This is a genomic window from Paraburkholderia sp. 31.1 (genome assembly GCF_014397645.1).
Lineage (GTDB): Bacteria > Pseudomonadota > Gammaproteobacteria > Burkholderiales > Burkholderiaceae > Paraburkholderia > Paraburkholderia tuberum.
Genome location: NZ_VZQN01000038.1, coordinates 1 through 55,880 on the forward strand (window position 1 = coordinate 1; position 55,880 = coordinate 55,880).

At 62.3% G+C, this 55,880-nt stretch carries 53 protein-coding genes, 1 tRNA gene and 3 pseudogenes (1 of these 57 running past the window's edge); 18 read left to right on the top strand and 39 right to left on the bottom strand.

What is annotated here, in order from left to right; translation table 11 throughout:
- Positions 1–198 precede the first annotated feature (198 nt).
- The 4 genes from F6X37_RS26215 to F6X37_RS26230 all read right to left on the bottom strand — a co-directional run bounded on the left by F6X37_RS26215 (position 199) and on the right by F6X37_RS26230 (position 3,689).
- Positions 199–960, bottom strand: a complete 762-nt coding sequence (locus tag F6X37_RS26215; RefSeq protein WP_187613309.1) for a hypothetical protein — start codon at positions 958–960, stop codon at positions 199–201.
- Between the two features lie 71 nt (positions 961–1,031).
- Positions 1,032–2,156, bottom strand: a complete 1,125-nt coding sequence (locus tag F6X37_RS26220; RefSeq protein ID WP_187613310.1) for a beta family protein — start codon at positions 2,154–2,156, stop codon at positions 1,032–1,034.
- Entirely contained in the window at positions 2,153–3,403 is a 1,251-nt protein-coding gene (locus tag F6X37_RS26225; RefSeq protein ID WP_187613311.1) for a helix-turn-helix domain-containing protein, read from the bottom strand. Before F6X37_RS26225 ends, F6X37_RS26220 begins: the two co-directional genes overlap by 4 nt.
- Position 3,404: 1 nt before the next feature.
- Positions 3,405–3,689 (bottom strand): type II toxin-antitoxin system HigB family toxin, encoded by a 285-nt coding sequence (locus F6X37_RS26230; protein ID WP_187613312.1) that lies wholly within the window; start codon positions 3,687–3,689, stop codon positions 3,405–3,407.
- A 430-nt stretch (positions 3,690–4,119) separates the two neighbouring features.
- On the opposite strand from F6X37_RS26230, the gene trmB reads away from it, so the two are divergent.
- On the top strand, positions 4,120–4,926 hold the full coding sequence (gene trmB, locus F6X37_RS26235; protein WP_187613313.1) for a tRNA (guanosine(46)-N7)-methyltransferase TrmB: 807 nt from the start codon (positions 4,120–4,122) through the stop codon (positions 4,924–4,926).
- 71 nt (positions 4,927–4,997) lie between these two features.
- Here the strand turns inward: trmB and F6X37_RS26240 are convergent, their stop codons facing one another.
- From F6X37_RS26240 to F6X37_RS26250, 3 genes are all read right to left on the bottom strand, one after another.
- Positions 4,998–5,834: an undecaprenyl-diphosphate phosphatase gene (locus F6X37_RS26240; RefSeq protein ID WP_187613314.1), complete on the bottom strand. Its 837-nt coding sequence runs from the start codon at positions 5,832–5,834 to the stop codon at positions 4,998–5,000.
- Positions 5,835–5,924: 90 nt separating this feature from the next.
- The gene (locus F6X37_RS26245; RefSeq protein ID WP_187613315.1) at positions 5,925–6,518 is read right to left on the bottom strand and encodes a DUF1439 domain-containing protein; all 594 of its coding nucleotides are present in this window, start codon (positions 6,516–6,518) and stop codon (positions 5,925–5,927) included.
- 84 nt (positions 6,519–6,602) lie between these two features.
- Positions 6,603–6,905 carry a YkgJ family cysteine cluster protein gene (locus F6X37_RS26250; RefSeq protein WP_184023217.1) on the bottom strand — a complete coding sequence of 101 codons (303 nt, stop codon included), beginning with the start codon at positions 6,903–6,905 and terminating at the stop codon, positions 6,603–6,605.
- A 178-nt stretch (positions 6,906–7,083) separates the two neighbouring features.
- On the opposite strand from F6X37_RS26250, the gene hemN reads away from it, so the two are divergent.
- From hemN to F6X37_RS26265, 3 genes and pseudogenes are all read left to right on the top strand, one after another.
- Positions 7,084–8,469: an oxygen-independent coproporphyrinogen III oxidase gene (gene hemN / locus F6X37_RS26255; protein ID WP_187613316.1), complete on the top strand. Its 1,386-nt coding sequence runs from the start codon at positions 7,084–7,086 to the stop codon at positions 8,467–8,469.
- Positions 8,470–8,611: 142 nt separating this feature from the next.
- Positions 8,612–8,696: transfer RNA gene (locus F6X37_RS26260), tRNA-Leu, on the top strand.
- Positions 8,697–8,897: 201 nt separating this feature from the next.
- Positions 8,898–9,227: pseudogene (locus F6X37_RS26265) on the top strand (Arm DNA-binding domain-containing protein); the annotation flags it as partial.
- 286 nt (positions 9,228–9,513) lie between these two features.
- Here the strand turns inward: F6X37_RS26265 and F6X37_RS26270 are convergent.
- From F6X37_RS26270 to F6X37_RS26285, 4 genes are all read right to left on the bottom strand, one after another.
- Positions 9,514–9,930 (bottom strand): DUF4279 domain-containing protein, encoded by a 417-nt coding sequence (locus tag F6X37_RS26270; protein WP_090801512.1) that lies wholly within the window; start codon positions 9,928–9,930, stop codon positions 9,514–9,516.
- A 10-nt stretch (positions 9,931–9,940) separates the two neighbouring features.
- A complete protein-coding gene (locus F6X37_RS26275; RefSeq protein WP_187613317.1) occupies positions 9,941–10,717 on the bottom strand; it encodes a hypothetical protein in 777 nt (258 codons plus the stop codon).
- Positions 10,718–11,038: 321 nt separating this feature from the next.
- Positions 11,039–11,455: a DUF4279 domain-containing protein gene (locus F6X37_RS26280; RefSeq protein ID WP_187613318.1), complete on the bottom strand. Its 417-nt coding sequence runs from the start codon at positions 11,453–11,455 to the stop codon at positions 11,039–11,041.
- Between the two features lie 10 nt (positions 11,456–11,465).
- On the bottom strand, positions 11,466–12,242 hold the full coding sequence (locus F6X37_RS26285; protein WP_187613319.1) for a hypothetical protein: 777 nt from the start codon (positions 12,240–12,242) through the stop codon (positions 11,466–11,468).
- A 631-nt stretch (positions 12,243–12,873) separates the two neighbouring features.
- Here F6X37_RS26285 and F6X37_RS26290 point away from each other — a divergent pair.
- The 3 genes and pseudogenes from F6X37_RS26290 (at position 12,874) to F6X37_RS26300 (ending at position 15,101) form a co-directional block, all read left to right on the top strand.
- Positions 12,874–13,728: a PA4780 family RIO1-like protein kinase gene (locus F6X37_RS26290; protein ID WP_187613351.1), complete on the top strand. Its 855-nt coding sequence runs from the start codon at positions 12,874–12,876 to the stop codon at positions 13,726–13,728.
- A 99-nt stretch (positions 13,729–13,827) separates the two neighbouring features.
- Positions 13,828–14,452: pseudogene (locus tag F6X37_RS26295) on the top strand (tyrosine-type recombinase/integrase).
- A 115-nt stretch (positions 14,453–14,567) separates the two neighbouring features.
- Entirely contained in the window at positions 14,568–15,101 is a 534-nt protein-coding gene (locus F6X37_RS26300; protein WP_187613320.1) for a GNAT family N-acetyltransferase, read from the top strand.
- A gap of 97 nt (positions 15,102–15,198) precedes the next feature.
- On the opposite strand, the gene catB is transcribed toward F6X37_RS26300, so the two are convergent.
- The 5 genes from catB to F6X37_RS26325 all read right to left on the bottom strand — a co-directional run bounded on the left by catB (position 15,199) and on the right by F6X37_RS26325 (position 20,186).
- Complete coding sequence (gene catB / locus F6X37_RS26305; protein WP_187613321.1) at positions 15,199–15,840, bottom strand: type B chloramphenicol O-acetyltransferase; 642 nt, start codon at positions 15,838–15,840, stop codon at positions 15,199–15,201.
- A gap of 146 nt (positions 15,841–15,986) precedes the next feature.
- Positions 15,987–16,538, bottom strand: a complete 552-nt coding sequence (locus F6X37_RS26310; RefSeq protein ID WP_187613322.1) for a GNAT family N-acetyltransferase — start codon at positions 16,536–16,538, stop codon at positions 15,987–15,989.
- Positions 16,539–16,832: 294 nt separating this feature from the next.
- The gene (locus F6X37_RS26315; protein ID WP_187613323.1) at positions 16,833–17,306 is read right to left on the bottom strand and encodes a hypothetical protein; all 474 of its coding nucleotides are present in this window, start codon (positions 17,304–17,306) and stop codon (positions 16,833–16,835) included.
- Between the two features lie 28 nt (positions 17,307–17,334).
- The gene (locus tag F6X37_RS26320; protein WP_187613324.1) at positions 17,335–18,027 is read right to left on the bottom strand and encodes a hypothetical protein; all 693 of its coding nucleotides are present in this window, start codon (positions 18,025–18,027) and stop codon (positions 17,335–17,337) included.
- An 893-nt stretch (positions 18,028–18,920) separates the two neighbouring features.
- Positions 18,921–20,186 carry a glycosyltransferase family 87 protein gene (locus F6X37_RS26325; RefSeq protein ID WP_187613325.1) on the bottom strand — a complete coding sequence of 422 codons (1,266 nt, stop codon included), beginning with the start codon at positions 20,184–20,186 and terminating at the stop codon, positions 18,921–18,923.
- Between the two features lie 675 nt (positions 20,187–20,861).
- Between F6X37_RS26325 and F6X37_RS26330 the strand changes: the two genes are divergently transcribed.
- Complete coding sequence (locus tag F6X37_RS26330; protein WP_187613326.1) at positions 20,862–21,755, top strand: alpha/beta fold hydrolase; 894 nt, start codon at positions 20,862–20,864, stop codon at positions 21,753–21,755.
- A 24-nt stretch (positions 21,756–21,779) separates the two neighbouring features.
- Here the strand turns inward: F6X37_RS26330 and F6X37_RS26335 are convergent, their stop codons facing one another.
- The 9 genes from F6X37_RS26335 to F6X37_RS26375 all read right to left on the bottom strand — a co-directional run bounded on the left by F6X37_RS26335 (position 21,780) and on the right by F6X37_RS26375 (position 32,954).
- The gene (locus F6X37_RS26335) at positions 21,780–22,613 is read right to left on the bottom strand and encodes a M55 family metallopeptidase (RefSeq protein WP_187613327.1); all 834 of its coding nucleotides are present in this window, start codon (positions 22,611–22,613) and stop codon (positions 21,780–21,782) included.
- Entirely contained in the window at positions 22,610–23,725 is a 1,116-nt protein-coding gene (locus F6X37_RS26340) for a P1 family peptidase (RefSeq protein WP_187613328.1), read from the bottom strand. Before F6X37_RS26340 ends, F6X37_RS26335 begins: the two co-directional genes overlap by 4 nt.
- Positions 23,722–24,627 (bottom strand): glutathione ABC transporter permease GsiD, encoded by a 906-nt coding sequence (gsiD, locus tag F6X37_RS26345; RefSeq protein ID WP_187613329.1) that lies wholly within the window; start codon positions 24,625–24,627, stop codon positions 23,722–23,724. The genes F6X37_RS26340 and gsiD overlap by 4 nt, the downstream gene beginning before the upstream one ends.
- A gap of 7 nt (positions 24,628–24,634) precedes the next feature.
- Positions 24,635–25,555: a glutathione ABC transporter permease GsiC gene (gene gsiC, locus F6X37_RS26350; RefSeq protein WP_090801536.1), complete on the bottom strand. Its 921-nt coding sequence runs from the start codon at positions 25,553–25,555 to the stop codon at positions 24,635–24,637.
- Between the two features lie 127 nt (positions 25,556–25,682).
- Positions 25,683–27,245, bottom strand: a complete 1,563-nt coding sequence (gsiB, locus tag F6X37_RS26355) for a glutathione ABC transporter substrate-binding protein GsiB (RefSeq protein ID WP_090801538.1) — start codon at positions 27,243–27,245, stop codon at positions 25,683–25,685.
- A gap of 153 nt (positions 27,246–27,398) precedes the next feature.
- Positions 27,399–29,321 (bottom strand): dipeptide ABC transporter ATP-binding protein, encoded by a 1,923-nt coding sequence (locus tag F6X37_RS26360; protein WP_187613330.1) that lies wholly within the window; start codon positions 29,319–29,321, stop codon positions 27,399–27,401.
- A 70-nt stretch (positions 29,322–29,391) separates the two neighbouring features.
- Positions 29,392–30,381, bottom strand: coding sequence for an isoaspartyl peptidase/L-asparaginase family protein (locus tag F6X37_RS26365; RefSeq protein ID WP_187613331.1), 990 nt, complete (start codon positions 30,379–30,381; stop codon positions 29,392–29,394).
- The gene (locus F6X37_RS26370) at positions 30,378–31,469 is read right to left on the bottom strand and encodes a MurR/RpiR family transcriptional regulator (RefSeq protein ID WP_187613332.1); all 1,092 of its coding nucleotides are present in this window, start codon (positions 31,467–31,469) and stop codon (positions 30,378–30,380) included. Before F6X37_RS26370 ends, F6X37_RS26365 begins: the two co-directional genes overlap by 4 nt.
- 216 nt (positions 31,470–31,685) lie before the next feature.
- Positions 31,686–32,954, bottom strand: coding sequence for an MFS transporter (locus F6X37_RS26375; protein WP_187613333.1), 1,269 nt, complete (start codon positions 32,952–32,954; stop codon positions 31,686–31,688).
- Positions 32,955–33,048: 94 nt separating this feature from the next.
- Here F6X37_RS26375 and F6X37_RS26380 point away from each other — a divergent pair, with 94 nt between their 5' ends.
- Positions 33,049–33,759 carry a pseudouridine synthase gene (locus tag F6X37_RS26380; RefSeq protein WP_187613334.1) on the top strand — a complete coding sequence of 237 codons (711 nt, stop codon included), beginning with the start codon at positions 33,049–33,051 and terminating at the stop codon, positions 33,757–33,759.
- Positions 33,760–33,926: 167 nt separating this feature from the next.
- Complete coding sequence (locus F6X37_RS26385; protein WP_090801547.1) at positions 33,927–34,115, top strand: hypothetical protein; 189 nt, start codon at positions 33,927–33,929, stop codon at positions 34,113–34,115.
- A 112-nt stretch (positions 34,116–34,227) separates the two neighbouring features.
- Here the strand turns inward: F6X37_RS26385 and F6X37_RS26390 are convergent, their stop codons facing one another.
- Entirely contained in the window at positions 34,228–35,259 is a 1,032-nt protein-coding gene (locus F6X37_RS26390; protein ID WP_187613335.1) for an SDR family NAD(P)-dependent oxidoreductase, read from the bottom strand.
- Between the two features lie 94 nt (positions 35,260–35,353).
- Between F6X37_RS26390 and F6X37_RS26395 the strand changes: the two genes are divergently transcribed.
- The 4 genes from F6X37_RS26395 (at position 35,354) to F6X37_RS26410 (ending at position 38,933) form a co-directional block, all read left to right on the top strand.
- The gene (locus tag F6X37_RS26395; RefSeq protein ID WP_187613336.1) at positions 35,354–36,385 is read left to right on the top strand and encodes a CDP-6-deoxy-delta-3,4-glucoseen reductase; all 1,032 of its coding nucleotides are present in this window, start codon (positions 35,354–35,356) and stop codon (positions 36,383–36,385) included.
- A gap of 313 nt (positions 36,386–36,698) precedes the next feature.
- Positions 36,699–37,883: an acetylornithine transaminase gene (locus F6X37_RS26400; RefSeq protein WP_187613337.1), complete on the top strand. Its 1,185-nt coding sequence runs from the start codon at positions 36,699–36,701 to the stop codon at positions 37,881–37,883.
- A gap of 19 nt (positions 37,884–37,902) precedes the next feature.
- Positions 37,903–38,376 carry a GNAT family acetyltransferase gene (locus F6X37_RS26405; RefSeq protein WP_187613338.1) on the top strand — a complete coding sequence of 158 codons (474 nt, stop codon included), beginning with the start codon at positions 37,903–37,905 and terminating at the stop codon, positions 38,374–38,376.
- A gap of 263 nt (positions 38,377–38,639) precedes the next feature.
- The gene (locus tag F6X37_RS26410) at positions 38,640–38,933 is read left to right on the top strand and encodes a GYD domain-containing protein (RefSeq protein ID WP_018421572.1); all 294 of its coding nucleotides are present in this window, start codon (positions 38,640–38,642) and stop codon (positions 38,931–38,933) included.
- A 119-nt stretch (positions 38,934–39,052) separates the two neighbouring features.
- Here F6X37_RS26410 and F6X37_RS26415 read toward each other — a convergent pair whose 3' ends face one another.
- From F6X37_RS26415 to F6X37_RS26445, 7 genes are all read right to left on the bottom strand, one after another.
- The gene (locus F6X37_RS26415) at positions 39,053–39,757 is read right to left on the bottom strand and encodes an ABC transporter ATP-binding protein (RefSeq protein WP_026225995.1); all 705 of its coding nucleotides are present in this window, start codon (positions 39,755–39,757) and stop codon (positions 39,053–39,055) included.
- A 17-nt stretch (positions 39,758–39,774) separates the two neighbouring features.
- Positions 39,775–40,566 carry an ABC transporter ATP-binding protein gene (locus F6X37_RS26420; RefSeq protein ID WP_090801554.1) on the bottom strand — a complete coding sequence of 264 codons (792 nt, stop codon included), beginning with the start codon at positions 40,564–40,566 and terminating at the stop codon, positions 39,775–39,777.
- Between the two features lie 20 nt (positions 40,567–40,586).
- Positions 40,587–41,756, bottom strand: a complete 1,170-nt coding sequence (locus F6X37_RS26425) for an ABC transporter permease subunit (RefSeq protein ID WP_187613339.1) — start codon at positions 41,754–41,756, stop codon at positions 40,587–40,589.
- Between the two features lie 26 nt (positions 41,757–41,782).
- A complete protein-coding gene (locus F6X37_RS26430; protein ID WP_090801557.1) occupies positions 41,783–42,733 on the bottom strand; it encodes a branched-chain amino acid ABC transporter permease in 951 nt (316 codons plus the stop codon).
- Between the two features lie 228 nt (positions 42,734–42,961).
- Entirely contained in the window at positions 42,962–44,164 is a 1,203-nt protein-coding gene (locus tag F6X37_RS26435) for a branched-chain amino acid ABC transporter substrate-binding protein (protein ID WP_187613352.1), read from the bottom strand.
- A gap of 542 nt (positions 44,165–44,706) precedes the next feature.
- Positions 44,707–45,666 (bottom strand): 4-hydroxy-3-methylbut-2-enyl diphosphate reductase, encoded by a 960-nt coding sequence (ispH, locus tag F6X37_RS26440; protein ID WP_018421578.1) that lies wholly within the window; start codon positions 45,664–45,666, stop codon positions 44,707–44,709.
- Between the two features lie 2 nt (positions 45,667–45,668).
- Entirely contained in the window at positions 45,669–46,124 is a 456-nt protein-coding gene (locus F6X37_RS26445; RefSeq protein ID WP_090801560.1) for a peptidylprolyl isomerase, read from the bottom strand.
- Between the two features lie 208 nt (positions 46,125–46,332).
- Here F6X37_RS26445 and radC point away from each other — a divergent pair, with 208 nt between their 5' ends.
- The 4 genes from radC (at position 46,333) to nadB (ending at position 49,694) form a co-directional block, all read left to right on the top strand.
- A complete protein-coding gene (gene radC, locus F6X37_RS26450; protein WP_187613340.1) occupies positions 46,333–47,247 on the top strand; it encodes a RadC family protein in 915 nt (304 codons plus the stop codon).
- A 210-nt stretch (positions 47,248–47,457) separates the two neighbouring features.
- A complete protein-coding gene (gene rpmB, locus F6X37_RS26455) occupies positions 47,458–47,691 on the top strand; it encodes a 50S ribosomal protein L28 (RefSeq protein WP_007180631.1) in 234 nt (77 codons plus the stop codon).
- 10 nt (positions 47,692–47,701) lie between these two features.
- The gene (gene rpmG, locus F6X37_RS26460) at positions 47,702–47,869 is read left to right on the top strand and encodes a 50S ribosomal protein L33 (protein WP_008919555.1); all 168 of its coding nucleotides are present in this window, start codon (positions 47,702–47,704) and stop codon (positions 47,867–47,869) included.
- 226 nt (positions 47,870–48,095) lie between these two features.
- Entirely contained in the window at positions 48,096–49,694 is a 1,599-nt protein-coding gene (gene nadB / locus F6X37_RS26465; protein ID WP_187613341.1) for an L-aspartate oxidase, read from the top strand.
- Positions 49,695–49,818: 124 nt separating this feature from the next.
- On the opposite strand, the gene nadC is transcribed toward nadB, so the two are convergent.
- The 6 genes and pseudogenes from nadC to purN form a co-directional block, all read right to left on the bottom strand.
- Complete coding sequence (gene nadC, locus F6X37_RS26470; protein WP_187613342.1) at positions 49,819–50,742, bottom strand: carboxylating nicotinate-nucleotide diphosphorylase; 924 nt, start codon at positions 50,740–50,742, stop codon at positions 49,819–49,821.
- A complete protein-coding gene (gene nadA, locus F6X37_RS26475; RefSeq protein WP_187613353.1) occupies positions 50,742–51,881 on the bottom strand; it encodes a quinolinate synthase NadA in 1,140 nt (379 codons plus the stop codon). The genes nadC and nadA overlap by 1 nt, the downstream gene beginning before the upstream one ends.
- A gap of 130 nt (positions 51,882–52,011) precedes the next feature.
- Positions 52,012–53,208 (bottom strand): acyl-CoA desaturase, encoded by a 1,197-nt coding sequence (locus tag F6X37_RS26480; protein WP_184051590.1) that lies wholly within the window; start codon positions 53,206–53,208, stop codon positions 52,012–52,014.
- A 200-nt stretch (positions 53,209–53,408) separates the two neighbouring features.
- Positions 53,409–54,238 (bottom strand): annotated as a pseudogene (locus tag F6X37_RS26485) (hypothetical protein).
- 90 nt (positions 54,239–54,328) lie between these two features.
- Complete coding sequence (locus tag F6X37_RS26490) at positions 54,329–55,588, bottom strand: RsmB/NOP family class I SAM-dependent RNA methyltransferase (protein WP_184058175.1); 1,260 nt, start codon at positions 55,586–55,588, stop codon at positions 54,329–54,331.
- A protein-coding gene (purN, locus tag F6X37_RS26495; RefSeq protein ID WP_090801571.1) for a phosphoribosylglycinamide formyltransferase crosses the window boundary here: on the bottom strand, positions 55,585–55,880 show its final stretch. 358 nt of this gene lie beyond the right edge of the window; only the last 296 of its 654 coding nucleotides appear in the window; its start codon lies off the right edge, out of view; it ends in the stop codon at positions 55,585–55,587. Before purN ends, F6X37_RS26490 begins: the two co-directional genes overlap by 4 nt.

The following is a 55,880-nucleotide window of genomic DNA, read 5'->3' on the forward strand; positions in this document are numbered from 1 at the left end:
TCCGGCGGCAGCAACCGCGCCACCGCTCTGTCCTTGAATGTCTTTCCGTAACGCGCCAACTTGTTCTCTCTTTATCGCCCCCAGATTCCAATTTTATCCAGGCGACAACCATTGTGACGCGGGGGGGGGGGCCCAACGAAGGCTGGATCGACGTTGCTCCAGACCGGACACCGAAACATGCCACGCCCGAAGGAAAAGCTAAACTTCGATGTCGTTGGCCGCGAAAAACGCCATGAGCCCGTAGATCCGCTCAACATAGACGATAAATTGTCCAAGATTTGCGAGGATGACACCCTTGTCGAGATCTGGAATGATTTGTGGATGTCCCACTTGATTGCGCGTGTGCCGATAGAAATTAAACGCGCCATCAAGTAGTTGCTCTAGGTCTTGCGAGAGCGGCAGGTCCATCGGATGTGGCTTTGCCGATTTGTACGACCTCTTGAACTCATCATATTTGATCGAGATCATCCGGTTATTGACGCGACCAAAGAACTTCTCTCGATTCTCTTGATTCACTATGCGATTTCCGTAGGCTTCGATGAGTAGGAGAATCGCCTTCTCGCTAGCGGCTCCGAGCATAAATGCGGCACCTGACGGGCTGCCAGCCTTATAGCATCGAAGCGCTTCCTGAAAGAACCAAAGCACAACTCCATCGCACGCCGGCACTCGATCCTGCAACGTTTGCGGGAATTTCTCAATCTCCGCAGGTAGGAGAATCCCCGGCGCAGCACTTCCTGATTCAATGCTAGCTTTCAACTCCACGAGCCATTTTTTTAGATCTGATTCAGCACCTTCGACGTGAATTTTCCCCGAGTTGTAGACGATGATGCCTGCTCGATTGGCTCCGGATTTTACCGTGAATTTCGTTGCGAATTGTATGTCCTGCTCAGCCTCCAGAACGCTGTTCTGAGTGAGCGACTCGCGCACTGCACCACAGACCTTTCCATCACCGTTTGGCACGCTATCTCTCCTCGCTGCCGACATCTCAAATACATCGATGCTCGTATTTCGATACGAAACTTATGTCATACTCATATTTCTTCCAACAATGCAGTCGGTGTCACCTCACTCGACAACAATGCGAACTGCGCAACGAGGCGATCCACTTGCTGAGCCACATACGTCATATGATGGCTCATGTCCGCTAATATCCAAGTACTCGGTGTTCCTGGTTTGATTTGTCCGCGCGCGCAATTGTCGAGATATGTATCACCGTAACTGAACTTCCTCTTTCGATAGCGATCGTCGGTGACCACCTGTCTGGCCAGAGCATAGTATTGCTCATAATCCTTCTTGGGGCGTCGCAGGCCATGACCACGAAAATACAGAATTTTGTCGCCCACGGTGTACCGAATCTTTGCGTTCATGTTTTGATTCGGTCCGGCGTCGCTGAAATCGGGATGAATGACACCATAGTCACCATAGATCGGCTTGACGTCACCCGGCATGTCGTTCCACAACTCCGACCACAGATGCAATTCGTGACGAGTCACTTCAGTCATATGGTCTTGTTCGATCTCGCCCACAGTCTTCAGCGCGGACGATGAACTCACGATGATGCTGCGGTAGAACTTCGCGCGTGGATTGTGGAACAGGAACGAAACGACAGTTTCCTTTATCTCTTCACTGTCAAGACCCGACAAGCTCCCGAAATCGAGAATCAGATCCACAGAGCTCTCTTGCAGACCCATTTCACCCGATCGCTCCACGATTGCCCCCCACGTCTCATCGAATAGATAATCGACCAAATCGTCACGACCGAGGCGAAACGCGAACCCTTTCCCGAAACCAGCAATGATTTTCCCCAGTTGTGGCCAGAGATTATCGTTGCGGTCAAATCCATAGACCGGCGTTACTTGACGCCCAAAACCTCGCAGCAAGCTATATCCAAAAAGGATTGCGTTCGTTCCATCAGGCATTAATGCGTCTGGCAGCAATCCATAAAAGTCGACTAATACGTCACCGAGCGGAGCATGCTTCTTGATATACCGGCAAAATTTATGAACATGCTCACCTATGGCAGGCTCTTCCGGGTTTATCGGCATTGTCTCAATGAGAGGCTTTGTGATCTCGCGTATTGATTTGGCAAGGCTCCCGACCGCCTTTATATCGTTTTCCTTCCCCTTTACGAAGGGAACGTAGACTACCGAGTTCATTCTTTGTCCTCGTTCGGAAAAGCTTCCTGAAACTGGCGTTGAACTTCACCCTGCCCCAAAAATTCGCGAAACTGATTGTATTGCCCTGTTTCAAATTGAATGCGCCCAGCAACAATTGCAGGATGAATGTGCAATTGATCAGCGAGCTCTTGGATGCGTTCACGGGACGGGGCAAGGCGTGCCGGGCTCCGTTCCCAAATGACTCGCTTGATTAGTGAATCACGAGCAATTCGATTCGCCTCGTTTTCCTTCGCCTCAGGTGTGCGTTCCGCGCTCGCAATGCGCTCAACCCGATCGATAAACGCTTCCTCTGAATCGCTAAGATGCCGCCAGACATGCGCCACCTCGTGCAACAGCGTAAACCAAAAATAGTCGACACGGTCAATTCTAAGCGTCAAGCCGATAACAGGCCGCCCTGCTTCGGACAAGAGGGCTGCTCCATCGAACACGGCGTTGCGCAGCCGAGGTTCAATGATGACACTAATTCCGAGTTTTGCAAGAAACTCGACGGCAAGCTGAGGTCCGTTTCCAAGCCAACTTAGGCGAGCTAGGTCACGAAGAGTATCTGGCGTAATTTTCGACGGGTCGAATTGCGGTAACGATTCACTCCTTTCCCGCGCGCGCATAAGAACGCGTGCAGTCCAAGCAAGTGTTGAGTAATACGACTTGTCGTCAATCTCGATCCCTTGAAAGCGCCGACGAAATAGTATTTCCGTTTGCTCCTTCGGCATAACCTGCTTTATGAACGACTGTAACCGCTCTTCATTCGTCGAGCCAACAACACGAATCCCATTGAACCAGCCACGGCGCTCCATTTCCCCATAGGGAAACTTCTTCCAATCCATATCCGCAGCGCTCGACTCCACGAGCTCCGAGGATGGACGAGGCTCGGAGCCGATCAATGCGTCCGCAGAAACACCAAGCCCGGTCGACAACGATCGAATCATCTGAACCGTGAGTGGCCGTTTGCCCGCAAGCACCTCTGATACGCGGCTACGGCTACCAATCATCGAGATCAGATCCTTCTGCCTAAGGCCCTGTTCGGCCATCCGAAACTCAATGACATCCAGAGGATCAAGAGCTTCGAATGAAAAGGCGCGCTTTTCATAGTCTTCGATAAGAAGCGTCAGCAACTCCAGCCGGTCCGCTTCGGTGGACCCGGGGGCAGGATCCAGCGCAACCAGGCGCTCAGCTTCCTGAAGTGCTTCGCGGTGTTCCTCTTCGGTCCGCAGAACTTTGTAGGTCATCTTAAAACTTCCGTTTGTCGTATTCGGCGTGAGTACCGATCCACTTAACTACAACGACTCCGACGCCGAACGTAACTTGCGTCTCCAACCGATATCCGTTTCCCCGCACGTTGAAGATCACGATGTTGTCCGCCAGAAAGCTTGCTGTCGGGTAGTTCGATCTAACGTCGTGCGTTGTCTTCCACGTACTTTGCTTGACATCCCGAATCCAATTCGAGATCCAGTTGCGACAATCAGCGTGCCCGTCACAAAAGACACTTAACACTCCAAGCCCGATGAGCCTCATGTACCCACTTCTCCGTTGACACCGCTGCCTCCTGGCGCGTTCACACCATGGGATCAGATGTTATTGTTCCCAAAACGGGAACATCTGTCAATCGCACTATTAGAAGGGAAGGTTGGAGTGCCGCAACTTCTAGTGCGGCATCAGTCTGGACGAACGGTTTTGGGTTGTGCTACCTTACTCACCCCTGCGACGCAGGACTGTTACCCACACTTTTTTGCCTATTTTTTGGGCAGGCGAAGCGATGTAGCTGTGGATTTATAAAGGTTTTGGGGTAGATTGGGTTACTCTCCCATCGCCCGCTCCACTTTCCCGCTGAGTGTTCAGCGGAATCCAGCAAGAGCCGCCTCCCTGAAGGCGGCTTTTTTGTAGTGGCAACGGCCCGGCACAGCGCGCAAGCCGCGCAGCCCTCACCCTTGCAGCAGCATCGACGATGATCCACGATCCAAACGACTCCGGTCTCCCGGACGACGCCCCGCCCCCCACGAGCGCAACCGACCAGCCCGCCGGCAACGAGACGAACGACGTCGACGGCACGCCGGGTGCAACGCCGGCAGACACGCTTCATCACCGCCGCATCCGCAGCTTCGTCACGCGCGCGGGTCGCGTGTCGACCGGCCAGCGCCGCGCGCTCGATGAGTTCGGCCCGCGCTTCGTCGTGCCCTATGCACCACAACAACCCGACTGGACCGGCGTGTTCGGCCGCGAAGCGCCGCGCGTGCTGGAGATCGGCTTCGGCATGGGCGCCACCACCTCGGAGATCGCCGCGCACCGTCCCTCCGACGACTTCCTGGGCGTCGAAGTCCACGAGCCCGGCGTCGGCGCGTTGCTGAAGCTGATCGGCGAGCAGTCGCTGACGAACATCCGCATCATCCAGCACGACGCGGTCGAAGTGCTCGAGCACATGATCGCGCCCGACAGCCTCGACGGCGTGCACATCTTTTTCCCCGACCCGTGGCACAAGGCGCGCCATCACAAGCGCCGGCTGATCCAGCCGAAGTTCGTCGCGCTGCTCGTGTCGCGTCTGAAGCCGGATGCGTATCTGCATTGCGCGACCGACTGGCAGAACTACGCCGAACAGATGCTCGAAGTGCTCGGCGCCGATCCGCTGCTCGAAAACACCGCCGACACCTACGCGCCGCGGCCCGACTATCGTCCGGTGACGAAGTTCGAACGACGTGGCCTGCGGCTCGGCCACGGCGTGTGGGACCTCGTGTTCCGCAAGCGCGGCGCCGCGTAACGCGACGAGACGACAAGCCAACGAAAAAAGGTCCGCACATACGCGGACCTTTTTTCATTGCACGGCAAATCTCAATCGGCCCAGCTCAACCCGCCGCTATAACCGATCAGCAGGATCAGCAGGCCAAAGCCGATCCGATACCACGCGAACACCGTGAAGTCGTGCGACGCGACATAGCGCAGCAGCCAGCGGATGCAGACGAACGCACTGACGAACGCGGCAGCGAAGCCGAGCGCGAAGCTGCCGAGCGCATCGGTGGTGAGCAGGTGCCAGTCCTTGTACAGCTCGTAGGCCGTCGCGCCGAAGATGATCGGAATCGCGAGAAAGAATGAAAACTCGGTCGCGGCGCGGCGCTCGATGCCGAACAGCATGCCGCCGATGATCGTCGAGCCCGAGCGCGAGGTCCCCGGAATCAGCGCGAAGCACTGTGCGAGGCCGACTTTCAACGCATCGAGCGGGCTCAGATCGTCGATGCTGCGCACCCGCACCGCCGCGTCGCCGCGCGCGCGCTGGCGCGCCTCCGCCCACAGGATCACGACGCCACCCGCGACCAGCGCAAACGCGACCGGCACCGGTGAAAACAGCGCCTCCTTGATCGACTTCTCGAACAGCAGGCCGAGCACGACTGCCGGAATCGTCGCAATGGTCACGTTCAGCGCGAAGCGGCGCGCCTCGGGCCGGCTCGGCAGCCCCACGATCACGTTGCCGATGCGCCGGCGAAACTCCCAGCACACGGCGAGAATCGCGCCGAGCTGGATCACGACATCGAAGGTCTTCGCGTGCTCGTCGGAGAAATCCAGCAGACTGCCGACGACGATCAGATGCCCGGTGCTCGACACCGGCAGGAACTCCGTCAAACCCTCGACCACGCCGAGAATCAGCGCCTTGCAAGCCAGTAGCCAGTCCATCCGTGCCCTTTATCGCGGTAGGTTGTCGCAACGAAATGGGCCCGCACGGTCATGACTGGCATGCGCGGCCCACGTGGCCGCGCGTGCCAGTCATCTTTCGACGATCTGCACGCGTATGCCGTTTGTAAGGATCGTGATTGTACCGGGTTCGTAGTTGACGCCGGCAAATTGCAGTTGCTCGGGCTTGAACGTGTAGATCGGATAGTTGGTCAGCAATTGGGTCGCGAGCAGCGCCGCGGCCGCGTTGATCTGCTGCGTGTACATCTGCGCCTCGCCGCTCACGCTGACGTTGTCGACACTCGGCGACTTGAGGATCACCGAACGGCTCGCCGCGTCGTATGTAAGTTCACTCGACAGCGTGAACACGCCATCGACCGGCTGCTGCAGGAACGGACTCGCGAAACGCGCGTCGAGCTTCACCTGCACGCGGTTCGCACCGGGCAGCATGCCCACCACCGGATTGCTCAGCGCGACATCGAACACCTGCGACACCGTGCGCTGATACGGGAACTTGCGCTGCACGGCCTCCTGCACCTGCTTCTGCGAGAACGTGTAGTGCGACGGCATGAACGGAAACGTCGGGCTCGCGCAAGCCGCGAGCGACACAGTGATGCCAAGCGCGCTGCAGCCGGTCAGCGCAGCGCGCAGAAAGCGGCGCCGGGCCGGCGCTGCGGGTCGAGTCATGCGAAATCTCCTGTGGAAGCCCTTGCGGACATCGGCTTGCGTTGACGGGTGTGGTCAGCGACGGCGTTTACCGCATGCCGCGCGTCATGGATGGGATGCCGGTTGTGTTTGCGCCTCGAGTTGCGTGAGCCACGCGAGCGCTTCGCCGCGATTCGCGCCGCACATCTCGAGTTGCGGCTGCAGACCCGAGCAGCATGCGGGCCGCTCCGGCCGGCCGAAGATCGCGCAGCGCAGATCGTCGCCGAGTTGCACGCAGCGCACGCCCGCTGGCTTGCCGTTCGGCATGCCTGGAATCGGGCTCGAAATCGACGGCGCGATACAGCACGCGCCGCAATCGGGACGGCACGCGTGAGCGTCCACCCGTGCACTGTTCAACCTTTGATCCACGTCATCTTTCCTGAACTCAAACCTTGGCAACGTGTTGCCAGACCCGCATTGTGCCACTGCCTGTCCGCGCGACCTTTTTACACAATCGGGTCCCGCGGGCACGCACGTAAACTCGAAGCTGCTGACTGACCATGAGACGCGGCACGCTGCGAGAGCCGCCCACCGTCCGACACCGCTCATGTCCCAAACCGACACCCTGTTCCGCCCCGACCTGCTCGCGCGCTACAGCGCGAACGGTCCCCGGTATACGTCCTATCCGACCGCGCCGCAGTTCCGCGAATCGTTCGACACCGCCGACTATCACCGCGCCGCCGCCGACCCGGGTGCCGCGTCGATCGATCTGTCTCTGTACTTCCACATTCCGTTTTGCGACACCGTGTGCTTCTACTGCGGCTGCAACAAGGTCGTGACCAGAAATCGCGCGCATGCGCGCCCGTACCTTGAGCGGCTCAAACGCGAAATCGGTTTGCAGGCCGCGTGTTTCGATACGCAGCGGCCCGTCTCGCAATTGCATTGGGGCGGCGGCACGCCGACGTTTTTGTCGCATGACGAGATGGCCGAGCTGATGGCCGCGACGCGCGAGCACTTCAAACTTCTGCCCGACGATCGAGCCGAATATTCGATCGAGGTCGATCCGCGCGAGGCGTCGCCCGACACGGTCGCGCTTCTGCGCCGCCTCGGCTTCAACCGGCTGAGCCTGGGCGTGCAGGACTTCGATCCGCGCGTGCAGCAGGCGATCAATCGCATCCAGCCGTTCGAGATGACCGCATCGGTGATGCAGGCGGCGCGCGCGTACGGTTTTCATTCGATCGGCGTCGATCTGATTTACGGGCTGCCGCATCAAACCGTCGTGAGCTTCAGCCGCACGCTCGACACGATGCTCGAACTGGCGCCGGACCGGCTGTCGGTGTTCGCGTATGCGCACATGCCGCAGCGCTTCAAGATGCAGCGCCAGATGGATCCCGCGACGCTGCCGTCGAGCGAGGAGCGGCTGGCTCTGCTGCAACGGGTCGTCGAACGGCTGAATGAAGCGGGCTATGTGTACATCGGCATGGATCACTTCGCGCTGCCCACCGACGAGCTCGCTCGCGCGCAGGCGCAGCGCACGCTGCATCGCAATTTTCAGGGCTATAGCACGCGGGCCGAGTGCGATCTGATCGGTTTTGGCGCCTCGTCAATCGGCAAGGTCGGCGACGTGTACGCGCAGAACGCGCGAGAGTTGCCCGCTTACACCGACTCGATCGATGCGGGCCGGCTCGCGATCGCGCGCGGCATCCGCCTGTCCGCCGACGACCGTCTGCGGCGCGACGTGATCACGCAGCTGATGTGCAACCTCGAACTGCGCTTCGACGAATTCGAAGCGGCGTACGGCATCCACTTCGCCGACACGTTCGCGCCGGAACTCTCGCGTCTGCGTTCATTCGAGGACGACGGGCTGATCTCGCTCGGCGCACGCAAGCTCGAAGTGCGAATGGCCGGCCGCATGCTCGTGCGCAATCTCGCGATGGTATTTGACCGCTATCTGGGCGAGCAGACGCTCACACGATTCTCGCGCACGGTCTGAGCACCGCTCGCCGCGAACGCGCTGTGGCGGGTGAAGGCAATCGACTGGGTGAAGGCAATCGACTTGCCCGTCTACCGATTTTCGGCCATAATCTGCGTCTTCCTCGCGCGCTGAACTCCCGATGCAGCGCGCTGCAGTATCTGCCCAGGTGGTGAAATTGGTAGACGCAGGGGACTCAAAATCCCCCGCCGCAAGGCGTGCCGGTTCGATTCCGGCCCTGGGCACCAAACACTCTTCAACCGGTTTCAACGGTTCATCACGAAGCCCCGACAGCTATCGCTGAGCGGGGCTTTTGTTTGCTGTAGTCTCCAAGGGTTCACCAGCGATTACAACCCCCACCAGGGGGGTCATTTCGGGGGTGCCACGATTCAAGCGCCCGTCGGATGGAAAACGCCCCCGGCAGCGGCGCGACAACCGGAGACGCAAACATCGCGCTGACCGATGCCACGATCCGTAACACGAAGCCGGGTGAAAAACAGCAGAGCTGTACGACGGTGGCGGCCTGCTGCTGCTGGTCACGCCAACGGGCAGCAAGCGATGGATTTTCAAGTACCGTTTTGCCGGAAAGGAAAAGAGCCTCGCACTTGGCGTCTATCCAGACGTGCCGCTTGCCGATGCCCGCAAGCGTCGGGACGACGCCCGCGAAAAACTGGCAGCAAAACATTGATCCGGGGGAAGCCAAAAAGGCCGGGAAACGCGCCGCCCGCCTTGCTGCTGCCAATTCATTCGAAGCCGTTGCGCTCGCCTGGATGGAAAAGCGCGGTCAGCCCGTTGAAAGCGGGTCGATATCGCTGGGCCGATTACCTTGACCGGATCAAGGCCGGGGCCGAAGTCATTCCGATCAAAGGCGGGACGGTCGCCTGACTACCTCAGCGGGACAACCTTTTGGAACAGCGCCGCCCGATGATGGAAGCGTGGGCCGTGCATGTTTGCATGCATAGAGGATTAATTCAGAAGTGCGGCCCATAACACTTGCGCTGTGCCTTACAAGCTCGCACAAAAAAGCCGACTCGCGAGGATCGGCTTGTGCATTCGAGCGAGGCTCTACCGATATTCATCAATCTCAACCGTGCCGCCCATGGCTTCCATCATGGTGCGAATATCGTCGGGCACATCAGGCACGCGGTCGCCGCTCTCGTTGTACCAGTAACAGAAGAAGCGCATCCGAAGTCCCTTGTCTGCGAGCAGTTGGCCAAGTTCCGCTCTCGGCAGATTCAGGCGCCCAATCAGGTAACGCAAATGCGGCTCAAGTGAATCGCTACGAACTGCGCCCTCACTGCGCACGCCCCAAAGGCCAACGCGGCCCGGCGCGCTGCTCGGTCGCCCAGACGGTGTGGTGAACGGCTGTCCCTTGGTAATCGCTGTATCCGGCTTGATGTCGAAATACGCCGTCCAAAAGGCTGGCTCCAATGAGTCGCCGGATATGTAAAAGGTCGCGTGCGCAAGTTGGTGATCTGCCATTGGAGCGGCCTCAGTTTGCCCAGTCATGAAAATTTCCGATGTGGTTACCATTAAAGTACACGTCGCCGTTGTCATGCCAGATGACGTTATCGGCTGGCCCCAAGCCATTGCCTGGCTTGAACCTGTGCAAGATAGCCCCAAACGTCTTGCGGTCATACCCCAGCATCTTCGCCGCGTAGTTTGGGTTGTTCGTGCTCGCGGCGAGTTCAACGACATCGCCGCTCAACGCGTCAGGCACATACTCAAACGGCTGCGCGTCGCCGAGCAGCGTTGATGCGCCTCTATCGCTAGCTCTGGCTGCGCGGGCAGCGTTCAGTTGGGTTTGCCAGGTGGCCGGATCGTACTGCACAGACAGAATGGGTTCGCCGTTCGGCTGACTGCGGGCCTTCGCTACGGGATTCATTAACGGCGTGCTGCTGTACGGTGACGGAAACAGGCCGTGACGCGGACCTTTAACGGCAAGCAGTTTGCCCCGGCGAACCTCTTCGAGAAGCGCAACGATGACCCACCAGCCATCGGCGTCAGGATCGCGGTCCCGGACCCTATGAAAAAACAGCCAGCTGCGGCCAATGAGATTCCTGACCAGCTTCCGGTCCTCCTCCCACTTCCTGCGATTCAGTGCGGCGATAGCAAGAAATTCCCGCGTCTCCGCACTGGCCCTCTGAAGGTCTGCGGCCTTGCCGAGGCACGCTTTATAGTGCCATTCGTCGCAGATGACATAACAGGCACCCGGTGGCCGCTGGCAGAACAGCTCCACGGAGTGCATTTCAAATACGGACAGGGACATAGGCGTGTCGATGGTCTATCTGAAGTCGCTGCCGGGGTTGACAGCAGTCAGATAATTACCGTGCGACAGGCAGTCCGTACATGGGCGACAGCCCAAAATCTCCACGGCTCTCGATGAAACGGAAAAAAGCGCCCTCAGGAACATTGCGGTTTTTCGCGCCCGTAGCGCGGATGCTCGCGGGCAGCGACCGTACCGCTGGTCTATGACCTTTCCAGCCGCTGGCGGCACTCGCGCAGCAGATCATTCGCCCGAAGCCGCTGTTCGCGCCAATACGGCGCGTACGTCCGCGAGCGCATCCTCGAAGAGCATTCGAGCGAGGCTCTATCGATATTCATCAATCTCAATCGTGCCGCCCATGGCTTCCATCATGGTGCGAATATCGTCGGGCACATCAGGCACGCGGTCGCCGCTCTCGTTGTCCCAATAACAGAAGAAACGCATCTGTGCGCCCTTGTCTGCGAGTAGCTGGCGCAAGTCGTCTCGCGGCAAATTCAGGCGATCAATAAGATAGCGGAGATGCGGTTCCAGCGAGTCGCTATGAACGGCGGCTTTGCTTCTCACCCCCCACACGCCGGTACGCCCCGGCATGCTGCTCAATCGCCCCGACGGAGTCATAAACCGCTTCCCCTTGACTATCGCCGTGTCGGGCGGAACGCCGAAATATCTGGTCCAAACCTCGGGATCTAAATCATCCCCGGCTATTGAAAATGATGCATGTGCGAGTTGATGTGCGTTCATCGTATGAAGATCAGTTTGCATAGTCGTGCATATTGCCGATGATGTTTTTTCTAAATTCAACGTCCCCACTATCGTGCCAAATGACATTGTCATCGCCTCGCAGCTTGAGGTCATATTTCATCGCATGGACCATGTCGCCAAACGTGTCGCGGCCATACCCCAGCATCTTCGCCGCGTAGTTTGGATTGTTCGTGCTCGCGGCGAGTTCAACGACATCGCCGCTCAACGCATCAGGCACATACTCAAACGGCTGCACGTCGCCGAGCAGCGTTGATGCGCCTCTATCGCCAGCCCTGGCTGCGCGCGCAGCGTTCAGCCGGGTTTGCAAGGTGGCCGGATCATACTGGACAGACAGCACAGGTTCGCCGTCCGGGCGATTACCGGCCCTCGCTGCGATATCCCTCAACGGCGTGCTGCCGTAGGGTGACGGAAACAGGCTATCGCGAGGGCCTTTAATGGCAAGCAGGGCACCGCGGCGCACCTCTTCGAGAAGCGCAAGGATGACCCACCAGCCATCGGTGTCAGGGTTCCGGTCCCGTACATCATGAAAAAACAGCCAGTGACCGCCAATGAGATTCCTGACCAGTTTCCGGTCCTCCTCCCACTTCCTGTGATTCAGTTGGGCAATGTCAAGAAATTCCCGGGTCTCCGCACTGGCCCTCTGAAGGTCTGCGGCCTTGCCGAGACACGCTTTATAGTGCCTTTCGTCGCAGATGACATAACAGGCACCCGGTGGCCGCTGGCAGAACAGCTCCACGGAGTGCATTTCAAATACGGACAGGGACATGGGTGTGTCGATGGTCTATCTGAAGTCGCTGTCTGGGTTGACAGCAGTCAGATAATTACCGTGCGACAGGCAGTCCGTACATGGGCGACAGCCCAAAATCTCCACGGCTCTCGATGAAACGGAAAAAAGCGCCCGCAGGAACATTGCGGTTTTTCGCGCCCGTAGCGCGGACGCTCGCGGGCAGCGACCGTACCGCTGGTCTATGACCTTTCCAGCCGCTGGCGGCACTCGCGCAGCAGATCATTCGCCCGAAGCCGCTGTTCGCGCCAATACGGCGCGTACGTCCGCGAGCGCATCCTCGAAGAGACCAAAAATCGACACCTGCGCAACCGTTGCCGCTTTGGAGAAAGTCGAATGCCCGTTGTGGGTCGGGCGCTGCCCGTCATGGCGAGTAGCCAGCGGCCAGGAGCGGCGACAATGCATCTGCGCAGTCGCCAGGAAATTTGATTTGAGTCGCCTCCCCCTCGCTCCCTTTATAATCCGGCATGACTCCCTCCACTCCCCATGCAGCAACCCGACGAGCGGAACCGCCCACGCGATTCATCGGTTCGCCGATTCCGCACACCTCAGCGACCCATTCGCCTTCCACGCATTTCGAACGCACGCGCCACGAGCCGCACTGGTCGGTCGTATGAAAATACCCAAACGGCTTGCACCGCTTCTTGACGAAGGACTCATCGACGAAGTGATCGGCCAGTTGATGAGCGGCAAGGAAGCAACCGTCTACGTCGTGCGCAGCGGCGACTCGATGCGGTGTGCAAAGGTCTACAAGGACGCGAAGCAGCGCAGTTTCCGGCAAGCCGCATCGTATCGGGACGGCCGCAAGGTCAAGAACAGCCGGCAGGCGCGTGCGATGGAAAAAGGTACTCGCTATGGGCGCCAGATGCAGGAGGAGTTGTGGCAAAACGCCGAAGTCGACGCACTATTCCGACTTGCCGACGGGGGCGTGCGAGTGCCGCAACCCTATATCTGTACCGATGGGGTGTTACTGATGGAACTGGTGGTCGACGCAACGGGTGACGTCGCGCCACGCCTCAACGACGTCCATCTGACTGAAGCGCGCGCCCTTGAACTGCACGCCCTGCTGCTCAACCAGGTTGTCCGCATGCTCTGCGCGGGTGTGATTCACGGCGACCTGTCCGAATACAACATCCTGCTGGCGGCTGATGGACCGGTGATCATCGATCTGCCTCAGGCCATCGACGCCGCCGCCAACAACGAAGCCGCCTCGATGCTCAAGCGTGACGTCGACAACCTCGCTGCGTACTTCGGACGGTTTGCACCGCAAATTCTCGGCGCGGATTACGGAACGGAGATCTGGGCGCTGTTCGAAGCAGGCGGGCTGCATGTCGAGGTCAAACTGACCGGCCGCATCGAGCTCGACACGCGACCAGTCGACCTCGATAGCGTGCTGCAGGAACTCGAAGAGACACGTCTTGACGAAGACGCGCGAGTGCGGCGACAGCAGGAACTGACCGCGAACTGATAACCGTTATGGAGAAAATTGAACGACCCTTGCGGGTCGGGTATCGCTCATCGAGGTTGGCGCAGACTGATTTTCTCTTCACTTGAAAGAAGAGTCGAAATGGACGCGATTATCATCGGCAACGTGCCGCGTGTGCCGTGAAACAATGACAAGCAAACCGGGCAGAAGTCGCCGCTGAAGCTCAAGGAGATTTGGGCCATTCGGATTCGCCTGCAATTGGGGGCGAAAACCCGTGATCTGGCGATGTTCAATCTGGCGATCGACAGCAAACTTCGAGCGTGCGACCTGACAAAACTTCGAGTCCGCGATGTCTGTCTGGGCACACGTAGCACCCCGGGCGACCGTTATGCAACAGAAAACGCAGCGGCCGGTGCAATTCGAGATCACCGAGCAAACGCGGGATAGCGTGGAAAGCTGGATCAAGGCAGCAGCTCTGTGTCCTTCAGATTTCCTGGTCCCGGGGCGAATACACGCGTCGCCCCATCTTTCGACCCGTCAGTACGCACGGATCGTCCATCGCTGGATAAAATCGATCGGGCTCGACGATTCCGCCTATGGCACGCACACGATGCGTCGGACGAAGGTCTCGTTGATCTATCGCCGTACGAAGAATCTCAGAGCCGTACAGCTTTTGCTTGGTCATACGAAGCTTGAAAGTACCGTCAGATATCTTGGCATCGAGTTTGACGACGCGCTTGACATGGCCGAACAGACGGAAGTCTGAGTGGTGATCGCCGGACAGCAATCGGACGCTGTCCGGTCAGGATGAGACATTCGACACACGTTTCTGATTCGTCGACAATCGGTGAATATAGACAAACCTCGACGGAAGACTTGAGATGATGCTGCGGCCGACAGAAATCCAAATTGAATCAACCCGGCTCTTGATCAAACCGTTCTCGGCCAACGACGCGGATGCTGCGTTCTCGTTCATCACCCCTTCGCTCACCCGTCACATGGCGTGGGAGCCGCCAGCATCCCGGCAGGATTTTGATGGTGTTTGGCGGTCCTGGGTACCGTCGATTGACGATGGGTCAGACTATGTGTTCGCGATACGTCAACGCACCGACGGGAGTTTCCTTGGGTTAGCCGGGCTTCACCGCGTCCGCACCGAGAGCCCGGAACTCGGTATCTGGATTCGTGAAGATCGTCATCGAAATGGGTTTGGTTGTGAAGCTGTGACCCTTGTTGCACACTGGGCAACGCGAACCATTGGTTGTGAAAGCTTTACCTATCCGGTTGCCGAAGAGAACCGTCCCAGCCGGCGCATCGCCGAATCGCTAGGCGGCGTCATTGTGGAAAGCCGCGCGACGCCAAAGTACAAGTCTGTGGTTTACAGAATTCCTCGCCAGCCAGTCACAAGCGAGGTATAGGCGATTCTGCCTGTGGACTGGCTTCCATCGGCCAAGATCGGTCAGTCAAGGTCAACGCCCAGATCGTCAACTGCGTGCGTGTCGGTCGACGCGAGTGTTAGCGACCCGATAACGATGAGCTGCTCCAGCGTTCATACAATGCTGCGATATCCGTGGCACAGAGCAACTTCATCGACTTGCCGATCTCGTCCAGCGGCCAGTCCCACCAGTTCATCTCAAGGAGCATCCCGATCTCATCGTCCGAAAAGCGCTTTCGGATCGGCTTTGCCGGATTCCCGCCGATGATCGTATAGGGTTCAACGTCCTTCGTGACAACGGCGCAACTCCCGATCACGGCACCGTGACCGATGTGAACACCTGGCATGATCATCGCTTCGGAACCGATCCAGACGTCATTCCCGACAACCGTATCGCCGGCGGGTTCGAATGCATCGCAGGCGTCAGCAAACGCCGGTTCTTCCGTCATGTAGAAGAAGGGAAATGTGGTTACCCAATCGTTCCGGTGCCCCTGGTTGCCCGCCATCATGAACGTCGCACCACTTCCGACAGAGCAGAAGCTACCGATGATCAGCCGGTCGACACCTGTGCGGTCTGGCAACAGGTAGCGCGCACAGTCATCAAAGGAGTGTCCGTGATAGTAGCCAGAGTAGTAGCTGTAACGCCCCACGATGATGTTGGGATTGGTGACCTGCCCTGAAAGCGGCTTCCCCTTGAAGGGGCTGTCGAAGTAATTCTTCATAAAGAGACCACGCTGTAGTCTGGGGTGCGTTTATCGTTCGAGCACGCAGGTTACGAGCCGCCGCGTAAATTCGCGACAATCAGAGAGAATTCCGGTCGCTCACGGCGCAGCGTCAAGTTAACATCCTAGCGTCAGCGAGTGGCCATCTACGCCCGACGATCACTTTCGAGCAGCCCGTACAGCGCGCTATCCGACACCTCATCGCCAACTATCCAGCGATCACGCAACAACCCTTCGCGGACAAATCCGAGCCGTTCGAGAAGAAGCGCCGAGGCTACATTTCGTGGGTCGATATCCGCCTCAATCCGGCGTAAATTCAGCGTGCCGAACGCGTGCTCGATCAGCGCGGAAACCGCCTCACTCATATATCCGTTTCCCCAATGCTTGCGTTGCAGACCAAAGCCTATCTCCGCGCGTCGGCATTGCTCGTCTGCATGAAAGAGAGCGCAATCACCGAGCACTTCGCCGGTTGTCTGCAACTCGACTGCACAGATGAAGTCCTGGCCGCCAGCTGACATATTCAATTTACGTGCGACTCGATCCGTTGTCTGATCCATGGAAGTCATCGCCGGAAACGAAAAATAGCGCATCGCATCCGCGTCCGACCAGATCGCGAACAGTGGTTGCGCGTCTTCATGACGAAGCGGCCGCAGAACGAGGCGTGGAGTAGTCAGCGTGATGGGCTCGAATAATGGCATGACGGGGGCGGGGCACCGGAAATAGATGACCCCATTAGAGCATGTGGGCCGAGAGCCAACAACCGCACGCATCGAACCGCGTGGCAGCACAGCCTTTGTGCGGCCACTTTCGCGATTTACCTCTGTCGCTTACGGGTCGCGTGCTGCCGGTCATGACACGACACTTGTCGATCGCACAACGATTGGCAAGGTTCGGCCAGGAAGCGCCTCTCGCACGCACTTCTGTTCGGACATCCGCATGGCCGACCGATCCTCAAAGCGGCCGGTCGGACGCTCTGAGTTATTCAGACTGAACTATTTATGGCAAAGCAATTTCGCAACATCCACGATAAAACATACAAACAGCACAATTGAAAGATAGCCGAACAAGATTCGCGTTACGATTTTATATCGCCGCCACTGGTGTGGTTTTTCGTTTTGTTTGGTGGCGTCGAATTTGTCAAGCTGGAATGCATCTTTAACTTTCTCTTCAATTTGTTTAAGTGCATCTTCGTCGGTCTCGACCATCTGGGCATTTCTGAAGTCCAGAACCCAAAACGACACTGTAAACAAAAGAGCGGTAAAAGTTACCAGGACAACAGCGACTGAATTGGCATCACTTTCGATATGCATCTTTGCGACCAAGGCACCAACCAATCCGAAAGCCGCAAAAAAGTATCGAATTGAATCCAATCGCTGTTTAGCATGGTATTGAAACTGGCTCCTCGTATGCTCCAAAAGCGCCTTCAAATCAGCTGAGAGTGGTTCATCTTTAATGGTTATGGACATCACCGGCTCCTCTGTTCGTCAAGCTGGGTTAATTGCAATTCTCCATTGCAGATTGAACAACTTCGACATAGAGTCTACGGAGTTCGTCGGTGCCGGGGCTAAGCAGTCGGGACTCCTTTTCCTCCAGCCCGTCTCGAACAAATACTTTTGACACGCGATTACCCAAGGCCAAGTCCACTGCTTTCAAATGTGCGATCGAGTCATCGATAAAGAAGATTTTCGCGTCATCAAACTCATTGCAAACAAGCTCAACTTGCGCAACCTTTCCGGTGCGTCCGACGTGAAATGTTTCAACGGGTAGCAGCAGATTGGCACGCAAAAAATCGCGACATCGCTCAACAGCATACCAACCGCTTCGAGCGGTGAGGATAAACAACCTAGCCTCGCAGTTTGCCTCTCTCGCTTTTTCAAGCAAAGGTCCAGGTGCTATTGGACTATCCATAAACCATAGTGCCGCTTGGTGAACGAGGTGACGTTGATATCGAGGATCCATGCCTTCGCACCGTACGCCAAGCTTATGTGCCGCTTGGGCAGTGAACGCCCTCTCCTCGTCTGAAAGGGGTGCCTTATATAGCCGGTCTTCGTTTGCGCTCGCAATTACACCGTCAAAGTCAAAAATGTACACCGCTTCTCGTGTGACGGAAAACTGTGTTAGATATGTTGACTCATCGCGTTGCTCACCAATTTGCAAGGCGGGATCAAGTGCTTTTGTCCTGTTCATCTAATGTATCCAAGTCTTTCCGGTCAAGCGCGGCGAAACGCGCCTCGGGTCATTCGTTAATCACCTTAATTAGGGGTGCATCATTGGTGTGTATCTCGTGATTCACAGGTGAGGGTACTATACCGCCTCGTACACTAACAGGTTGCTGAACTTTCGGTGGAACGCGTCGCCGCGAAAGACTGCCTGAACTGTCGACAGAAGGTTCGTTGCGTTGGCTACCCATATTCACGTCTCATTCCGGCTCGCCGCTGTGAAGGCGATGGCCTACGGGGACTGGCATCTAATCTTCTGGCGGGATATTTTCGTCTCGTCGTCGGCAACGCTTGCGAGGGACCACAAGATGCCGAGGTTTGCGCCGCGAAGCGATTGCACCATGATTCATTCGACGCATTCACATCCTGACACGGTACTAAATGTCCCCGCGTAGCTGAAATCTAGACTCGACCAGGGCTAAACAAACAAGTATCTCCGACAGCAAACATCGCTTTGAGTAGAGGCTTTCCGCAATCTCGGCGGTCAAAGAGCCCAAGGAAATTGCGGAAGTTTGGATGCGAATGGCACGGCGCATCTACCCGCCATATCTGTCCGCCCTCGCGAGCAGCCATTGAAGACGTGCGGACATGACCGGCAGTTCCGGGTTGAACTCAGCCGACTGTCATATGCCCGGTTCGCCGATAAGTTTTCGCCCGCTCATTCCGGCAAATACGCACGCCCGGTGGTATTTTTGGTGGTATCCGTACCGGCAAAATTCCTCAACCCCGCTCAAGCAAAGCGATAGCAGGGGGTTTTTCATTCCGGCCCTGCCATCAAACAATCTTCCCGATTCCCAATCGTCCGGAAGACATCGCCAGTCGCATCTCCCATCAAAAACCCTTTAGCCACACCGGGATCATTCATCCAGGCTGGTAAGCACGCCCTCGCCGCCTCACTCCCGACGGTGGAAAGTACCTTGCGACACAGAGCCCGTAAATGATCAGCGCCGCGACCGTGTAGGACACGAATCGCGCCGCAAAGAACAGCAAGACTACGACGATCGCGGCCAGCAGCATCTCCAGTCTCGGACCGAGCGCCGACAGCTGCCCGCCGCGCGCTTCGAAGGCGGTCCCCAGCAAAATCAGCAACGGGATCAACGCGAGCACCATGTGGATCGGCTCGAGGATCGGATAAGCCACGAGCATCGTCATCGAAGCGAGCGCGTAGTCGATGCGGCTGTCCCGATGGCGGCGAAACACCAGATACGCGGACAGCAGGCAAGCAGCCAGCACCAACGCATGCGAAGCAATCGACAGCAACGTACCGGACACCGGCATGCCGATCGTCGCCGATAGCGTCTGCAGCGCGCCCCTCACGGCATTGTTCATCGGCGCGCCGCCACCGCTCATCGCCAGTGCCATGCCGTTCAGGCGCGGCATGTCCGACACGAAGTAGTGCCACAAAACGTCGAAGCCGAGGCGCGCTCCGGTGATCAACGTCAACGCAATCGCAACGACGCTCGCCATCACGAACGTCCGCCATTCGCGACGCAGCAACAGCAGGCCGGCAACCGCCAGGGGCGTGAGCTTGATCGCGCTCGCAAAGCCAAGAAAGAGTCCAGCGGCATAACCTTTGCCACGCTCGATCAGCGCGAAAGTCGCAATCAACAGGAAGAACAGCAGTTCGTTCGATTGGCCGTCGTAGGTATCTTCGACGAGCGGAAAGCTCAGCAGCGCGACCGCCACCAGCAGCAGGTTCACGCTGCGCTCCGTGCCGCGGTACGCCATCGTGACGACGAGATACAAGGCCACCGAGAACAACACGATCGACGCACTCACCCAGACGATTTTCGCGGCGAGCGGCGTCAGCAGCGCGAGCGGCGCAAACACCAGCGCGAACTGCGGCGGGTAGGCGTAGAAGATGTCGTCGCCCGTCGAGCGCGCGCCGATGCCCTGCAAAAACGCGATGAGCGCGTCGTGATCGTACAGGCGCGCCGGGTCATGCAGCACGACGTTGAAGGCGTACAGGTAGAAATTGAAATCGCCGAAGGCGTCAGGGACGTTGCCACGAAACTTGGCGACGACGTGCAGGATACGCAGCGCGAGGCAGGCTACCGCAATCAGCAAAAGGAGCGCGGCACCCGCGCCGAAGTTCGACCTGGTCCGTACGGCGCCTGCGTTGAACATGGTGTCTCTCCGCGGTACGTCAATCAACGTGGGAGTTGCTGCGCCCTTGAGACCCGCGCTAGCGGGGGCGTACCAGCAGACCATGTCGTCGGTACGGTCCGGGGATGGCCGGCATGGCCAGCCATGCCGGCTTCGTGCCGGACGACCGGACAGAGATTACCGATTCGCAAAAATCGATCTGTGCGCTCGCCCACACGAGACCGACCTATGTCGGGAACTTCGCCGCGCGAAGATCGTTCGTCGGCGGCGAATCGCCGTGTTCGCCGCGGAATACCACGCGTCGCGCCGATCGGCGCTTATCGGCTCGCGGCCCCCCATGCCAGCGCGCGCAACCTCGCGGCGTCGCTTGATCACGTAGCCGCCCCACATCAGCACGAGCCATGCCGGCACCAGCCACACCGAGATCGACAAGCCCGGCGTCAGCGCCCCTGTGTTCGCCGCATGTCGCCGCTGGGCGTGGAACGCTGTCGAAGGCAGCGCTGTGGCAGATTGCACGGCTGGACCGTACGGTCCGGTCTGGCAAAACCGCTAATTTTACCCCGACCGATATTCCTCTGACATTCGGAGCCGCCCGCTTCGTTCTGCGCCGCACTCAAGCGCGCGGATTGTGATTGTCACGGGGATCGCGCCCGGGTATGTTGCCGAAGTCCACTTTTCACGCCGCGGAGCTTCGCTATGTTGCCCAAACGTCTGCTTTGCGCCGCCGTGTTGTGCCTCTGTTTCGCGGGCGTCAGTACGTCCGCGCTCGCGCAGACGGTGCCCGCCGCCCAGCAACCGGCCGATGACGCCGCGTCGCAGGCAAGCGGCCAGCCAGCGCCAGCGCCTGCCCCCGCTACTGCCAGCAAGCCGCCTGCCGTCGCGCTCGGCGGCCCGGTGCGCAACATCGTGCTCGTGCATGGCGCGTTCGTCGACGGATCGAGCTGGAACGGCGTGGTCGCGAAGCTGCAGCAAAAGGGTTATCACGTGAGCTCGGTGCAGAACCCGCTGACCTCGCTCGCCGACGACGTCGCCGCGACCCGCCGCGTGCTCGATCGCGAGAACGGTCCGGTGCTGCTGGTCGGGCACTCGTGGGGCGGCGTCGTGATCACCGAGGTCGCCGCGAACGCGCCGAACGTCGCCGGGCTCGTGTATGTCGCCGCGCTTGCGCCGCAACTGCACGAATCGGCGATGGACGTGATGAAGGCCGGCGGGCCGATGCCGGCCGGCCAGAGCATCAGCAAGGACGCGAACGGGTTTTTGTGGATCGACCGCGCGCGCTATCACGCCGATCTCGCCGCCGACGTGCCCGAGACCGTCGCACGCGTGCTCGCCGCCGCGCAGGTGCCGATCGCCGCGAGCGCATTCGACGAACCGGTCGATCAGGTCGGCTGGAAGGACAAACCGTCGTGGTACGTGCTGACGACGAAAGACCACGCGGTGTCGCCCGATCTGCAGAGAATGATCGCCGCGCGCATCGGCGCGAAGGTGGTGCCGGTCGCGTCGAGCCATCTCGCGCCGGTGTCGCACGCCGGGGCGGTGGCGGAGGCGATCGATCACGCGGCGCGCGAGTTGAGCCGGCAGCAGCAGTAAGCCGGCGGCTCGACGCCGCGCGGCTCAGCGCAGCATGAACGACATCGCCGACAGACAGTTCAGCATCCGCACCGCATGCTCGGCCGACGCCGCACTGAAGCGCAACGTCACGCCATCGACGCGCGTAAGCGTCGGCCATTGGCAGAACAGATCGGCGAGCCCGCTCGTTTGCACGCGCAGTTCGCAGTCGATCGTTCGCGGCTCCGCGCGCGTCGCGGCAGGCGCGCGGGCCGCTTCGACATGCTGACGGACCACGTCGCGCGCGGCGGCCCGCAGCGCCTCGCGCACGCTCGCGGGCGACTGCGTGACGCCGCTTGCTTGCCCGGTCGCGGTCTTCGTGACGACGAAACGCGCGCCGGGAAAACGCGGCGCGGTTTCCTCGGCGAACACGTCGTCACCCGATAAAAGCACCACACGCGCGCCATATTCTTCGGCGAGCGCACCGTACAGCCCCGCTTCGCCCAGCTCCACGCCGTTGAACGCCACGCGCGCGAACGCGAAGCTGTTGATCGTGTGCGCGAGGATGCCGCGCGTTTGCGCCTTCGCGTGATAGCCGAGCATGAAGACCAGCGCCGCACCGTATTCGAGCCCGGCCATCATGCCGAGCGTGCGCGGCTTGCCGAGCACGAGCTGGGCGCGCGGATCGAGCAGATCGGGCAGCAGGTTGCGAAAGCCGCCGTGCGAATCATTGACCCACACGTCGGTCGCGCCGCCCGCGAACGCGCCTTCGACGGCCGCGTTGGCTTCGAGCGTCATCCAGCGTCGCGCGGCTTCGTATTCGCCGTTGCCCGCGCGCGTCTGCTCGGCATGGAACACGCCGGCGATGCCTTCGATGTCGGTGGAGATCAGGACTTTCATCGCGCGGAATTCCTCAGCAGGTGGGCAAGGTCCGGCACGCTGTCGCGCAGCGACAGCCGCCGATGACCGTCGCGACCGGTGACCGACTCGGCGCTCCACAATGCATCGACGATCGCCTGTTCGAGGCTGTCGGCGCAGGCGCGAAACAGCGGGTCCATACAGTGATCCGCGACCAGCGGCGGCAGCGCGACGAAGTCCGCGCCGTGCGGCACCGTGTACGCGGTCGAAAACGCCAGCGCGATATCGCCGCTGCCGTGGCCGTACACCGAGCCGGTGCGCGCGAGACCGGCCGCCGCGCGCAACGACAGGCGTTTCAGCTGGCGCGCGTCGAGCGGCGCATCGGTCGCGACGATCATGATGATCGAGCCTTGCTCGGGTTGGTCGGGGGTCGCGTGAGCAGCGGCACTGGCAGCATTCGCCGCCTCAGCGACGGCCGCGCGTTCGGCCAGCATGCGGCCGAGCGGCGTGCCGTCGATCGTCAGCATCGGCAGACGGCCGAAGTTGGCAAGCACGAGCGCGCCAACGGTGTAGTCGCGGCCCCCCGCACTGAACACGCGCGACGCAGTGCCGATGCCGCCCTTCAGATCGAAACACGACATGCCGCGCCCCGCGCCGAGCGCACCGCTCGCGACATCGGCGCTTGCCGCGTCGAATGCTTCGTTGAAATGCCGTTCGGTCACGGCAAGCGCCTGAATGTCGTTCAGGTAGCCGTCGTTGCACTCGAACACGAGCGGATTGAGCGTCGACCATTCGCGGCCGATGCGCGGATTCGCGCGAATCGCCGCGCGGATCTGCGCCTGCGCGACCGTACCGACGCCGAAGGTGTTGGTCAGCGCGATCGGCGTCTCCAGCGTGCCGAGTTCGTCGAGCTGCACGAGCCCGATGCTCTTGCCGAAGCCGTTGATCACCGACGCGGCGGCCGGCACCTTGTCGACGAACGGATCGCCGCGATGCGGCCGGATCACGGTCACGCCGGTTTGCAGCGCGCCTTCGGCAAGCGTGCAATGACCGACGCTGACGCCGTCCACGTCGGCGATCGTGCCGAGCGCTCCGGCCGGCAACGTGCCGATATGCGGCGTGCGCTCAGCCGAATGATGGTTGCTCATGCTCATGGCCGATCCAGCTTCGGATCGAGCGCATCGCGCAGACCATCGCCGAGCAGGTTGAACGCGAGCACGGTCAGGAAGATAGCGAGGCTCGGAAACAGCGCGATATGCGGCGCGGTCACCATGTCGGCGCGAGCTTCGTTGAGCATCGCGCCCCACTCGGGCGTCGGCGGCTGCGCGCCCAAGCCGAGAAACGACAGGCTCGCCGCCGTGATGATCGACGTGCCGATGCGCATCGTCAGATACACGACGACCGACGAAATCGTGCCCGGCAGAATGTGCCGCGCCATGATCGTCCAGTCCGACGCGCCGATGCTGCGTGCCGCCTCGACATAGGTGAGCTGCTTGAGCATCAGCGTATTGCCGCGCACGAGCCGCGCGAACGCCGGAATGCTGAAGATCGCCACGGCGCAGATCACGTTGATCATGCCGTTGCCGAGAATCGCGACCACGCCGATCGCGAGCAGAATGCCGGGGAACGCGAACAGCACGTCGGCCACGCGCATTGTGATGCGATCCCACCAGCCCTCGTAGTAACCGGCAAGCAGACCGAAGAACGTGCCGATCACCGCGCCGATCGCCACGGACAGAAAGCCTGCCTCGAGCGAAATGCGCGAGCCGACGAGGATGCGGCTGAAGATATCGCGGCCCAGCGAATCGACGCCGAACCAGTGCGCGGCCGACGGCCCCGCGTTCAGCGCGTCGTAGTCGAAGAAATTCTCGGGGTCGTACGGCACGATATGCGGCGCGATGATCGCGACCACGATCAGGAGCAGCACGAACACGCCGGCGGCCAGCGCGACATGCTGCTTGCGAAACTTGCGCCAGAACTCGCTCCACGGTGTGCGGATCGCGCGTTCGGAGGCAGTGGGAGTGGCCGCATTCGGCCCGGTGGCGGTGGTGCTCATGCGGGCCTCACTTGAAACGGATGGTCGGGTTGATCACCGCGTACAGCACGTCGACGATCAGGTTGATGATGATGAATTCGAGCGAGAACAACAGCACCTCGGCCTGAATGATCGGATAGTCGCGCATCGACACCGCATCGACGAGCAAACGGCCGAGGCCCGGCCAGTTGAACACCACTTCGACGACGATCGAGCCGCCGAGCAGAAAGCCGAACTGCAACCCCATCATCGTGACGACGGGAATCAGCGCGTTGCGCAGGCAGTGCTTGATGATCACGAGCCGCTCGGGCACGCCCTTCGCGCGCGCGGTGCGCACGAAGTCCTCGTGCAGCACCTCGACGAACGAGGCCCGCGTGAAGCGCGCCATCACGGCCGCGACCGCCGCGCCGAGCGTCAGCGACGGCAGCACGTAGCTGCGCCACGAACCGTCGCCGACGATCGGCAGCCAGCCGAGTTGCACCGAGAAAATCTGCATCAGCAGCATGCCGAGCGCGAACGCCGGAAACGAAATGCCCGACACCGCGAGCGTCATGCCCAGGCGGTCCGGCCAGCGGTTGCGCCACACCGCCGAGGCGATGCCGATTGCCATGCCGATCACGACCGCCCACACCATGCTCGCGATCGTCAGCCACAACGTCGGGAAGAAGCGTTCCGCAATCTCCTGGCTCACCGGCCGCTTGCTGCGCGTCGAAACGCCGAAGTCGCCATGCGCCATCCGCCAGAAGAAACGGACGAACTGCTGCGGCAGCGGCTTGTCGAGCCCGAGGTCGGAGCGCACGAGGGCCACGGTCGCCTCGTCCGCTTCAGGACCGGCGGCGAGCCGCGCCGGATCGCCCGGCAGCAGATGCACGAACAGGAACACCAGCACGGCGACGATGAAGAGCGTCGGCAGCAGGCCTAGCAGACGTTTGACGAGGAAGTTCAGCATGAGACCAATCTGGCAAATGAGCGGCAAATGAGCGGCAAATCAGGCGGGCAACGAGGACTCGTGTGCGGCGGCGGCGCGGCGGCGGGCTGGGTGAACCGCCGCCTGCGCATGCCGCCTCGTCAGCTCATCACTTGATCGCGATCTCGTCGAAGTTGAACGAGCCGTCCGGCGCGACGTAAGCGCCCGACAGACGCTTGCTGCGCGCATACACGACCTTCTCCTTGACGAGGAAGATCCACGGCGCGTCGGCCCAGATGCGCTTCTGCGCGTCGGTGTAGAGCGCGGCCTTCTGCGTGCGGTCGGTCGTTTCGAGCGCCTGCTTCAGATCGTTGTCGACCGCGTCGTTCTTGTAGTACGACGTGTTGACCATCTTCGGCGGAATCGAGTAGCCCGCGAGCAGCGGGCTGATCGCCCAGTCCGCCTCGCCGGTCGACGACGACCAGCCCGCGTAGTACATCCGCACCGGCGCGGTCGCCGGGTCCTGCGCGCTTTCGACCTTGGCGACGCGCTGACCCGCCTCGAGCGCCTCGACGCTGGCCTTGATGCCGACCTGCGCGAGCTGCTGCTGCACGAACTGGATCACCTTCTGCGCGGTCGAGTAGTTATACGCGGACCACAGCGTCGTTTCGAAGCCGTTCGGATAGCCCGCTTCCTTCAGCAGTTCGCGCGCCTTCGCGGGATCGTACGGCCAGGGTCCGAGCTTGACCGCATAGTCGACGCCCTGCGGCACGACGCCGTCGGCCGGCGTCGCGTACCCGGCGAACGCGACCTTCGTCAGCGCTTCCTTGTTGACCGCGTAATTCAGCGCCTCACGCACCTTCGGGTTGTCGAACGGCTTCTGGTTCATGTTCATGCTGATGTAGCGCTCGATGATCGACGGCGCCGCGATCAGATCGACCTTCGGGCTCGACTGCAGTTGCGCGGCCTGCTCGAACGGCACCTGGAACGCGAAGTCCGCTTCGCCGGTGCGGATCAGCGCGGCGCGCGTGTTGTTGTCGACGACCGGCTTCCAGTCGATCGCATCGATCTTCGGATAACCCTTCTTCCAGTAGCCGGCGAACTTCTTCACGGTCAGGTCGCCGGCCGGGTCCCACTTCACGAGTTCGAACGGGCCCGTGCCGACCGGATGAAACGCGATGTCCTTGCCGTACTTCTTCAGCGCGTCCGGCGAGATCATCACCGCAGACGGATGCGCGAGCACGTTGATGAACGCCGAGAACGGCGTTTTCAGCGTGACGCGCACCGTGTACGGATCGACCACTTCCGTTTTCTCGATGCGGCTGAACATGTTGTAGCGCTTCAGCTTGTTGGCCGGATCGGTCACGCGGTCGAAGTTCGCCTTCACGGCGGCCGCATTGAAGTCGGTGCCGTCCTGGAACTTCACGCCATGGCGCAGCTTGATCGTATAGACGCGCGCGTCGGGGCTCGCCTCATAGCTGTCGGCGAGCACGTTGACGAGCTTCATGTCCTTGTCGAAGCCGAACAGCCCCTGATAGAACGATTTCGCGACCGCCTGCGACAGCGTGTCGTTCGCGTCGTACGGATCGAGCGACGTGAAGGTCGACGCGACGGCCATCACGGCCGTCGTTTCGGCGTGCGCCAGATTGCCCGCGAGCGTCGCGAACACCACCGCGCCGCCGCTAACGAGCGCGCGCAAACGAAACGGAGAGGACGGGAACAGCAGGTTCATGAGATTGCTCCAGGCTGCGAGTTAAGGATGTGACAGGGCCGTTATGGTTGGCGTGGCTTCAAGTGCTGATGTTTCTCTTGCTGTTGCTTCGATTGCTGATGCTTCGGGTCTCGCGCTTCAGGTCTTCCGCTTCAATGCGATGCGGCGCTTCGCTCAATAAGCACCGCCGACGCGATGCTGCGCGACGAAATGATCCGGTCCCACCGCGACGAGCGGCGCGACGACCGGCTCGTCGTGCAGCGCGCGGATCGGGCTCGGAATATCGTCGGCGGCGAGCATGCGTTGCGCGTGACGGCGCGCGGGATCGGCGACCGGCACCGCGCTCATCAGCTTCTTCGTGTACGGATGCTGCGGCGCCTCGAACACCGCGCGACGCGGACCGATCTCGACGATCTGGCCGAGATACATCACCGCGACGCGATGGCTGACCCGCTCGACCACCGCCATGTCGTGCGAAATGAACAGATACGCGACGCCGAGCTCACGCTGCAGGTCGAGCATCAGATTGACGATCTGCGCCTGCACGGAGACGTCGAGCGCGGACACCGATTCGTCGGCGATCACGACCTTCGGATTCAGCGCGAGCGCGCGAGCAATCGCGATACGCTGACGCTGCCCGCCCGAAAACTCATGCGGATAGCGGCGCGCGGCCTCGGCCGGTAAACCGACTTTCTCGAGCAGCCACGCGACGCGCGCCTGCGCTTGTCCACCCTGCGCGACGCCATGCACGAGCAGCGGCTCCATGATCGAGAAGCCGACGGTCAAGCGCGGATTCAACGACGCGAACGGATCCTGGAAAATAAACTGGATATCGCGGCGCAGCGCCTGCAACGCGGGCCCGGTCAGCGAGCTGATTTCCTTGCCAGCGAATTCGATCGAGCCACTCTGACTTTCGACGAGTCTCAGCAGCGAGCGGCCCGTGGTCGACTTGCCGCAGCCCGACTCGCCGACCAGCGCGAGCGTTTCGCCGGGCCGCAGATCGAAGCTGACTTTTTCGACCGCATGCACACGGCCCGTCATACGGCCGAACAGGCCGCTACGGACCGGAAAGCGCGTGACCAGATCGCGCACGCGCAGGATCGGCGGCGTGTCGTCGCGCACCAGCGGCTGCGCTTCTTCGGCGACAGCCGCCGCCGGCTGCACCGCGGCATCGGCGCCGTTCGCACCGGCCTGCTCGACGCTCAGGATCGGAAAGCGCGCGGGCTGATCGGTGCCGTGCATCGAGCCGAGCCGCGGCACCGCCGCGAGCAGCGCCTTCGTGTACGGATGCGACGGCGCGGCGAACAGCGCGTTCGACGCGCCCTCCTCGACCTTCTCGCCGCGATACATGACGAGCACGCGGTCGGCCACTTCGGCAACCACGCCCATGTCGTGCGTGATGAAGATCACGCCCATGTTCATCTCGTCCTGCAAGCCGCGAATCAGTTGCAGGATCTGCGCCTGGATCGTGACGTCGAGCGCGGTGGTCGGTTCATCGGCGATCAGCAGCGCGGGCTTGCACGACAACGCCATCGCAATCATCACGCGCTGGCGCATGCCGCCCGACAGCTGATGCGGGTAACGCGCCGCGACGCGCCTTGCCTCGGGAATCCGCACGATCTCAAGCAGACGCAAGGTTTCGGCGCGCGCCGCCTCGCGGCTCTTGCCCTGGTGCAGCGCGATCGCCTCGCTGATCTGATCGCCGACCGTGAAGACCGGATTGAGCGAGGTCATCGGCTCCTGGAAGATCATCGCGATGTCGGCGCCGCGCACCGTGCGCATCGTGCCGGACGACGCCTTCGCGAGATCGAGCACGCTGCCGTCGCGCCGCCGGAAGGCGATGCTGCCGCCGGCAAGACGGCCGCCGCCATGCTCGATCAGCCGCATCAGCGCCAGCGACGTGACCGACTTGCCCGAGCCCGATTCGCCGACGATCGCGAGCGTCTCGCCGCGCTCGACCGTGAACGACAGATTGCGCACCGCGTTGAAGGTCGAGTCGCCGCGGCGGAACGCGACCGTCAGATCGTCGACCGCGAGCACGCGCAGCGGCGGCAGGGTTTCGATAAGCGGGCTGGCGGTGTGCGAGGAAGTCGGCACGGTGGTTCCTTTGCTTTGAATTCGAACGCGGCTATCGGGGCCTCAGGCAGGTGGCGACACGCGCCAGCGGCTAGCGATAGATCGCCGTCACGGGCGCTTCGCCGAGCCGCGCGAAACCGCGGTACATACCCTCGGTATTGAACGGCAGCGTGACGTTGCCCCGCGCGTCGACGGCGACGAGGCCGCCGCGTCCGTCGATCTTCGGCAAGCGGTTCATCACGACGTCGTGCGCGGCTTCTTCGAGCGAGACCTGGCGATAGGCCATCTGCGCGGCGACGTCGTAGGCGGCGACCATGCGCATGAACATTTCGCCGGAGCCGGTGGTCGATACCGCGCAGGTCGCGTCGTCCGCGTAGCAGCCCGCGCCGATCAGCGGCGTATCGCCGACGCGGCCCACCTGCTTGTTGGTCACGCCGCCCGTCGAGGTCGCCGCGGCGAGATGCCCGTGGCGGTCGAGCGCGACTGCGCCGACGGTGCCGAACTTGCGATTCGGATCGATCGGCTCGTGCGGCGTCGGGTCGTCGTTGCTCGAAGCCGTGGACGCGAGCGTCGCGGCGTCGTGATCGAGCATCGGACGCTGCTGCTCACGCGCCAGTTGCCATTGGCGATAGCGCGCGTCGGTGTCGAAGTAGCTGTTGTCGACGAACTCTAGCCCCTGCGCGGCCGCGAACGCTTCCGCGCCGTCACCGGTGAACAGCACGTGGTCGCTGCGCTCGAGCACGCGGCGCGCGGCAAGAATCGGATTGCGCACGCGCTTCACGCAACAGATCGCGCCCGCGTCGAGTGTGCGGCCGTCCATGATCGCGGCGTCGAGCTCGTGCGTGCCGGCCGCCGTGTAGACCGCGCCGCGGCCCGCATTGAAGAGCGCGCAGTCTTCGAGCAGCCGCACCGCTTCGCTGACCGCGTCGAGCGCGCTGCCGCCGTCGGCGAGCACGCGCTGGCCAGCGCTCAGCACCGCGTTGAGCGCCGCGTGATATCCGCTTTCGGCGCTGGCGGACATCGACGTGCGCAGGATCGTCCCGGCCCCGCCGTGGATGGCAATGACTGCGTTGGAGTTCATCGTTTGGATCGTGGAGTGCGGGTGGTTCGGGGAGCGCGGGGTGCTGTGATGGCTTTTGCTTCGGCATCCCTGGCTTTCGTGCTTCCGGCTTGGGTGCTGTCGGCCTTTGCGCCGTCGCTGTGTTTTAGCCTTGCAGCCTTCGCGCGCGCGGCTTTGCTCAGGGCGCGCGCCGGCTCCTGCGCGGCGCCGGCCGCGCCCGACTGCGGATCGAACAGCCATGGCAGCACGAACTCGCTGACCTCGGCGGCCGCCTTGACCGAGCGTTGCGCGCGATACGCCACCGCGTCGCACAACGCCTCGATGACCGCGAGCACGGCCGAATCGGCATTCGACGCGAGACGCCGGTCGGTGCGGACATACAGCGCCAGGTCCGCGAACCGCACGAGCGGCGAGCGCGGACCGTCGGTGAGCGCGAGCACGCGCGCGCCGCGTTCGGAGGCGCGGCGCGCGAGCTCGATCGTGTCCTCGACATAGCGCGGAAACGCGATGCCGATCACGAGATCGCCCGGGCCCGAACCCACGAGGTGCCGCGCCGCATGCGACGGCCCGCCGCTCAGCGCCAGCGAATGCACGTTGTCGTGATACGGCAGCAGTCCGTGCTCCATCAGGCTCGCGAGAAACGCGCTGGCGCCGAAGCCGATCACGAATACGCGACGCGCGGCGATGATCGCGTCGACGGCGGCGTCGGCGTTCGCGCGATCGATCGACGTACGCGTTGCGTGCAGATTGTTGGCGGCCTGCTCGAGCGACGCGTCGATCAGATCGTCACCGGCCGCGAGCGTTTCCTGCGCGCTGCGCAGCCGCTCGACCGGCGCGAGCGTCGCCTCGAAGCCACGCACGAGCGCCTCGCGAAACTGCGGATAACCGTCGAAGCCGAGCGCGCGCGCAAAGCGATTCGCGCTCGCGACCGACGCGCCGACCACGCTCGCGAGCTCGTCGATACGCATCGTCGCCGCGCGGAACAGATGGGCCAGCACGTACTCGCCCATGCGCTGGTGGATTGGCGTGAGCGTCGGCATCGCGGCGGTGATGCGCGCGGCAATGGCCTCCTCGGCGGGGTTCGACACAGCGGACGGGTGATGGATCATGCGAGCGGAAAAGCGCGGTTGTTTCGGGTGAAGGAGATGAAATTATATTTACATGAAACACGCGCAGAAAAAAATTCATTTTCATTATTTCGAGGGTTTTCACCGACCGAAGGTATTCAGACAACGGAGTTCGGCATCCACGCCATGCCGCACCCCGATGAAAATCCATTTTCATCGGGGCGACGGGTGGCTTCACCGCGTGCCGCGCTCCGCCGCTCAGCACGCCGCAGCGCTCTGTTCGGGAATGCCCATGAGCCGCGCCGCCGGCGACATCACGATGATCAGCGCCTGCACGACGAACGCGAGCGACGCCGCGACCAGACACACGTCGATGCTCCAGCGCGCGCTGAGCGCGGCGCCGAGCAGCGCGCCCACCGGCCGCGCGCCGTAGGTGGCGGTGCTGATCAGCGCGGACACGCGGCCGATCATCCGTTCGGGCGTGATCGCCTGACGCAGCGTGGTCGAGCCGACGACCCACAGGATTGGTCCCGCGCCGAGCAGGAAGAAGCTCGCGAGCGCGAGCCAGAACGATGGGACGATCAGCGTCGCCACCATCACGAGCGACGCGAGCAGCCCGCACGACGGTCCGACGATCAGCAGACGGCCGAATGCGAGACGCCGCGCGACCGCGGGCGCGGCGAGCGCGCCGCAGACCATGCCGACCCCGTACGCGCCGAGCGTCACGCCGACCGCCGAGGCATTGAGCCCCAGCCGATGCACCGCGTAAGGCACATAGACCGCCTGCAGGATGAAGAAGCCGAGATTGAAGAACACGGCGGTCAGCAGCATCGGCAGCAGCAACGGATCGCGCAGCACGAAGCGCGTGCCGTCGCGCAGCTCCAGCATGAAGTGCCGCTGCGGCGCGGCCGCGCGCGGCGGCTCGCGCAATCCCGCCAGCAACGCGACCGCGAACGCCGACAACATCGCCGCGCCGCCATACGCCCAGCCCGCGCCGATCCAGCCGACCAGCACGCCGCCCAGCGCCGGCCCCGCCGAATACGCGACGCTGCGCGCGAGTTCGAGCCGGCCGTTCGCGCTCGCATAGGCGTCGCGCGGCACGATCGACGACACCAGCGACGGCGCCGCAACGTTGTAGGCGACCGTACCCGTCGCGGCGACGAAGCCGAGCGCGGCGAGCAGCGGCAGGTTCAGCGCATGCGTGAGCACCAGCAGCAACACGCACAGCATCGCGCAGACCCGCACGCTCTCGGCGAGCGTCATCAGCACGCGGCGCGAGCGGCGGTCGGCCCAGACGCCGAGCGGCATCGACAGCAACAGGAACGGCAGCGTCTGCGCGGTTTGCAGCAGCCCGGTATCGCGCGCGTCGGCGCCGAGCGCGAACACCGCGACGAGCGGCGCGGCGGCGAGGCTGATCTGCTCCGCCGATTGCGCGCACAGGTTCGACCAGGCGAGGCGCTGGAATGTGCGGGGCAGACGTTGCGCATCGGACGGCGAAGACGACGAAGGGGAAGACGTGGCGGACATCGATGCACTCCCGAGGTTTGACGTGAGGCATTCATCGTCGGCGCTCAGGGCCTGCGGGGCGCTCCGGTTCTTGCGGTGTTATTCTTCGCTCGCCATGAATCTCGAAAGCATCCTCTTTACTCAAGGTTTCGGTTCGCGCCGCCAATGCCGTGCGCTGATCGGCGACGGCCGCGTCAGCGTCGACGGTGCGATTTGCACCGATGCCGACGCCGATTTCGCTGTTGATGGCGGCGCGTTGCGTTTTAGCGTCGACGGCGTCGAATGGCCGTATCGCGAGCATGCGTATCTGCTGCTGAACAAGCCCATCGGCTACGAATGCTCGCGCGATCCGCAGCATCATCTGAGCGTGTTCAGCCTGCTGCCGCCGCAGTTCGCCGAGCGCGGCGTGCAGTGCGTCGGCCGTCTCGATCAGGACACCACGGGCCTCCTGCTGCTCTCCGACGACGGCAAGTTCGTGCATCAGTTCACGTCGCCGAAACGCAAGGTGCCGAAGCTCTACGTCGCGACCACGCGCCATCCGCTCGACGACGCGCAGCTCGCCGCGCTGCGCGACGGCGTGCTGCTGCACGGCGAAACGAAACCCAGCGCCGCGCTCGACGCCCAGGCGCGCGACACTCACACACTCGAGCTCACCGTGCTCGAAGGCAAATACCACCAGGTCAAGCGGATGATCGCGGCCTCGGGCAACCGCTGCGAGGCGCTGCATCGCGAACGGATCGGTGCGCTCGCGCTTCCCGCGGCGCTCGCGCCCGGCGCATGGCAATGGCTCGACGAAGCGGGTCTTGCCGCGCTGCGGGCCGGGTAAACGACTAGCCCCACCGAGGACCCGCCTAAGCCCTTGATGCGCCGGAGAAAGCCCGCGCGCATTGCGGTGCACCGAACATAGGCCGTTGCGTTGCAGCATGCCGTTGCTTACATATCGCCCTATACTCGTCTAAACAAACGACTACAAAGGTTTCAAGGAGGGGCGCCATGCAAATCGACGGCACGATGGCGTTTTCGCACGCGATGATCTCGTTTATCTGCCTTGCGCTGCTGCTGGTCGGCGGATTGCTGGTCATCATGCGGCTGCGGCACAAGTACCATCCGAATCTGATCGGCGCATTGATCGGCGGCATGCTGTGCTTCCTGTTGCTGGAAGTGCTGCCTGCGCTGACCTGATGCCGGTTGGACCGCGCAGCTCGTGTTGCGCGGCGCATTGATGCGGTGCGGCGGATACGCTTTGCGGGGCAACTCCGCCCTCGCGAGGCGATATTTTGTTTCTGCTGCCGGCCTAGCCGCGTTTCCCGTTCGCCTCGCGCAAAAAATCCTCGACGCTCGGATAGCGCAGACGTACCCGCAATTCCTCCTTCAGACGCCGGTTCACGAGCCGGCGCGACTCGCGCATGAACGACAGCAGCAGCGGATCGATCTGCTGCTCCGCCTGCTCTCTCGTGATGCGCGGCGGGCGCGCGAGCCCGAACGCATCGGCGACCGCGTCGAAATACTCCCCCATTTTCAGCGACGAATCGTCGGACGCGTGCAGTGCGCGCGCGGGCCGGCCATGCGTGGCGAGACGCACGAGGATCGCGGCGAGGTCGTCGGCGTGGATGTGATTCGTGTAGACGTCGTCGGCATCGACGAGCGCCGGCGTGCCTCTTTCGAGCCGCGCGAGCGGCAGACGGTTGCGCGCATAGATGCCCGGGATCCGCGCGATGCTCGTGGCGACGCTACCGCGCGCCGTCGCGCGCCGCAACTGCCGCTCGGCCGACACGCGACGTTTGGCGCGCGCATTCGCGGGCCGCGGCGCGCGCGTTTCGTCGATCCACGCGCCGCCGCAATCGCCGTAGACGCCCGTCGTGCTTGCGTAAACGATGCGCACCGGTGCGCGCGAAGCGCCGGTCCGGCGCACCCCGTCGGGTACAATATCGGGTGTTTCAGCGCCCAGACCTGAAGCGCGCGCACGGCGCAACCGCGCGATCGGCGCGACGGACGACCTCGCCGCGCAAGCGTTCATGCGGCCCGCGGCACCTAACGTCGCAAGCAGCGCGCGAGTGCGTCGATCGTCGTCGCCGGACTTCTGCGGCGGCGCGAGATGCAGCACCGTCGGCGCGAGGCGCGCGAGCCGTTTGAGGCTGCGGCGCGCGTCGAGATCGCCGACGAGCGGCATCACGCCCGCGGCGCGCAACTCATCGCAGCGCGCGGCATGGCTCGTCAACGCGAAGATACGCGCGCGCGGCCGCAACAGGGGCACGCAGCGCATGCCGACGTCGCCGCATCCTACGATCAGCACGCGCGGCCGGCGGAAGTTTCGTGTCGCTTTCATGGTGGGCGCATTGTAGCGGTCACACGCAACAGGTACCGCGCGGTTGATCCGGCGGGTCCCATTACGATTCCGAATTTTCGATTCCGAACACTTTATGGCATTTAACGTCACGCTCCGGCAAACCGGCCGGCAGTTTCAGGTAGAACAGGACGAACCGGTGCTCTCCGCAGCGCTGCGTCAAGGCATCGGCCTGCCGTACGGCTGCAAGAACGGCGCGTGCGGTTCGTGCAAAGGCACGGTCGTGAGCGGCGAGGTCGAACAGCGCGCGCACTCGTCGTCGGCGCTGTCGAACGAAGAAAAGACGCGCGGCATGGCGCTCCTGTGCTGCGCGAGCGCGTGCTCCGATCTCGAAGTCGACATCCGCGAAGTGGCCGGCGTCGGCGATGTGCAGGTCAAGAAGCTGCCGTGCCGCGTGAACGCGATCGAGCGCAAGGCCGACGACGTGATCGTCGTGAAGCTGCAACTGCCCGCCAACGAACGTCTGCAATATCTGGCCGGCCAGTACCTCGAATTCATCCTGAAGGACGGCAAGCGCCGCAGCTATTCGATGGCGAGCGCGCCGCACGTCGAAGGCCCGGTCGAACTGCACATCCGCCACATGCCCGGCGGTGCGTTCACCGACCATGTGTTCAACACGATGAAGGAGCGCGACATCCTGCGCTTCGAAGCGCCGCTCGGCACGTTCTTCCTGCGCGAGGACTCGGACAAGCCGATCGTGCTGCTCGCGTCGGGCACCGGCTTCGCGCCGCTGAAGGCGATCGTCGAGCATGCGGTGTTCAAGAACATGACGCGCCCCATGACGCTCTACTGGGGCGCGCGCCGCAAGAAAGACCTGTATCTGCTCGAACTCGCCGAGCAATGGGCGCACGAGATTCCGAACTTCAAGTTCGTGCCGGTGCTCTCCGAACCCGATGCGGGCGACGCATGGACGGGCCGCACGGGCTTCGTGCATCGGGCGGTGATCGAGGATCTGCCCGATCTGTCGGCCTACCAGGTATATGCATGCGGCGCGCCGGTGATGGTCGAATCGGCGCTGCGCGACTTCACGCAGCATCACCAGTTGCCGGAAGACGAGTTCTACGCGGACTCGTTCACCAGCGCGGCCGATCTCGCGAACGCGGTCTGATTGCACGGCGGCAAATTCCCCCCGATGCAGCGCCAGTGCAAATTCATGGTTTACACCAGCGCTTTTCTTATCGTATTCTTTCGCGCATGAACCGCATCCAGTCCGAATTCCGACGTCGCCGCTCGCCGCTCCCTTAGGAACGCCGCTGGCTTCGTCACGGACTCGCGCCACACAAAACCTGGGCGCAAGCTGTTCGAATCATGAAAGCCACGGCATGCCGTGGCTTTTCTGTTTTTCCGGCCGCCGTTCTTATTGGCCAAACCGTCACCGTTTCTTCACCCTGCTCTTACCCTTTTGCCTGGAGCCTGCCGTCATGAATTTCAATGAGTATCCAATCGATTCGCTGATGTACATCACGAACCGACCTGAAATCGTTTTCACGCACGGCAAAGGCTCGTGGCTTTACGACAACAACGGCAAGCGCTACCTGGATTTCATTCAGGGCTGGGCGGTCAATTGCCTCGGCCACTGCAACGACGGCATGATCGAAGCGCTGAACCAGCAGGCCAAGCTGCTGATCAACCCGTCGCCGGCGTTCTACAACGAGCCGATGGCGAAGCTCGCGAGCCTGCTCACGCAGCACAGCTGCTTCGACAAGGTGTTCTTCGCGAATAGCGGCGCCGAGGCGAACGAAGGCGCGATCAAGCTCGCGCGCAAGTGGGGCAGGAAGTTCAAGGACGGCGCGTTCGAGATCATCACGTTCGACCACAGCTTCCACGGCCGCACGCTCGCGACGATGTCGGCCAGCGGCAAGCCGGGCTGGGACACGATCTACGCGCCGCAGGTGCCGGGCTTCCCGAAGGCGGACCTGAACGACATCGCGTCGGTGGAAAAGCTGATCAACGCGAAGACCGTCGCGGTGATGCTCGAGCCGATCCAGGGCGAAGGCGGCGTGATCCCCGCGACCCGCGAGTTCATGCAGCATCTGCGCGAGCTGACGAAACAACACAACATCTTGCTGATCGTCGACGAAGTGCAAAGCGGCTGTGGTCGCGCCGGCACGCTGTTCGCGTATCAGCTGTCGGGCATCGAGCCGGACATCATGACGCTCGGCAAAGGCATCGGCGGCGGCGTGCCGCTCGCGGCGCTGCTGTCGAAGGCGGAAATCGCCGTGTTCGAAGCGGGCGATCAGGGCGGCACCTACAACGGCAATCCGCTGATGACCGCGGTCGGCTACTCGGTGATCTCGCAGCTGACGGCGCCGGGCTTCCTCGAAGGCGTGCGCTCGCGCGGCGAATATCTGCGCACGAAGCTGCTCGAGCTGTCCGAGGAGCGCGGCTTCAAGGGCGAGCGCGGCGAGGGTCTGCTGCGCGCGCTGCTGCTCGGCAAGGACATCGGCAACCAGATTGTCGAGAAGGCGCGCGACATGCAACCCGACGGCGTGCTGCTGAACGCCGCGCGTCCGAGCCTGCTGCGCTTCATGCCGGCGCTTAACGTGACGACCGGAGAAATCGACCAGATGCTGGCGATGCTGCGCTCGGTTCTCGACTCGCTGTAATCAACCACGGAGCACACCGATGACGACGAACACGACGCTGTCGATCCGCCGCTTCGACGCGACCGATACCGAAGCCGTGATTGCGCTATGGCAGGACGTGTTTCCCGAGTATCGCGATGTGACGCGACCGCAGCGCAACCCGCGTCAGTCGATCGCCAATAAGCTCGCGACGCAACCGGAGCTGTTCTTCGTCGCGGTGCTCGATGGACGCATCGTCGGCACCGTAATGGGCGGCTATGATGGACACCGCGGCTGGTTGTATTCGCTCGCGGTCGACGCATCGCTGCGACGTCATGGCATCGGCACGCGGCTCGTCGCGCACGTCGAGAGCGAGTTGACGAAGCTCGGTTGTCCGAAGCTGAACCTGCAGGTACTGTCGTCGGCAACGGCTGAAATACGGGCGTTCTACGATGCGCTCGGGTATCGCACCGATGCGGTGATCAGCCTCGGCAAGCGGCTCGGCCAATACGCCGACGCGGCCCCGGCCAGTTGATTCGCGTCGTACGCCTGATTAAAGAAAGCCGCATGCGTTGCTTGACGCATGCGGCTTTTTCAATGGTTCTCCCGCAAGCAGCGCACATATCGGCGGATTCGGACAAATAGCAGATGGCGAGCAGTTGGATTGCCTAAAATCGTTTACGCACGAGACGACGCCGGCGCTGGAAAGACAGGTTTGCGGCGAATCGCGACCCTTCCCCCCCGGGGGCGGCTCATGCGTCTGAGTCCCAACGCGCTGGAATCCTAAGGGGAATCTTCATGGCGACTTATGTGGTGCTCCTGCAATTTACGGATCAGGGTATCCGCACGATCAAGAACAGTGCAGAGCGAGCCGGGCAGGCGGCGGAAATGGCGAAATCTTTTGGCTGCGAGATGAAGCAGATCTACTGGACGTTAGGGGCATACGACGTTGTCTCGGTCGTCGAAGCGGCAGACGAGCAGAGCTTCCTCGCCTTCGGCTTCGCACTCGGCTCGGCCGGCAATGTCCGCTCGCAAACGCTGCGTGCGTTCACAAAAGACGAAATCAGTTCGGTTATCGGGCGACTCCCTTAATTCACGTCCCAACCAGAAAAATAAAACGCGCCCCGCGACATTGCATCGCGGGGCGCGTTGCAAACCGGACGTGTGCGCAAAGGGCATACGTCCAACTATTCACCCACTCATTCACCCACTCATTCACCCAAATACGCGGCCCGAACCTTCGGATCGTCGAGCATCTGCTTCGCGTCGCCCGACATCGTGATCAAACCGGAGTCCATCACGTAGCCGCGATTCGCCGCCTGCAGCGCGAGCCGCGCGTTCTGCTCGACGAGCAGCACGGTCATGCCTTCAGAGGAAATCAGGCGCACCACTTCGAAGATCTTCTCGACCATGATCGGCGACAGACCCATCGACGGTTCGTCGAGCAGCAGCAGTTTGGGCCGCGAGATGATCGCGCGTGCCATCGCGAGCATCTGCTGCTCGCCGCCCGACAGCGTGCCCGCGTATTGCGATGCACGCTCCTTCAGACGCGGAAAGAAGCCGAACATGCGCTCGACGTCCGACTTGATGCCATCGTCATCGTTGCGCAGATACGCACCCATCTGCATGTTCTCGACGATCGACATGCGCGCGAAGATGCCGCGCCCTTCCGGCACCATCGCGAGACCGCGCTTCAGAAGCTCATGCGCGGGCAGGCCCTTGATCGACTGACCCATGTACTCGATGTCGCCGGCCGCATACGCCTTCAGGCCGGTGATCGCCTTCATCGTCGTGGTTTTGCCCGCGCCGTTCGCACCGATCAGCGTGACGAGTTCGCCCTGCCCGACCTCGAGGTCGACACCCTTGACCGCCTGGATGCCACCGTAGTTGACCTGCAGGCCCTTGATTTTCAACATTGCTTGCGTCGTGGACATCAGTGGACCCCCGCACCCAGATAAGCTTCGATCACCTTCGCATCCTTCTGCACGTCCTGCGGCAGACCTTGCGCAATCACCTTGCCGTAGTCGAGCACCGTCATCTGATTGCACAGACCCATCACGAGCTTCACGTCGTGTTCGATCAGCAGAATCGTCTTGCCGTCCGCACGGATCTTGTCGAGCAGCCTGGTCAGCTCGACCTTCTCGGTGGCGTTCATGCCGGCCGCCGGTTCGTCGAGCGCGAGCAGCTTCGGATCGGTCGCCAGCGCACGCGCGATTTCGAGCCGCCGCTGGTGGCCATATGACAGGTTGCGCGACGTATAGTCCGCGTACTGCGTAATGCCGACGTAGTCGAGCAGTTCGAGCGCGCGCTCCTTGATCTCGCGCTCTTCCTGGCGTTCGGCCGGCGTCTGGAACACCGCGCCGAGCAGACCGTGCTTGGTGCGCACATGACGGCCGACCATCACGTTTTCGAGCGCGGTCATGCCGCCGAACAGACGGATGTTCTGGAACGTGCGCGCAATGCCCGCCTTCGCGACCTGATAGACCGCGGTCGGCGTGTAGCTCTCGCCGTCGAGCTTGAACTCGCCTGAATCCGGCGTGTACAGACCCGTGATCACATTGAAGAAGGTGGTCTTGCCGGCGCCGTTCGGGCCGATCAGGCCGTAGATCTCGCCCGCGCGGATCTGCAGGCCGACCTCGGAAAGCGCTTGCAGCCCGCCGAAGCGCTTGTTGACGCCCTTCACCGACAGCCGGATCGCTGCGTTGTTGCTTACGTTATCGCTCATGTCTTTTTCTCCACCGGACCTTATGCGCGCACCGGCTTCTTGCCGCCACGCTTCGCCAGCTTCGCAATCCTGTCTTCGTGCTTCGGCGCGGGCCACAGGCCTTCCGAGCGGTACAGCATGATCACGACCATCGCGAGGCCGTACAGCAACTGACGGATCACTTCGGTATCGACGATTTCATGGCCGAAGATCATGTTCTGCAGCGGACCCATCGTCGAGCGCAGGAACTCGGGGAACACCGCGAGCAGCACCGCGCCGAGGATCACACCCGGAATGTGGCCCATGCCGCCGAGCACCACGCAGGCGAGCACCACGACCGATTCCCAGAACGTGAACGATTCCGGCGACACGAAACCCTGGAACGAGGCGAACATGGCGCCCGACAGGCCGCCGAACGACGCGCCCATCGCGAACGCAAGCAGCTTCACGTTACGGGTATTGATGCCCATTGCCTTGGCGGCGATTTCGTCTTCGCGGATCGCGGCCCACGCGCGGCCGATACGCGAATGCTGCAGACGCGTACAGGTCCAGATCACGAACAGCGCGCACAGCACGAACAGGTAGTAGTACAGGTACACCGACGGAAACTGCATGCCCAACAGCGAGTGTGTCTGCGCGAGGCTGAAGCCGCCGACGGACACCGGATCGATCCCGGTGATCCCCTTCGGGCCGTTGGTGATGTTCACCGGACGGTCGAGGTTGTTCATGAAGATCCGCACGATTTCCCCGAAGCCGAGGGTCACGATCGCGAGGTAGTCGCCACGCAGACGCAGTGTCGGCGCACCGAGCAGAATCCCGAACATCGCGGCGAGCGCCATCGCGATCGGCGCGATGATCCAGATCGGCACGTGGATGCCGTTCGGCGCGAGATGCGCGATCCACTCGAATTGCGTCGCGAGGTGCGGTGAGCTCAGCAGCGCGGCCGTGTAGGCGCCGATCGCGTAGAACGCGATGTAGCCCAGGTCCAGCAGGCCGGCAAAGCCGACCACCACGTTCAGGCCCAGCGCGAGCATCACGTACAGCATCGCGAAGTCGAGCACGCGGACCCAGTAGTTGCCGCCCGCGGCGCCGATGACCATCGGCGCCGCGATCACGAAGATCGCCGTGAGAATACCGATAGTCAGCGTCTTCGTGCGGTTCTTTTCGGGGATGAGCGTCGTGGACGGCTCGATCGGTTGAATTGAGGTCATGATTGTTGACTCCTTGTGGCCCGGGATCAGGCGCGATCCGCGACACGTTCGCCGAGCAGACCCGACGGACGGAACACCAGCACGACGATCAGCACGATGAACGCGAACACGTCCTGGTAGTTACTGCCGAACACGCCGCCCGTGAGGTCGCCGATATAGCCGGCACCCAACTGCTCGATCAGGCCGAGGAGCACGCCGCCGACCATCGCGCCGCCGAGATTGCCGATACCGCCGAGCACCGCCGCGGTAAAGGCCTTCAGGCCAGGGATGAAGCCCATGTAGAAGTGCGCGTTGCCGTATTCGGACGCGATCATCACGCCGGCGAGCGCAGCCAGCGCCGAGCCGATCATGAAGGTCGCCGAAATCACGAAGTTCGGGTTCACACCCATCAGACTCGCGACGTTCGGGTTCTCGGCGATCGCGCGCATGGCGCGGCCGAGCCTGGTCTTGTGCACGAGCAGCAGGAGGCCGCCCATCACGAGGAACGCCGTTACGATGATCACGATTTCAGTCATCGAGATCACGGCGCCGGGCGTCGTGTCGGTGGCCTTGATTACGTTGAGCGGGTCGGTGGGCAACAACTGCGGGAACGGCAGCGGATTGCGCGACCAGATCATCATCGCGAGCGTCTGCAGCAGAATCGATACACCGATCGCGGTGATCAGCGGCGCGAGACGCGGCGCACGCCGCAACGGCCGGTAGGCGACCCGCTCGATCGTGTAGCCGACCACCGCGCAGACCGCCGCCGCGATGATCAACGCGATCACGAGCGTCAGCACATTGCCCAGGCCGGGGAAGTGGTTCTGCAGCACTCCTATGGCGGAGAGCGCAACCATCGCGCCCACCATCAACACGTCGCCGTGGGCGAAGTTGATGATGCCCAGAATGCCGTAAACCATCGTATAGCCCAGTGCGATGATGGCGTAGACACTGCCAAGCACCAGTCCATTGATGATCTGCTGGATGAAGATATCCATTTAATGCTCCTTAGCCCGTGCGACTGGATTCGCGTTTTTCATCTGCCAGTGGGCGGTGATGCGCTACGAATCTCAACGGCACTGCGGGTACTGATGTAAAAGACCGGTAAGGGTTATCCGCTGCCGGCTGGCCCTGACGACCGTGATGCGGTCGCGAGCTCACCTTGGGCGGATGCAAAAACGGCACCGTTGGATGGTGTCGGTGCCGTCAGGCCGAACTTCCCGTCATCACATCTTTACGACGTCGAGCACTGCTTTCTTGCCGTCCTTGAAGTCGTAAAGCGTAATGGCGCCCTCTTTCAAATCACCCTTGTCGTCGAACGCGATGTGGCCGATTACCCCGTTGTAATCGGTCGAAGGCATCGCAGCCAGCACCTTGGGCGCCTCGATAGAATTAGCGCGCTTCATTGCATCGACGATCACGTACACAGCGTCGTACGTGAACGGCGCGTAAATCTGCACCGGCGTGTGGAAGCGGCCCTCGTACTTCTTTTCGAAGTCCGCTCCATTGGTCATTTTCGAAAGCGCGAGTCCTGCTTCCGAACAGACCAGGTTTTGCACGGCGGTACCCGCCAGCTCACCTACCTTGTCGGTACACACACCGTCGCCGCCAAGGATTTTTGCCCTGATACCGAGCGCCGCCGCCTGCTTCGTAAACGGCCCGCCCGTCGCGTCCATGCCGCCGAACATGATGGCGTCCGGCTGAACACTCTTGATCTTCGTGAGAATGGCCCGGAAATCCGTGGCCTTGTCGCTCGTCGCCTCCCGCGCGACGATCTTCGCGCCGCTCGCCTCGGCGGTCTTCGTGAACTCGTCCGCGAGACCTTTGCCGTAGGCGGTCGCATCGTCCACGACCGCGATGCGTTTCGCGCCCAGCGCCTTCGTCGCGTAATTGGCGAGCGCCGGACCCTGCTGCGCGTCGGTCGGGACCACCCGATAGGTCGTCTTGAACCCTTGCTGCGTATAGGCCGGATTCGTCGACGACGGCGAGATCTCGACGATGCTCGCGTCGCTATAGATCTTCGACGCCGGAATCGAGACCCCGGAGTTCAGGTGTCCGATCACCGCGACCACGTGATCGTCGACCAGCTTCTGCGCGACGGCGGTGCCGGTTTTCGGGTCCGCGGCATCGTCCTGCGCGTCGAGTTGCAGCTGGATCTTGCGACCGTCGATCGTCAACCCCTGCGCATTGATTTCTTCGACCGCGAGGCGCGCCCCATTTTCGTTGTCCTTGCCCAGGTGCGCGATGCCGCCCGTCAACGGAGCCGCATGACCGATCTTCACGATAGTCGCTTCGCTCGTGGCGACAACCGCCGCGGCCGAGGCCGCCGATGCGCCCGTTCCCGCTTCGCCATCCTGTTTCTTGCCGCACGCGGTCAGCATCGCAACCGTGGCCGCGATGGACACGGCGTAAGCAAATTTGACTCGCATCAAGTAAGGTCTCCTGCGCCTTGCAAAATCCACTGTCCAGGACCTCAAGGCCTTGAGAACGCGCGCATTGTAACTCCAATTATGCGGGTGGCAATATTGTTGAACCGGTGGGGTTTTCCTGCATTGCAACCTGATTTTGAGAGCAAAATCCGTTAAAAGGCGCAACCTGGTTGCGATCCGTTTTCGTGCACCAGTTGCACCGGCGCCGAACCCGCTGGCATCAAGTGTTGCGGGCGATCGGCGCGAATCCCGGATAGGCCGGGCTTTGCGTCGGGCATGACCATTTAGCGCGCGCTCGGTAAATTGCACCAATTCAGTGCATATCCAATCCGTCCTAAAGCTTTTGCGAGCTTAAAACGGGGACGCATCGCGCCAAAATCGATAAAAGCCCCGATCAAATTCAAAAAAATTTGTGCGCGAGACCACCGAAAGTCGACCGGTCATTCGATGTGGCACTTAATTTAATCGGAGGTTCGTCGGGCACGGGCATAAAAAAAGCGCGCCCACGGGCGCGCTTTCCTTTCAGTGTAGCTAACGGATTGTCAGGCTGGCAGACCGAGCCCGCGTGGCAGCGGAAACGCGATGTTTTCCTCGATACCCTCGAGCGCGCGCACGTTGCGCACACCCAGTTCGCGCAAACGCGCGATCACCGCCTGCGCCAGCACCTCCGGCGCCGACGCACCGGCGGTCACGCCAATGCGGCGCTTGCCCTCGACCCAAACCGGATCGATCTGATCGGGCGAATCGACCATATAGGCTGGCACGCCGAGCTTCTCGGCGAGCTCGCGCAAGCGGTTCGAATTCGAGCTGTTCGGACTGCCGACGACGATCACGACGTCGCACTGCGGCGCCATGAACTTCACTGCGTCCTGGCGATTCTGCGTGGCGTAGCAGATGTCCTGCTTCTTCGGCTCACGGATGGACGGGTACCTGGCCTTCAGCGCGCCGATGATTTCGGCGGCGTCGTCGACCGACAGCGTGGTTTGCGTGACGAAGGCGATCCGCTCCGGATCGGCGAGCTGCAATGCCTGCACATCCTCGATGTCCTCGACCAGATGCATGCCCTCGGCCGCCTGGCCCATCGTGCCTTCGACTTCCGGGTGGCCCTTGTGGCCGATCATCACGATGTCGAAACCGTCCTGGCGCATCTTCGCGACTTCGATATGCACCTTGGTCACGAGCGGACAAGTGGCGTCGTACACCCGCAGCCCGCGCGACTCCGCCTCCGAGCGCACGGCCTTCGACACGCCATGCGCGCTGAAGATCACCGTGTTGCCCGCCGGCACTTCGTCCAGGTTCTCGATGAAGATCGCTCCCTTCTTGCGCAGGTCTTCAACCACATAGGCGTTATGGACGATTTCGTGACGCACGTAGATCGGCGAGCCATACAGCTTGATGGCCCGCTCGACGATCTCGATCGCCCGGTCGACGCCGGCGCAGAACCCGCGTGGCTGGGCCAGCAGGATCTCCGCTTCGGCAAGAGTCGTATCCGTGATGCTCATGTTTACAGAATCCCGATGATTTTCACTTCAAACGCCAGCGCCTGGCCGGCAAGCGGGTGATTGAAATCGAATAGGGCCGACGTTTCGCCAACTTCCTTCAGTACGCCGGCATAGCGCCCGCCGCCCGGCGCGTTGAATTCGACCAGGTCACCCGGGGAAAAATCCTCGCCGATCATGCTGTTCTCCCGCAGCGTGGCGAGGGACACGCGCTGGATCAGATCCGGATTGCGCGGGCCGAACGCCTGGCCCGGCGCTAGCTGAAAGGTCGAATGGCGGCCCACCTTCAAACCCAGCAAAATATCTTCCAGCGGCGGCGCCAGTTGACCGGCGCCGAGCAGCAGCGTGGCCGGCTTGTCGTTGAACGTGTTGATCACTTCGGCGCCATCGGCAAGGGAAAGCCGGTAATGCAGCGTGACGTGTGAACCGGGTTTCACCTCGGAAATATCGATGATGCTCATGCAATGCTCGCTCAGTCGAAGCGCGCTGCACGCGTGCGCCGCGGAGCAGTCGACGCGTGTGGCAAACCGTCGGCGTGCCGTGCGCAAAGTGTCTATTGTAAGCCACCTAGCGGGCGCCGGCTTGAGTCCGTCGCGCGCGAGGGCGGCACGGCCCGGCGGCGCATTGCGCCGCGTGCGCCGTCAACCTTACGCGGAGGACTCTATATATATGGCTGATTTCGCCAGCACAATCGACGAAACACCTGCGGCAACGCTGCGACGACCGAAGGCGCCGGCACGCGCCGGAGGCGGCGTGAAAGCCGCCGCGAATCGGTCGGCCGAGGCCCCGTCAGAAGCCGCCGACTCCACCGCCCGCTGCCGGCGGCAACTGTTTCGGGGTAAATGGCTCCGGCGCGACATGCCGCGCGAGCGACTGATCGAGCAGGGCCCCGACGTGCTGTCGGACACCGAAATGATCGCGCTCGTGCTCGGCTCCGGCCTGCCCGGTCACGACGTGTTCAGCGTCGCGCGGGCGCTGCTGGATCGCTTCGGCTCCCTGCGCGCGATGCTCGACGCGACTTATGCGGACTTCGACGGCATTCGCGGCATCGGCCCCGCGAAAAAAGCGCAATTACTCGCGATCATGGAAATGGCGCGTCGCTCGCTGGTCGACAAGATGCGCAAGCGCCCGCTAATGAATTCGCCCGAAGCGGTCGAAAGTTATCTGCGCCTTCTGATCGGCGGACAGCCGCAGGAGGTGTTCGTGTCGCTGTTTCTCGACGCCCGGCATCGGCTGATCCGCTGCGAGGAAAGCGCGCGCGGCTCGCTCACGCGCATGGCCGTGTATCCACGCGAGATCGTGCGGCGGGCGCTCGCCGCGAACGCGGCCAGCCTGATCGTCGCGCATAATCATCCGTCCGGCGCCGTCGAGCCGAGTGCCAGCGACTGCCGCCTCACGCAGACCCTGCGCGACGCGCTCGCGCTCGTCGATGTGCAGTTGATCGATCATCTGGTGATCGGCGCGGACACCGTATATTCGTTCGCCCGCGCCGGCTGGCCGGGGCTCGCGCGCAAGCCCGCTCGAGCGCGGGAAGCGGAATGGCCGCCGTACGGCGCAGCGTCCCGCATCGCAAATAAGGTTTGATTTTGCGGCTTTTTTTCTGCTAGAATTCCGGTTTGCCTATTTCCAACCCCCTGTTCCGAAGCCATCAAGGCGTTCCGCAAAGGTCAGGCAGCTGTGGTAGCGAAGTGTCTCGATGCAAATTCGGCGCAACTTCGCACACTTTCAGCGCGGCTCTTTTCGGGAAACTTTCACGGCGTTCGAACTCAGAATTAGCGTATTAGGAGTGCTCTCATGGCACGCGTATGCCAAGTAACTGGGAAAGCGCCGATGAGCGGCAACAACGTTTCCCACGCGAACAACAAGACCAAGCGCCGGTTCCTGCCGAACCTGCAAAACCGCCGTATCTGGGTGGAAAGCGAAAACCGTTGGGTGCGTCTGCGCGTTTCAAACGCCGGCCTGCGCCTGATCGACAAGAACGGTATCGACGCTGTGCTCGCAGATTTGCGCGCACGCGGTGAAGCCTAAGGAGTAAATCATGGCGAAAGGCGCACGCGACAAGATCAAGCTGGAATCGACCGCAGGCACGGGTCACTTCTACACGACCACGAAGAACAAACGCAACATGCCGGAAAAGATGCTGATCAAGAAATTTGATCCGGTCATCCGCAAGCACGTTGACTACAAGGAAACCAAGATCAAGTAATCTTGGCTCTCCAGCCTGACGAAGGCAAAAACATGAAAAGCCTCGCATTCGTGCGAGGCTTTTTTGTTTTTGCGCGGACCTCGCGATAGCTCCGCAAGGCGCGCGCGAATCGCCCTATTCCGTTTGGCCAGCTTTCGCCAGGGCGATGCGGCGCGTATCCTTTGTCGTTTTCGCGGCGGGCGGTTCGCGCGCCGTCATCGCAAAACGAAAGACGGAGATGTGGGCAATGGAATTCGATGTGGCGATTGTCGGTAGCGGTCTGGCTGGTTTGAGCGTCGCGCTCAATCTCGCGCAGACACGGCGCGTTGCTGTGATCGCCAAGCGATCGCTGACCGAAGGCGCGAGCGACTGGGCACAAGGCGGCATCGCCGCGGTGCTCGATTCGGCGGACAGCGTCGAGAATCACGTGCGCGATACGCTGACCGCAGGCGGCGGCCTGTGCGACGAGGCGGCGACACGCTTTATCGTCGAGCATGGGCGCGCCGCGATCGAATGGCTGATCGGACAGGGCGTGCCGTTCACGAAAGACGAGGCCGCCGAACTGGGCTTTCATTTGACGCGCGAAGGCGGCCATAGCCATCGCCGGATCATTCACGCGGCCGACGCGACCGGCCATGCGGTCGTCGCCACGCTCAGCGAGCAGGTGCGCCAGCATCCGAACATCACGCTGTTCGAAGACCATCACGCAATCGACCTGATCACGTCCGAACGCCTCGGCCTGCCCGGCCGCCGCTGCCATGGTCTGTATGCGCTCGATCTGCAAAGCGGCCAAACCGTTACGATCGAAGCGCCGCATACGGTGCTCGCGACCGGCGGCGCCGGCAAGGTCTACCTGTACACGACCAACCCCGACACCGCGACCGGCGACGGCATCGCGATGGCATGGCGCGCCGGCTGCCGCGTGTCGAACATGGAATTCATCCAGTTCCACCCGACGTGCCTGTTTCACCCGTACGCGAAGTCGTTCCTGATTTCGGAAGCAGTGCGCGGCGAAGGCGGCATTCTGAAACTGCCGGATGGCACGCGCTTCATGCCCAATCACGACGAGCGCGCGGAGCTTGCGCCGCGCGACATCGTCGCGCGGGCGATCGACTTCGAGATCAAGAAACGCGGCATCGATTGCGTGTACCTCGACATCAGCCACCAGCCGGCCGCGTTCCTGCACGAGCATTTCCCGACGATCCTGGCGCGCTGCCTCGAGTTCGGCATCGACATCACGAAGGAGCCGATTCCAGTGGTACCGGCCGCGCATTACACGTGCGGCGGCGTCGTCACCGATCTGGCGGGCCGCACCGATCTCGCGGGTCTCTACGCAGTCGGCGAAACGTCCTGCACCGGCCTGCACGGCGCGAACCGACTTGCCAGCAATTCGCTGCTCGAATGCCTCGTGACCGGCCGCTCCGCCGCCAAGGCGATCGAAGCGGAAGGCTTCGCTGCCGCCGTTCACGCGCCGCTGCCGGCCTGGGACGAAAGCCGCGTGTCCGATCCGGACGAGGAGGTCGTGGTCGCGCACAACTGGGACGAACTGCGCCGGCTGATGTGGAACTACGTCGGTATCGTGCGCACCGACAAGCGACTCGAGCGCGCGAAGCATCGGCTCGCGTTGCTGCGCGACGAGATCCACGAGTACTACGCGAACTTCAAAGTGAGCCGCGATCTGCTGGAACTGCGCAATCTGGTCGATGTGGCGTCGCTGATCGTGGACAGCGCGCGCTCGCGGCGCGAAAGCCGCGGCCTGCATTTCAGCCGCGACTGGCCGTCCACATTACCCAAGGCGCTACCGACGGTGCTCACGCCGAAGTATGTACGCAGGCCGAATACCTGACAGCCTTGGGCCGAAATACACGCTGAAACGACGCCACAAACGACAAGGCCATTGCCGGTAAGCTCCGGCAATGGCGTTGTTAAGTCGTCACGAGCGTCGACTGTCGCGCTAAAACGCGCGGCGCTCAAACGATCCGCATCGAGTAGTCGGTCGCGCGCACGTCTTTGGTCAGTGCGCCAATCGACACGCGGTCCACGCCAGTCTCCGCGATCGTGCGCACGGTCTCGAAATTCACGCCGCCGGACACTTCGAGCACCGCGCGCCCGGCCGTGATGCGAACCGCGTCGCGCATCATGTCGAACGAGAAGTTGTCGAGCAGGATCGACTGCGCGCCATGCGCGAGCGCGGTTTCCAGTTGTTCGAGCGTTTCGACTTCGATCTGGATCGGCACGCCCGCATTCAACGCGAGCGCCGCGTCCATCGCCGCGCCCACGCCGCCGGCCGCGGCGATATGGTTTTCCTTGATCAGAATGCCGTCGTACAGCGCGAGCCGCTGGTTCGCACCGCCGCCGATGCGCACCGCGTACTTCTGCGCGAGCCGCAAGCCCGGGAGCGTCTTGCGCGTATCGAGAACGCGCGCGTGCGTGTGAGCAATCGCGTCGACATAGCGGCGCGTCGCGCTCGCCACGCCCGACAGTAGCTGCAGGAAATTCACCGCGTTGCGCTCGGCGGTCAGCAGCGCGCGCACCGGCCCGCGAAGATCGCAGACCGTCGTGTCGGCGCTCATGCGGTCGCCCTCGCGATAACGCCATTGAACTACGATGCGAGGATCGACCGCGCGCATCACCGCGTCGAACCACGGCACGCCGCACAGTACCGCTTCCTCGCGCACGATGATGCGCGCGTCGCGAACGTCATCGGCAGGCACGAGGCGGCCGGTCTGATCGCCGGTGCCGATATCTTCGGCGAGTGCATCGGCGACATTGCGTGCGAGCGCCGCGTCGAACGCCACGCCATATTGCGCGTGAATCGCCGCGAAAAGCGGCGACACTGCGTCGGCCCCTTCGCGCGCCACTACCTGCTCAGGCGCCTTCTCCACCACCTTCATTACGCTGCCCCCACATTCGAATACAGTTGCGCGTCGCGCGCGAGATCGCCGCTCGCCTGCACGCGCTTCTTGTGACGCGCCGCGAAATCGAGCATGCGATCGATCGGTAGACGCGCACGCTCGCCGATCCCACGCTCGACGAAGATTTCGTTGTGGCCGCGCTCGAGCACATCGGCCAGATTGGCGAGTCCGTTCATCGCCATCCACGGGCAATGCGCGCAGCTCTTGCAGGTCGCGCTGTTGCCGGCCGTCGGCGCGGCAATCAGCGTCTTGCCGGGCGCGGCGAGTTGCATCTTGTGCAGGATGCCGAGGTCGGTCGCGACGATGAAGTGCGTCGCGTCGAGCTTCCGCGCGGCGTCGATCAACTGCGTGGTCGAGCCGACCACGTCCGCCTGGGCGATCACGTTGGCCGGCGACTCCGGATGCACGAGCACCTTCGCGTGCGGATAATCGGCGCGCAGCAGATCGAGTTCGATGCCCTTGAATTCGTCGTGCACGAGGCACGAGCCCTGCCACATCAGCATGTCCGCGCCGGTCTTGCCCTGGATGTAGCTGCCGAGATGACGATCCGGCGCCCAGATGATCTTCTCGCCGCGCGCATGCAGATCGGCGACGATCTCCAACCCGATCGACGACGTCACCATCCAGTCCGAGCGCGCCTTCACGGCCGCGCTCGTGTTCGCGTACACGACCACCGTGCGGTCCGGGTGTGCGTCGCAGAACGCCGAGAACTCGTCGACCGGACAACCGAGGTCGAGCGAACAGGTCGCATCCAGATCCGGCATCAGAATGCGCTTGTCTGGACTGAGGATTTTTGCGGTCTCGCCCATGAAGCGCACGCCCGCGACCACCAGCGTCTGCGCCTCGTGATCGCGGCCGAAGCGCGCCATTTCCAGCGAATCGGCCACGCAACCGCCGGTTTCGTCGGCGAGTTCCTGCAATTCGGCGTCGACATAATAGTGCGCGACCAGCACCGCTTTCTCGCGCTTGAGTAATTCGCGAATGCGCGCCTTCAGCGCCCGCTTTTCTTCCGCCGACGGCGTCTCGGGCACCTTCGCCCACGCCTGCCCGATCCCGCAGGTCGTGCCCTGCGCCTGAGGCCGATCGAATTCGACGGTCCTGATCGCCTGCTGCTCCATCATCTCCTCTGCCCTCACTTGGCCGCCGCGGCTTGCCGATCGCGCTACACGCGCAATGCATTTCCACGGCCCAAAAACGCAAAACCCCGCCAACGCGGGGTTTTGTGACGTCCTGAAATTTTAATGGATTTCAGGCATAGCGACGCAGTCGCATCGCGAAGTCTTGCAGCGCCTTGATACCGCTCTGCTCTGCGCGATGGCACCAGTCCTGCAATTGCACCAGCAATTGCTCGCGCGACGCGTTGGAGCGCTCCCACATTGCCGCCAGTTCGTTGCGCATGTCGATGTAGGTCTTCAGCTTCTGGCTGTTCGCGAAAATCTGCGGCAGCTGGAGCTTCTGCGGCTCGTTCAGGCCCGCCTCTTCCTTGTGGAACCAGCTGCGCGCACCACGCATCACCTGATACTTTTCGCGCGCGCCGACTTCCTTCAGATGCGCGAGCTCCTGGCGGTATGCGCGCTTGATCGCTTTCGCGTAACGCGCCATCACTTCGTAGCGGTTCGCGAGCACGGCCTGCAGCGTGTCCTGATCGAGCACAAGCTTGCCGGTGGTCAGGCGCGGCGTCGGTGCGACCTTCTTCACTTTGGCCAGACGAAACGCCTGCATGATGCGGATGTACATCCAGCCAATGTCGAACTCGTACCACTTGTTCGACAGCTTCGCCGACGTCGCATACGTGTGGTGATTGTTATGCAGCTCTTCGCCACCGATGATGATGCCCCACGGGAAAATGTTGGTGCTCGCATCCGACGAATTGAAGTTGCGATAGCCCCAGAAGTGCGCGAGGCCGTTGACCACGCCCGCGGCCCAGAAAGGGATCCACACCATCTGCACGGCCCAGATGGTCAGGCCGACGACGCCGAACAGCGCGACGTTGATCACCATCATCAGGCTCACGCCGAGAATCGGGTACTTCGTGTAGACGTTGCGCTCCATCCAGTCGTTCGGCGTACCGTGACTGAACTTGCGCATCGTTTCTTCGTTTTTCGCTTCGGTGCGATAGAGCTCGGCGCCTTCGAGCAGCACCTTCCAGATGCCGCGCGTCTGCGGGCTGTGCGGATCCTCTTCGGTCTCGCATTTCGCGTGGTGCTTGCGGTGAATCGCGGCCCACTGGCCGGTCAGCATGCCGGTGGTCATCCACAACCAGAAGCGGAAAAAATGACTGGCGATCGGGTGCAGATCCAGCGCGCGATGCGCCTGGCAGCGATGCAGATAGACGGTCACGCCGATAATCGTGATGTGCGTCGCGATCAGCGTGTATACGACGAGTTGCCACCACGAGAAACGCAGCAGCCCGTGGGCAAGGAAATCGAGCAAAGAATTCAACAAGGTAAGTTACCTGCAGAACGAGAGATACGAAGCACACGCGGCGCGCGTGTCATGAAAGTGAAAGCATACAGCGGGATAGGACGATATTCTACTTGAAGGGTTCCAAGTGTTTGTAACAAATAGGGATTTTTTGTGCGCAATCAAGTCGATAGCGATTGCCTGGGCACTGGTGCATGCCTTGCCGCGGCGCGAAATGGGGCTTAACGGCCGTCGTTGGCGGCACGGTTGGCGGGCCTGAGCGCGGGATCGGACGTGGTGTCGGAAACCGGATCGGTCATCGCCACCGGGTGCGGCATTGCGCCGCTTGCCTGACCGACGATGCGCACCTCGCGTTGCGGGAGCGCAATAGTGATGCCGTGCTCGGAAAAGAGACGCCAGATATTGCAGTTGACGGTTGAGAGCACGCCACGCGTGCCGCTCGCCGCGTCTTCGATCCGGAAACCCAACTCGAGATTGATGCCGTCCCGGCCAAAGCCGACCAGAAATGGCGCCGGCGCCGGTTCGCGCAGCACCCGCGGCACGTCGGCGGCGGCTTGGGCGAGCAGCGTCATATGCGCATTACCGACGCCAAAGCTCACGCTGTCCATCCACGCGATCACGGCGTTCTGAATGCCGAACAGCGTGAGTACCATGCCAATCCACACGACCACCGACACGATCTTCTCGACGAGAAACAGCCACCGATGCTCGCCACCTTCGCGGTTGAACACCCGCCGAAGAAGAACACGATGTAGATCAACCCAATGCCGGCGAGCGGCACCAGCGCCAGATCGAGCAGCGCGGTGTCCATGAACTGGCCGGCGATCGCCCGCGCGAGCCGCACCAGTGCCGCGCCGATCAGCGGAAAAGCCGCCCGGTCGAGGCTTTCCATGCCGAAACGCAGGCTCTCGTAGCGCGTCGATTGCGGCCGCTTGATGCGGCGGCGCAGCGTCCGCGCGAGCAGCCACGCGACGAGCAGCGTCGCAAGCAGGATCGCGACCTGCCACAGCATCACGCGCTGACCGAAGTCGCGCGCGATGTCGCTGAACATGTGGGTAAAGTCGTATGCATGGATGTCGCCGGAATGGCCGACGCGCGCGGATTCATCCGCCAATCCGCGCGCCGGCCTGCAGCCGGTTGCCTAGCTCTGGCGCTCGAGCACGGCGGCGAAAAAGCCGTCGGTCGCGTGGCGGTGCGGCCACAGCGACAGGTAGTCGCCCATCTCCAGCTCGATACGCTGCTCGGCAAGGACGTCGCGCGCCGGCACCAGCGCGAAATCAGGGTGATCGGCGAGGAACTGCTGCACGACCGCCTCGTTTTCGGCTTCGAGAATCGAGCACGTAGCATAGACGAGCCGGCCGCCCTTCTTCACGAGACGCGCCGCGCTCGTGAGAATCGACGCCTGCTTCGGCGCCAGCTCGGCGATCGACTCCGGCGACTGGCGCCACTTCAGATCCGGGTTGCGGCGCAGCGTGCCGAGGCCGCTGCACGGTGCATCGACGAGCACGCGGTCGATCTTGCCAGCCAGACGCTTGATCTTCGCGTCGTGTTCGCTGTCGATCAGCACCGGGTTCACGTTCGACAGGCCGCTGCGCGCGAGACGCGGCTTCAGCTTCGCGAGACGCCGCTCGGAGATATCGAACGCGTAGAGCCGGCCGGTCGAGCGCATTGCCGCGCCGAGCGCCAGCGTCTTGCCGCCCGCGCCCGCACAGAAATCGACGATCATCTCACCGCGCCGAGGCGCGACCAGCGAGCACAGCAGCTGGCTGCCCTCGTCCTGCACTTCGAGCCAGCCCTGCTGGAACGCGTCGAGCTTGGTGAGCGCCGGCTTGCCGACCACGCGCACCCCGAGCGGCGCGAACGGCGTCGCGCCCGCCTCGATGCCCGCCTTCGACAGCGCACCCAGCACGTCGTCGCGGCTCGCCTTGATCGGGTTCGCGCGCAGATCGAGCGGCGCCGGGTAGTTCAGCGCGGCGGCCAGCTGCGCGAGCTCGGCGGCCTCGAAGCGCGAGCTGAGCGCCTGGCTGATCCAGTCGGGCAGGTTCAGGCGAATCCGCAGTGGCAGGCTTTCCGGGTCGATCTTCGCCACGTGCTCAAGCCAAGTCGCCTCGGCCTCGGTGACGAACGGCTTGAGCGCCGAGCGTCCGGCCGTCTGCATCAGGCCCAGCAGCGCCATGCGGCGCGCGGGGCTGCCAGTGCCGCTTTCGGCCAGATGCGCGAACTCCATCCGGCGGCGCAGCACGGCGAACACCGCCTCGGCGATCACGCCGCGCTCGGCGTGCCCGAGCTTCGGATGCGCGCGGAAGAAGCGGCTCGTGGTGGCGTCGGCGGGGCCGTTCAGCCGCAGCACTTCGGCCAGCAGCGTTTCAGTTTGTCCAATCAGGAAACCATGCAATCTCATGCGCCCTCTCCGGCGGTGTGACCGGCAAAGAGCCATTGCGGCTCCGACGGCGTAAGCGTGACGCGCGAGCCGTCCAGAGCGAGACGCCCTTCGACGAACCAGCGCACCGCGCGCGGATAAATGATGTGCTCGGTGGCGAGCACGCGTGCGGCGAGCGTCTGTGCGGTATCGCCCGCCTCGACAGGCACCGCCGACTGCAAGACGATCGGCCCGTGATCCAGCTTTGACGTGACAAAATGCACCGACGCGCCGTGGAACCGCACGCCGGCGTCGAGCGCCTGCTGATGGGTCT

Excerpts from the sequence above, each read along its gene's own strand:
- F6X37_RS26315 (WP_187613323.1), bottom strand. The coding sequence starts at position 17,306 with ATGTCCATAACCATTAAAGATGAACCACTCTCAGCTGATTTGAAGGCG.
- F6X37_RS26225 (WP_187613311.1), bottom strand. The coding sequence starts at position 3,403 with ATGACCTACAAAGTTCTGCGGACCGAAGAGGAACACCGCGAAGCACTT.
- F6X37_RS26220 (WP_187613310.1), bottom strand. The coding sequence starts at position 2,156 with ATGAACTCGGTAGTCTACGTTCCCTTCGTAAAGGGGAAGGAAAACGAT.
- trmB (WP_187613313.1), top strand. The coding sequence starts at position 4,120 with ATGATCCACGATCCAAACGACTCCGGTCTCCCGGACGACGCCCCGCCC.
- F6X37_RS26275 (WP_187613317.1), bottom strand. The coding sequence starts at position 10,717 with ATGTCCCTGTCCGTATTTGAAATGCACTCCGTGGAGCTGTTCTGCCAG.
- F6X37_RS26370 (WP_187613332.1), bottom strand. The coding sequence starts at position 31,469 with ATGATCCATCACCCGTCCGCTGTGTCGAACCCCGCCGAGGAGGCCATT.
- F6X37_RS26270 (WP_090801512.1), bottom strand. The coding sequence starts at position 9,930 with ATGGCAGATCACCAACTTGCGCACGCGACCTTTTACATATCCGGCGAC.
- F6X37_RS26340 (WP_187613328.1), bottom strand. The coding sequence starts at position 23,725 with ATGAGCATGAGCAACCATCATTCGGCTGAGCGCACGCCGCATATCGGC.
- F6X37_RS26240 (WP_187613314.1), bottom strand. The coding sequence starts at position 5,834 with ATGGACTGGCTACTGGCTTGCAAGGCGCTGATTCTCGGCGTGGTCGAG.
- F6X37_RS26325 (WP_187613325.1), bottom strand. The coding sequence starts at position 20,186 with ATGTTCAACGCAGGCGCCGTACGGACCAGGTCGAACTTCGGCGCGGGT.
- F6X37_RS26310 (WP_187613322.1), bottom strand. The coding sequence starts at position 16,538 with ATGCCATTATTCGAGCCCATCACGCTGACTACTCCACGCCTCGTTCTG.
- nadC (WP_187613342.1), bottom strand. The coding sequence starts at position 50,742 with ATGAAGGTGGTGGAGAAGGCGCCTGAGCAGGTAGTGGCGCGCGAAGGG.
- F6X37_RS26435 (WP_187613352.1), bottom strand. The coding sequence starts at position 44,164 with ATGCGAGTCAAATTTGCTTACGCCGTGTCCATCGCGGCCACGGTTGCG.
- catB (WP_187613321.1), bottom strand. The coding sequence starts at position 15,840 with ATGAAGAATTACTTCGACAGCCCCTTCAAGGGGAAGCCGCTTTCAGGG.
- F6X37_RS26405 (WP_187613338.1), top strand. The coding sequence starts at position 37,903 with ATGACGACGAACACGACGCTGTCGATCCGCCGCTTCGACGCGACCGAT.
- F6X37_RS26375 (WP_187613333.1), bottom strand. The coding sequence starts at position 32,954 with ATGTCCGCCACGTCTTCCCCTTCGTCGTCTTCGCCGTCCGATGCGCAA.
- F6X37_RS26390 (WP_187613335.1), bottom strand. The coding sequence starts at position 35,259 with ATGAAAGCGACACGAAACTTCCGCCGGCCGCGCGTGCTGATCGTAGGA.
- nadB (WP_187613341.1), top strand. The coding sequence starts at position 48,096 with ATGGAATTCGATGTGGCGATTGTCGGTAGCGGTCTGGCTGGTTTGAGC.
- rpmB (WP_007180631.1), top strand. The coding sequence starts at position 47,458 with ATGGCACGCGTATGCCAAGTAACTGGGAAAGCGCCGATGAGCGGCAAC.
- F6X37_RS26395 (WP_187613336.1), top strand. The coding sequence starts at position 35,354 with ATGGCATTTAACGTCACGCTCCGGCAAACCGGCCGGCAGTTTCAGGTA.
- F6X37_RS26415 (WP_026225995.1), bottom strand. The coding sequence starts at position 39,757 with ATGTTGAAAATCAAGGGCCTGCAGGTCAACTACGGTGGCATCCAGGCG.
- F6X37_RS26430 (WP_090801557.1), bottom strand. The coding sequence starts at position 42,733 with ATGGATATCTTCATCCAGCAGATCATCAATGGACTGGTGCTTGGCAGT.
- F6X37_RS26380 (WP_187613334.1), top strand. The coding sequence starts at position 33,049 with ATGAATCTCGAAAGCATCCTCTTTACTCAAGGTTTCGGTTCGCGCCGC.
- ispH (WP_018421578.1), bottom strand. The coding sequence starts at position 45,666 with ATGAGCATCACGGATACGACTCTTGCCGAAGCGGAGATCCTGCTGGCC.
- gsiC (WP_090801536.1), bottom strand. The coding sequence starts at position 25,555 with ATGCTGAACTTCCTCGTCAAACGTCTGCTAGGCCTGCTGCCGACGCTC.
- F6X37_RS26400 (WP_187613337.1), top strand. The coding sequence starts at position 36,699 with ATGAATTTCAATGAGTATCCAATCGATTCGCTGATGTACATCACGAAC.
- F6X37_RS26330 (WP_187613326.1), top strand. The coding sequence starts at position 20,862 with ATGTTGCCCAAACGTCTGCTTTGCGCCGCCGTGTTGTGCCTCTGTTTC.
- gsiB (WP_090801538.1), bottom strand. The coding sequence starts at position 27,245 with ATGAACCTGCTGTTCCCGTCCTCTCCGTTTCGTTTGCGCGCGCTCGTT.
- F6X37_RS26280 (WP_187613318.1), bottom strand. The coding sequence starts at position 11,455 with ATGAACGCACATCAACTCGCACATGCATCATTTTCAATAGCCGGGGAT.
- F6X37_RS26245 (WP_187613315.1), bottom strand. The coding sequence starts at position 6,518 with ATGACTCGACCCGCAGCGCCGGCCCGGCGCCGCTTTCTGCGCGCTGCG.
- F6X37_RS26230 (WP_187613312.1), bottom strand. The coding sequence starts at position 3,689 with ATGAGGCTCATCGGGCTTGGAGTGTTAAGTGTCTTTTGTGACGGGCAC.
- F6X37_RS26335 (WP_187613327.1), bottom strand. The coding sequence starts at position 22,613 with ATGAAAGTCCTGATCTCCACCGACATCGAAGGCATCGCCGGCGTGTTC.
- F6X37_RS26285 (WP_187613319.1), bottom strand. The coding sequence starts at position 12,242 with ATGTCCCTGTCCGTATTTGAAATGCACTCCGTGGAGCTGTTCTGCCAG.
- rpmG (WP_008919555.1), top strand. The coding sequence starts at position 47,702 with ATGGCGAAAGGCGCACGCGACAAGATCAAGCTGGAATCGACCGCAGGC.
- hemN (WP_187613316.1), top strand. The coding sequence starts at position 7,084 with ATGTCCCAAACCGACACCCTGTTCCGCCCCGACCTGCTCGCGCGCTAC.
- F6X37_RS26445 (WP_090801560.1), bottom strand. The coding sequence starts at position 46,124 with ATGAGCATCATCGATATTTCCGAGGTGAAACCCGGTTCACACGTCACG.
- F6X37_RS26300 (WP_187613320.1), top strand. The coding sequence starts at position 14,568 with ATGATGCTGCGGCCGACAGAAATCCAAATTGAATCAACCCGGCTCTTG.
- F6X37_RS26320 (WP_187613324.1), bottom strand. The coding sequence starts at position 18,027 with ATGAACAGGACAAAAGCACTTGATCCCGCCTTGCAAATTGGTGAGCAA.
- F6X37_RS26410 (WP_018421572.1), top strand. The coding sequence starts at position 38,640 with ATGGCGACTTATGTGGTGCTCCTGCAATTTACGGATCAGGGTATCCGC.
- F6X37_RS26290 (WP_187613351.1), top strand. The coding sequence starts at position 12,874 with ATGAAAATACCCAAACGGCTTGCACCGCTTCTTGACGAAGGACTCATC.
- F6X37_RS26385 (WP_090801547.1), top strand. The coding sequence starts at position 33,927 with ATGCAAATCGACGGCACGATGGCGTTTTCGCACGCGATGATCTCGTTT.
- F6X37_RS26425 (WP_187613339.1), bottom strand. The coding sequence starts at position 41,756 with ATGACCTCAATTCAACCGATCGAGCCGTCCACGACGCTCATCCCCGAA.
- F6X37_RS26490 (WP_184058175.1), bottom strand. The coding sequence starts at position 55,588 with ATGAGATTGCATGGTTTCCTGATTGGACAAACTGAAACGCTGCTGGCC.
- gsiD (WP_187613329.1), bottom strand. The coding sequence starts at position 24,627 with ATGAGCACCACCGCCACCGGGCCGAATGCGGCCACTCCCACTGCCTCC.
- F6X37_RS26365 (WP_187613331.1), bottom strand. The coding sequence starts at position 30,381 with ATGAACTCCAACGCAGTCATTGCCATCCACGGCGGGGCCGGGACGATC.
- F6X37_RS26420 (WP_090801554.1), bottom strand. The coding sequence starts at position 40,566 with ATGAGCGATAACGTAAGCAACAACGCAGCGATCCGGCTGTCGGTGAAG.
- radC (WP_187613340.1), top strand. The coding sequence starts at position 46,333 with ATGGCTGATTTCGCCAGCACAATCGACGAAACACCTGCGGCAACGCTG.
- nadA (WP_187613353.1), bottom strand. The coding sequence starts at position 51,881 with ATGGAGCAGCAGGCGATCAGGACCGTCGAATTCGATCGGCCTCAGGCG.